The following is a 57671-nucleotide window of genomic DNA, read 5'->3' on the forward strand; positions in this document are numbered from 1 at the left end:
CTTTCCTGTTCTCAAAGCAAAAAAAACGCCCCGAAAGGACCCCTTTTTCGCCCCACCAAAACAATACCTTTACCGTTTTAGCGGGTGCAAATATAAGCAGCTTATTTTTTCTCCGCAAATGCTTTTCAACTATTTTTTTTCAAAAAAATCTAAAAAACTCACAAAGTGCTGTTTTTCAGATATCATCACAAAATAGATTTTGAAAGTTTAGGAAAAGAAATTCCAAACTAATCCAAATCGTATAACAAAATCCCTATACGGATAATTAGGAGCAGAATAAAAGATAGGTTCTGAAAAGGAAGAATTGAAATGTTCCAACTTAAAATAAATTCTTGTTTGCTTCACCCTCGCATTTATGAAGAAATCCAGGAGCGGAAAACCTCCAAACTCTTCTTCATTTTGAATATAGAACTCCCCCAATAGAGGATGATAAGCATTCATATTATATGAAGTAAAGTATTTGAAAGTAACCCCCGTCTGCAAATACATTGCTTTTTTAAACACATCAGAAGAAAAGTATAGTGAATTACGCGTGATTAACTCTGGAACATTCAGCACTTGTTGATTTTGGGTTACATCTTGAAACAAAACAGTGTTGGCCAACGCCCATTTTCTCCATTTGAACTCTTTAAAATACTTTATACGAAGATGGTTCACAGTTTCACTTTCTTGGAAGGGTCGAACAAAAGCCGTCTCGGCCAAACCTGCAGCCCTTTGTTCATCTGTGATAGTGGAAGCAAAGAAACTGTAGTTATCAATTGCACTATATTCGGCTTCAAGAAGACCCCATTTGTTAGAATCCAAATTAAAAGTTATGGCTTGATTCTGCTGTTTTTCGAAAAGAGAATCATTTTGCCAGTTGAAATTCTGATAATCACTTTGATACAACAAATAATTAAAGTTAGGTAATCGAGAAGCTAAATGTACTCCTCCCGAAACTGTGGTATTTTCATTAATCTGGTAAATCGAGGAAAAATTAAAAGCATTTCCGGTAAGTTCTCCCGAAACGGTATAATTTACATCACCCTTTAATACAAGATTACCAAACTGGTTAAAATAAGTACCCCCAACAGAAATTTCCTCTCCCTCTATTTGGTTTTGGATTGTCTGGGTATCTGTTATAAGAATACTATTAAAGAAATAGTTGTAGTTATACAAACTGGCATTTCCGGTAATTCTTCCCAAAGTACTATTCGAGAACTCGGCAGATACTCTATTGAACATTGTTTTCAATCGGGCTTTGTCTTCTATCGGAGTTAAAAAAACATCTTCCCCAAAAGCATTTTCTTGGGCGGTCTGAACAAATTCGTAAAACTTGGTTTCATAATTGAATTCATGACCTATTCTTACCTGACTCTTCCTTTTTTTTATGGAGTCTTGCTCTCCTCCAAACAGTAAGAATTGGTGATCAAAATAATATCGTTTGCCCAGGATACGGTTATTGGCATTGGTGAACAAAACATCAATTCGCACCCTATCGGTAAAATCACCTTCTGGGTCATTCTCAAACTGTTCCCGATTTGCAATCCCACCATTTTCTTCCGAATCTAAATCTTGGGCAGCAATGTGCCCCCTAATCCTATAGCGGTCATTCTCCGTTCTATAATTAAAAGTGGTTTTAAAATTACCTGACTGGGCTTGATTAAACTGGTATTTGCCCAATGATCGAAAACCTTTAAATCCAACAGAAAGATTAAGTCTTTTATTAACATTAAAAGCAAGCAATGCATCTAATAATTGACCTTGTTCCAATGTAGTTTTAAACATTAAATCCGAAACTGGTGTTGCTACATCATAGTAGTTTATTTCTTCTGTTTCTTGGTAATTAAAATTTCTCCCAAGAGCTCCCAATCTAGGATAATAATGACGATCGGAAAATTGGACACCCAAAGTGTTGTAAGGTTGACCAATATTTGCAAAGGGTATAAGTTCAAAATCATCCCTTCTGAGAAAGTTGTACTTGTATTCCTTTTGGATGGTCAAACTGGTATCCAAAAAAGTGGTGTCCCTTGAATAAGAGATAATTTTATAGTCTTTTATGGCAGTTGTCCCTTCTTTTTTTTGAGACAATGAATCCATTCCCTTTGATTTTAATGGCAGTTTGTTACGTGTAGAATCTCGGGGAACGGGAGGTGGGGAAATTGAATCTTGCTGTGCATTTGCAAAAGTAGCATTCAACAACAGAAAAAGAACCGAAATAAAATGTCTCATGTACTGGTATTGACAGGCAAAGGTATGCGTTTTGTTGTTATGGGAATGTGAAAGTTTTCAGTCATTCTAACTTAAGGAGTTCATAGGTCAATAGATAAATTAAATCCACTGGAAAAAGCTGAGTCAAAATAGGAAATTCCAATACGATTTTTCAAAATACCATAAAAGTTTAAGATTTAGGTAGATGCAAAAGAATATCCATGTTTTAACCAATTAATCACTGATTCACCTAAAATACCCATGGAAGAGGTTTTGTAACCAATCTTAAAATAATTTCCCAAAATAAAAAAGCGCTTAAAATAATTTTAAGCGCTTCTGTTTGGTATAAAATTATGCTACTCTAAACTAGTAGCCAGGATTTTGCTGTGCATTAGGATTACCATTCAGTTCATCATCTGGAATTGGTAAAATAACAAAATTAGCACCGGGGGCAGTAACCGCGCCACCTCCAGGTTTCAAATTCTGGTTGTTACGCAACAAATCCATTCTTCGTGCACCTTCAAAAGCTAATTCCTTTCTTCTTTCCAAAAGAATATCATCAAGGGTAACAGAACCTAAAGCAGGTAATCCTGCTCTTGCTCTAATAGCATTTACATCTTCCAATGGAGTGGCACCGATTGTCGTTCCACCTCTCAAATTAGCTTCTGCTCTATTTAAGTGAATCTCACCCATACGTATTACGTTGGGATCGGATTCATTAGTAGCTCCGTTAGGATACTTGTTGGTAAACAATCCGGGATTATTCCCTGCATCAACATCGCTAAATGTCAAAACCGTAAACCTCAAGTCCGTTGGTTCTGCCTCAAAGGCGTCAATCAAATCTTGGGCAATCGGCAAATCGCCCCTACCATTGTTTGATGTAGGATTATAAAATGTATCAAAGTCAGAACCAATTGCTGGATCATCCGGTTGGTTGATTACCTGGAACAAGTGTTCTGATGAGGTATTATTGTAGAAGCTGAAGTCAGAAGCCAAACTAAAACCAGTAGTATTGACAACGTCGTTCGCCATATTGGCTGCAGCGGCCCACTGCTCTCTGTACAAGTAAAGTCTAGATAACAATCCTCTCGCCGCTGTGCTACTAGCCCTGATACCATTAGAAGCGGGCAAATTGTTCATGGCGAACAGCAAATCAGCCTCAATAAACGCATGCGTCTCATTGACCGTAGATCTTGGCTGTTGGAAAGGCTCTACATCCCCTTCAAAAAACTCGGTTACTATAGGCATACCCAAGGTATTTCCATTATCTACTTGGAAGGGCTGGGCAAAATTATTTACTCCAACGAGGTACGCCAAGGCTCTACAAAAACGAGCTTCAGCGATAAACTGAATTGCCAAAGCATCGAAGTTCGCTGGTGCACCTTGTACATCGTCAGCATTAATATTTTCCAGATTTACAATAATGTTGTTTGCATCCCGGGTAACATCAAAAACATCAAACCAGATATTATCAATTGTTCCATTCGTGGCATCAGCATCAAAATCACGAATATCCTGAAGCGTAGTAAAACTACCTACGAAATCCACATTATCGGAAGTAAAATCTGCTATAAAATCTGGAGTACCAATCAAGTCTCCATCCTGTAATCCATCATACACACCGATTACCGCTGCCTCGAGGTTAACGAAATTTGAAAACACGGCATCTGTGGAAAGGTTATCCTCCGGCTCAATATCTTCAACTCGACTTTCACAGCCCCATACAAGCAATGTAAGGGCAAAGAAGAATATTATTTTCTTAAAAATTTTCATCATCACTTTTTTTAAAATTGTACGTTTAAACCAATCAGAAAGGTCCTGGCCTGTGGTGCCGTAAAGAATGACTGACCCAATGCCAATGGACTACCGGAGTCATTATTCTCAGGATCAATGCCATCCAAATCATCACCTTTCAGTGTCCATAAATTTGTAGCCGTACCATAAAATCTCACAGAAGAGAAGAAATCTAATCTATCCATGATAGAATTTGGTAAAGTATATCCCACAGTAAGGTTATTTAATCTTAAGTAGTCCCCACTAAACAATTGAGCAGTGGACAGTTGGTTAGCATTGTTCGCTGTTGCGCTAGCAGGACTAGGCAAAAATGCTTGGTCTCCTGGCTGCCTCCAGAAATTCAAATTCTGCCTTCTTACATTGATTGTTCCCCCGATAGCATCAAAACCATCGATGAATCGCAAACCGTCAACAAAAATATCGTTACCTACGCTATAGTTGAACGCAGCAGTCAAATCCAAGTTTTTGTAATTTATGGTATGTGTAAAACCACCTGCGAAATCAGGCAAAGCTTTACCAACATCAACCCTATCCGTGTTTAGGTTGGGTGTGGTGGTAACATTACCGTCAATATCCAACCACTCAAAATCACCAGTCTGTGCATTAACACCGACAGCACGTACCAAGAAGAAATTACTCAATGGAGAACCTTCACGCAATCGTGAAACACCACCACCACCAACATCGGTGAATCGACGTCCTTGGTCATCAATTTCATTGGACTCAATAGCAATTACTTCATTATCCAAGGTATTCAAGTTGAATCGCAAATTCCAGTTAAAGTCCTTAGATCGTATGATATCTGCCGCTAACTCAAATTCCCATCCACTGTTCTCTAGCTCACCTGAGTTAAGACTTTGATCAAGGTCTCCCGTTTGTTCCGGAATGGGAACGTTAAACAATAGATCCGTAGTATTTCTTTTAAAGTATGATACGTTGAAATCTACCCGGTTGTTAAAGAAACTTGATCGGAGACCCACGTCTATGGTTCGCGTTTCTTCAAAACCTAGATTTGGATTTGCAGGTTGGTTAACATTTGTAGCAGCAAGACCACCGAACTGTCCTGTTCCGAAAAGCCCTAAAGGGAGGAAGTTACCTCTGTTAATACTGAGATTATCGATTAAACGATCGTTACCCGCTGTTCCTATACTACCTCTTAATGATAAGAAATTAATCCATCCAACATTTTCCATAAACTTCTCGTTGGACAAAGTCCAACCCCCAGCTACGGACCAGAAAGTACCTGTATTGTTATCATCCCCAAGTCTAGAAGACCTATCAAATCTACCGGACAATTCCAAAAGATATTTATCATCGTAATCGTAAGAGATTCGGCTTAAGTAACCGGTAATAACACTACCTGTTCGTGTAGGCGTGCCACCCACAGTGGTGGACACGGTTTGGGTGGTTGCTGAACCTACGTTGGTCAAACCATCCGAAAGGAAACCAACCCCATCTACCTGGGTCTGTCTCCTTCTTCTGTCTTCAAATTCCTGAAGTAACAGACCGCTCACACTATGCTTACCAAATTTGTTAGTATAGTTTAAAGAGTTGGTTACCCTATAAAGGTCATCCGTAACCGCCCTAAAATTAGCATCACCACCCGCAAAGGTTATATCGGCTCTTCTAAGGCGAACACCAATGGTTTGTCTGTCTACACCAAACTCCGATTTAAACTTAAGGTTTGGCGTTAAGCTTATTTCCCCAAAAATGCTACCAATGATTCGGGTATTGTCCGTTTCATTTGTATTTAATCTAGCTACCGCTTCAATATTCGGAATAAAGTTGGGAGAACGCACAAAGTTCCCCTGGTCATCCCTTGGTATAAAAGTTGGATTTGTCAGCAAGGCTGACGTAAAAGGTGCAAAGGTATTGTTCTCCGTACCAATAGTATTCAAAACCGTATTGGTGATACCTACATTAGTACCAACGCGCAACCAGTTAGTGGCTTGGGTATCCAAATTCAACCTAAAAGCCCAACGGGTCAAATCGTTACCGATAGCAAAACTTTCCTGATCATCAAAACTACCACTAATAAAGTACGATGAATTTTCCGTACCCCCGCGTACCGAGATATCGGTATGTTGTGAAAAACCGGTTCTGCCTATTAGATCTACAAAATCTGACCCTGGATCACCTATGGCGCCCAAGCCCAAATCTTGTGGCTGTAAACTGGTGCCATCCTGAATGTTAGCGACATCTGTTCTAAACTGGCGGTACTCATCTGCCGTTAGCACCTCAGGTAGATCAATGATGTCCGTAAACTGTACAAAGTTGTTAATGGTCACCGTAGCGTCTTGGCCTCTTTTTCCCTTCTTTGTAGTAATCAATACTACACCATTCGCACCCCTTGTACCGTATAGAGCGGTAGCACCGGCATCTTTTAAGACTGTCAGTGATTCTATGTCTCCAGGGTTAATAAAACTAAATGGGTTGGCACTACGATTATTATTAGCACCCTGTAAAAAACCATTACTGTTATCGGTAAGCACTACCCCATCAATTACGAATAGCGGCTGGCTACCCCCGTTGATGGTATTTACACCCCTAATCTGGATATTGGTAGGTGTACCTAAAAGACCAGAAGTATTTACCACGTTAACACCTGCCGCTTGACCTCTTAATAATTGGTCAGGAGATGTCACCACTAGGTTTTCCAATGCTTCTTCGCCTACAATGGATACGTTCTGAACAATTTTATCCTTGCTCTGAGTACCATATGCTACAACCACCACTTCTTCAAGGGCTTCAGCATCTTCTTCCATCTGTACGTTGATGGCACTGGATGCTCCCACGGTCATATTGACCGTTCTCTGGCCCAGATAACTAAAGCGCAACACCTGTCCAACGTTAGCGGAGATTGAGTAATTACCATCAAAATCGGTTTGTGTTCCAGAAGATGTTCCCACAACAACAACTGAAACTCCTGGTAATGGCAAACCGTTTTGGTCGGTTACGTTACCGGAAATTGTCTTCTCTTGTCCAAAAGAGAAATTGATGCACAGCAATAGAAAGGAAGCCAGCATCAAAGTTAACTTTGATCTCATTTAATTGAATTTTTGAATTAGTCAGCGGCTAAAATCTTAATAAAAACTAAAAATTCCAAAAATTACTTGCCCCCAACCCCAATAAATGTTAAAAAGGCATTAATAATTATCAAATTTTGAGTTAATTCACCTTTGTCTTAAGAAATAGTAAATTCTTTAACTAAACTATTTCGTCTTTTTGCCAATTAAATGATTACTGTTTAAAAAAATGAGTTTAGTAAGGTTTGATTCTCCCGGCCATTTAGCAGGCACGGACGAAGCAGGAAGGGGCTGTTTGGCCGGCCCGGTGACGGCAGCAGCCATAATTCTAGCCCCAGATTTTGAAAATGAGGTTCTTACCGATTCCAAAAAACTATCCGAATCCAAAAGAAAAGAACTTAAACCTATATTGGAAGAAAAAGCTTTAACATATTCCGTGCAGCACGTTTTTCAAGAAGAAATTGATGTAATCAATATACTTAATGCTTCTTTTCTTGCCATGCATAAGTCACTTGATAAGCTTTCCATGCTGCCCAGTCTTATTTTGGTAGATGGCAATCGTTTCAAACCCTACCAATCCATACAACATCATTGTATTATAAAAGGTGATGGGAAATATTTAAGTATTGCAGCCGCTTCTGTGCTGGCCAAAACCTATAGGGACGCCTATATGGAGAAGATTCATCTTGAATTCCCAATGTACAATTGGAAGAAAAACAAAGGATACCCTACCAAAGAGCATAGAGAAGCCATTAGAAAATATGGCATTTGCAAGTATCACAGAAAAAGTTTTAGACAATTGCCTGAACAATTGATGCTCGATATCTAAAACCCTAAATTTGTTTCAAAATCTCAATATGAAACCTCGGGCAATCTATTTCTTCTTTTTCATATTCTTTTTTTCTTGTCAAAAAGAAGTCAAGACCTCTGACACATTTCTAGAACAATTGCCAACCAATGCTTCATTTTTGATGAGCGTAAACGACATGACAGGTTTTTTGAGTGCGCTAAAAAACAGTACGATTTCCAAAAAAGGGCAAATCGTCAACTTCTTGGATATTATTCTTGGGGAAACCGAGATATTGACATTAATAAACACGGAACAAAAGTCAGTATTGGGATTTTATAAAATTGGAAGGGAAAACTATAATTTCGTTTTGGCGACCAAATCCAATCCCAACTTTTTTGATGTATCTCAAATTCCGAACCATTCTTCCGAAACGTTTTCTTATGAAAACCATACATTGAACAAATATATTGTCAATGGACGGGAAGTTTTCACCTGTCAAAAGAATGGTTTCCAGCTATTGAGTTCTTCGCAAATGCTTCTAGAAAATTTGCTTCGTGCCGATTCTTATACCGTAGACCCAAACTTGAATAGGCTATACACCGCCGCGGAAGAAGATAAGTCCGCCACAGTTTTTATTAACCTCAAAAAGTTTTCGTTTCTGTCAGAAGAACCCAGGAAGAAAAAACCTATGGCAGAATGGACCAGTTTGGATATTTCTTTAAATCAAAACCAAACCGCTTTAAGCGGAGTAGCCACGGCCTCAGATTCGACGAAATTGTTTATAAACCTTTTTAAGGGCACGGCTCCACTAAGCAGTAGAACTGCTCTTTATGCACCTGCAAAAACCGAAGCTTTAATTGCCTACGCATTTGATGATTTTGATGTTTTTCAAAACAACCAAAGTCTTTTTCTAGATCGGGTTAAGGCCAAGGATACCCTGTTCAACACCATAGAAGAAGTTGGAATTATCAATATGAATCAAAACAAAGTGGTGTTTTTAAATTCCTTTGGCGGTGAAGGTTTATCCGATTTTCTATCTAACAGCAAAAAATCTTCATCCAATTATCAAGGAAGCGATATCAATGGACTTCAAGACAAGAATTTGGTAACTTCTACATTCGACCCTTTGGTCAATGATTTTGAATCCAATTATTACACCGTGTTGGAGAATACGTTCGTTTTTTCAGAAAAAATTGAACCTCTTCAAACAGTCATCAGTAATTACAGGAATAAATCCACATTTTCCGAGTCGACAACTTATAATTCGGCTATGGAAAACTTTGCAAACGAATCAAGCATGCTATTCATTTCAAATAACAAAGGAATGGATTTTGTATCCGAGCAAACTTTTTTAGCTGAAATTTTCAATACATCAGGTAGTAAAAAACTGGATGACCATACTTTCGGAGCTCAGTTAGTTGCAGATAGTGGTTTTATGCACACCTCTTTTGTAGTTTCCAAAACCAAGAAAGCTGTTACGGCAAATACAACCATACCTCTTTTCACCATCGAGTTAGATTCAGACTTGGCATCGGACCCTACGTTTGTTAAAAATCACAGGAACAATAGACAGGAAATAGTGGTACAAGACCGAGACAACTTCTTATATCTAATATCCACTAACGGAAAGGTACTCTGGAAGAAGCAGTTGGATGGAAGGATTCAGGGAAAAGTGCATCAAGTGGATATTTATAAAAATGGAAGGCTTCAGTTGGCCTTTTGTACGAACAATGAATTTATGGTAATTGACCGAAATGGCGAAGATGTACCCCCTTTCAAAATAAAATTTGAAGGTGGAAATCTAAATCCCTTGGCCGTTTTTGACTATGAGGGGAACCGCGATTATCGATTTGTCGTCACTCAAGGCAAGAAAGTATTCATGTACAACAACAAAGCTCAAATTGTGGATGGCTTTACTTATAAAGAAGCTACAAGCGATATAATACAGGCTCCAAAACACTTTAGAGTTTCTGGAAAAGACTATTTACTATTTAAGTTGGCGGACAATTCCTTAAAAATTCTTCACCGTACTGGACGGGATAGAATTTCCGTTAATCAGAAAATTGATTTCTCCAGGAACGATTTTTTTGTGTATAAGAATAAATTCTCAACCACGGACAAAAAAGGCGTACTGGTACAAGTAGACCTACAAGGAAAAATTACCAAAACCAATTTCAACCTAAATAAAGACCATGGTATGTATGCCACCAGCAAAACCTTGGCATTGATGGATGATAACACACTGAGCATTAAAGGAAAAAAAGTTGAGTTGGAGCTTGGGGTGTATTCAGAACCAAAGATTTTTTACATCTATGACAAGATTTATGTGAGCGTCACAGACATACAGAACCAAAAAATATACTTGTTCGACAGCCAAGCCAAATCCATTCCCAATTTTCCAGTCTTTGGCAATTCTTTAATCGATTTGACAGATATGGAAAACGACAGAAAACTTGAAATTGTAGCGAAGGACCAAGAGAATTCCTTAATTGTTTACAAGCTGAATTAACACCTTCTTTACAGCTAGTTATACATTGGTTCAAGCAAAACACACATCTTGCACCATGACTTACATTTTTTTTTGTAGTTTCCAATAATTTGAATCACAATTACTTACGAATAACCAAAACACTACACAAATGAAAACCTCCATTAAACTACTTGTTAGTTCAATAGTAATGCTTTCCTTTTGCCATAGCGGAAATGCCCAATTTTTTAAAAAATTGGCGAAAAAGGCGGAAAAGGCTGCTGAACGAACTGTAGAACGAAGAGTGGAACAAGAATCAGCAAAGAAAACTGACCAAGCACTGGACAGCGTACTTGGAACAGGTAACGAAAAGCAAAAGGTACCCAATACCCCTCCAAGCCCTAATGGCCAACAAGGTGAATCCGGAGGCACCAGCACGGGTACTTCCAGTTCCGGTGATGTTCCAACTTCTGGTCCCAAAACACTGAATGTATATAGTAAATTTGATTTTGTCCCGGGTGACAAACTTTTGTTCTTCGATGATTTTTCCAATGATTTCATTGGCGATTTTCCCTCAAAATGGAACACGAACGGTGGTGGTGAGATGGTCACCATTGATGGCTCTACCGATAAGTGGTTCGCTATTAATCCTGGTAGTTTTGTTGTTCCCATCACCGATTTTACACTGCCTGAGGAATATACCGTTGAATTGGATTTAAGATTTCTTAATCTAACCAATAAAACCTCATCGGTGATTGAAGCCCAGTTTATATGTGCTGAAAATGCAAATCTGAGCAATAAAGATGCCTTTGCCATGACCGACCTTAACCCCGTTCAATATATCGCCGTAGGTCCAGAAATTAGAAATAAGTTCGCCGGTGACCCAGACCCCATTCGCAATCAGATGAAAAGTGATTTCCGGAAGGTTTATAAAGAACGAATGCATATTTCAATAGCAGTGAATAAAAACCGCTATCGTTTCTGGATTAATGAGACCAAAATCTTTGACATCCCACAGCTAATCAAAGACCCATCTAAAATCAACAACTTCAAAATCTTTATGAGAGGCTTAAATCTGGATAAAGGCGAACGTATGCTTATTTCGAACCTTAAGATTGCAGAAGGCGGGGTCGATTTAAGAAGAAAGTTGATGGCAGAAGGAAAAATATCCACTAACGGAATTCTCTTCGATTCCGGTTCTGCCAACATCAAACCCGAATCTATGGGAATCATTAGACAGATTTATCAAGTATTGCAACAAGATGGTTCCATAAGTCTCAAAATAGTGGGACATACGGATTCTGATGGAAATGAAGCCAATAATCTGGCATTGTCAGAAAAGCGGGCGGCCGCGGTTAAAGATGCGCTGGTTTCTGTTTATGGTGTTGATTCTGGAAGACTTTCCAGTGAGGGTAAGGGAGAATCAGAACCAGTTGGCGATAATTCCACCTTAGATGGAAAGGCACAAAATAGAAGAGTGGAATTTATCAAGCAATAATCAAAATCATGATAAAAAGACTTTCTACGGGACTTATCCTGTGCCTATTTATTTTTTCAGCTAAAGCACAAGAAAATTGTAGCTCTTATTATCCCATGGTACAGGGTGCTTCGTATTCCTACAATCTGTACAGTAAAAAGAACAAGTTGGAAGGGACAACATCTTATATTGTTTCAGATGTTAAGAACGATAGGGGAAATACTTATGCCTCTATGAAAATGAAATATGAAGACGCCAAAGGGAAAAACACCTTTGAATCGGATTACAATATTACCTGCACTGGTGATGGAATAAAAATCGATTACAAAAGTCTATTCCCGAGTCAAATGCAAAAGCAATATGAAGAAATGGGATTGGAAATGGAAATAACGGGTACTGATCTGGAGATACCCAACAATTTATCCGTAGGCAAAGAACTCTCCGATGCAAATGTCGATGTAAGTATGGACATGAGCGGTATGAGCATGAAGATAGAAGTGAACACTACAGATAGAAAGGTGGTGGGAAAAGAATCCGTCACAACTCCAGCAGGAACTTTTGATTGTTACATCATATCAGCAAATACGTCATCCAAAGTGATGATGACCAAGCAGCAAATAAAAGACAAACTATGGCTCTCTGAAGGCGTAGGAATGGTGAAACAAGAAACTTATAATAACAACGGGAAGTTAATGAGCAGTATGGTGCTGACTTCCCACAGTAAGTAACACCGAAGGCCTCGATTATTGAATCGGGGCTTTTTCTTTTATGATCTTGGCCTCAAAAAGCGATTGGAAATGCCTCAAAAGCTTTTGTCTTACTTCTTCCATATCCACTTCCTGCTTACCAAGCTCTACATTCAATGAGGTGACGGCCTTATCCCTTATTCCGCATGGAATCATCATATCAAAGTACCCCAAATCTGTATTCACATTGAGTGCAAAACCATGCATGGTTACCCATCTACTTGCCCGCACACCCATGGCACAGATTTTTCTGGCGAATGGAGTACCAACATCCAACCAAACCCCGGTTTCACCCTCCGAACGTTCTGCCTTCAGACCATACTCGGCTAAGGTCAAAATGACCATTTCTTCAAGAAATCTAAGATATTTGTGAATGTCAGTAAAAAAGTTGTCCAAATCCAAAATAGGATAGCCAACTACTTGTCCTGGACCATGATAGGTGATATCTCCCCCACGGTTTATCTTATAAAAAGTAGCGTTCTTTTCTTGAAGTACTTTGTCATCTACCAGCAAATTATTGATATCGCCGCTCTTTCCGAGAGTGTAGACATGAGGATGCTCCACAAATAGAAAGTAGTTAGGAGTTTCCAATTCACTCCCATTTCTTCTATTGTCAATTTTTGTATCTACTATTCCCTTGAAAAGCTCTTCCTGGTAATCCCAAGTTTCCTTGTAGTCTTTTTGCCCCAGGTTTTCTAGAATGACCTTTTTATTCATTCTACAAAGATACGAATAGAGCGGGCGGGAAACTAGTTTTCCAATTCCACTTCAAGGTCCAATAAAGAGGGGTCCTTCATCAAATCCAAGAACTTAACCTCGTAGATGAGTGTTTTCCCATCAGCACTAAAGGTGGCACTTTCGGCAGAAGCAGATTTAACCCGTTTCGGGAAGTGATATTTGAGAGTGTATGTAGATCCGGAAAGAAACATTTCGGCTCCTTGAAGACTGTCAATGCTCTGTTGAAACAAGTCTTGGTCCAGAATTTTGGCTTTTCTTGAAAAGGTATTTCCTGCGAAACTATAGTTTACTTCTGTAGCAGATTCCTCTCCCCCTATTTTGGGCTGCTTGTCCTGTCCACTATTTGGCCCCAACGAACTTGCACTTTGAAATGCGTTGAACGCATCATTGACCTCGTTTACATTTTTAAACTCACTGAACAAATCAAACTTCATTTGTTTCTCCTCAGGATTCATAACCATTCGCATATTGAAGGGTTCCAGTTTCTTCAATTTCGCTTGTTCCTCTGGAGACAACTGGGCTATACTGTCTTTCTTTTCTTCCAACAAATCTTTAAAAGAAATTAAGGAATCCACCGCTTTTTCATTGTCTTTCATCATCTCCTCTCCTGCCATTTCCATAAGTTCGGAACCATCAAAATTGATGGACAGTTTTCCTGACCCGTCCTCGTTTATGGTGATTTCTTCAGTAAAATTGCAGGAAAAAGCAAATGCAACGGCGATAGCCATTGTCAAAAAATGAATTCGTTTCATGGTATTGATTTTAGTTCGTGTTATTTAGAATGACGAGCGCCCCAATTACACCTGGGACCCACCCGCATAATGTCAAAAGTAAGACAATAACAAACGAACCACAACCTTTTCCGATGACTGACAAAGGAGGAAACAAAATAGCCAATAAAACTCTCCAGAAACTCATATTTGATTGATGATGATGTACTTAGTAAGTAGCACAAATCCTTTTTTTGTTACACTAATCTTTTATTTTTAAGTTGTTAGATTTACCCTATGAGAAATTGGATACTTCTGCTTGCTTTTCTTTCCCTCAACATGGCAAAAGGGCAATATCATTTTTCAGGACATGTATCTCAAGAAAACGCAGGTAAATTCATTTACCTTTCCATGGTAGAGGATTATAGAAAGTCTTCAAGAATATATTTGGACCAAATTATAAGGAGAACCAAGGTCGATTCCACCGGTAGCTTTCAATTTAAAGGCAATAATCTCCCAGTGGAAAACAGAATATACCGAATTCATTTAGACAACTGTGAAGAAGGTGCAGAATCTGCCCACTTTTTAGGAAAGTGCCAAAACAGTCCAAATGTTCTATTTATTGGGAATAACTCGGATTCAATTCAATTTCCAACCTCATTTGAAAACCAGGCTCTATGCACCGTGGAGTCAACAAACATCAAATCGCAATTGCTTTTGGATGTTGAAGCGTTCAAAGAAGAAATGATATTCGATTTTACGGAGTTTCGTAGCGATACCAACCTAAAATTGAATTTAAAAAATTGGTTTTCAAAACTTCAAGAGTTCGGAGAAAGCGCTAAAGAACCTTTAGTTGAACTCTATATTTTCGATTTTCTTTCAGACAAAAAGAATGAAACCTATGGTTTTTATCTTGACGATATTGTGAAGAACTCCTATTACGAAAACCTGCTCTATCGGTTACAAGCCACATACCCCAACACCAGTTTTACAAAACAATACCAAGCAGAAATAACCACGGACGAACAATTGGCAAGCTTTGAAAATCCCTCCCTGTTCAACTGGAAATCGCTTTTGTTCTTTTTACTTATCATTTCGCTGAGTTTTAATGTGTTCCTTGTTATTAGAAATGGAAGAAATGGAAAAGCGTCCAAAATACTGGAAAAACTGACCCCCCAGGAGCAGAAAATTGTGGACCAAATCAAACAAGGAAAAAGCAACAAAGAAATAGCCGCCACCCTTTTTGTAAGCCACAGTACAGTAAAAACACACATCAACAATCTCTACAAAAAGCTCAATGTTTCCAGCAGGGAAGATATTTTGACCCTGCTAAGAAAATAGATTTCCACCCTCGGTCTAGACCCGAAATCCATCCTGTTTTTCCTCTCTCGCTTTCCCATTTTGGTGAATTTTCGAACCAAATCAAAGTTTAAAAGCATGAAAACAATTCTAGCAGCAATGTTTTGTCTGTCAACCTTTACCGGGGTTTGTCAAGACTACAATCAGGAAATCACTATGGAAAATGGAAAAAAATTCATGGTTGGAAAAATCACTGAAGAGGGGCTGAACAATGAACCCTATCAAACCTGGTTCAAAAATGGATACGAATCGTACATGGTGGATGAACAAATAACCAAAATGTTCAAGAAATCCCTAAAAAAGCACGATGTAAAATTATTTTTGGGCACTTGGTGCGGTGACAGCAAACGCGAAGTGCCTCGAGTCCTTAAGATTTTGAAGAAATGTGAATTCCCAAAAAGTCAGTTGGAAATTGTAGCGCTGGATCGAAGAAAGGAACATTACAAAAAGAGTCCTACGGGAGAAGAAAAAGGCTGGAGCATTGTCAAGGTGCCCACAATTATCTTCTTGAAGGACGGAAAAGAGGTGAATCGAATTGTGGAAAGTCCCATTGAATCGTTGGAAGAAGATATGGCCCAAATTCTTCTAGACAAACCCTACACGCCCAATTATGCCCACTTGAGTAAAACCAAGTGAAAATTAAAGCGCAAAAGTGTAATTTTGCGCTTTAATTTTTTTAAGACATGCAACTATCGGAACAAGAAATCGTTCGAAGAGAAAAATTGGCCAAACTCAGGGAAATGGGAATAGACCCCTATCCTGCGGCACTTTATCCTGTTGATGCTACTTCCAAGAGTATCAAAAACGATTTTGAAGAAGGAAAACAGGTTGTGATTTCCGGTAGACTAATGTCTCGCAGAATACAGGGCAAGGCATCCTTTGCAGAACTTCAGGACAGCGAAGGGCGCATACAAGTATACTTTAACCGGGATGAAATATGTCCAGGTGAGGACAAAACCCTTTACAATGAAGTGTACAAAAAGCTTTTGGATATAGGAGATATTATTGGTGTTGAGGGCGAATTGTTTACCACTCAGGTTGGAGAAAAAACGGTAATGGTGAAAAACTTTAGTGTACTGAGCAAAGCTTTGAGACCACTTCCCCTACCTAAAGTAGATGCTGAGGGAAATACGTATGATGAGTTCAACGACCCTGAGCTTAGATATCGCCAACGCTATGTGGATTTGGTGGTGAATCCTTCGGTAAAAGAGACGTTTATCAAACGCACCAAAGTCACCAATAGCATACGTGAATTTTATAATCAGAAAGGGTATTTGGAAGTGGAGACTCCTATTCTACAGCCCATTCCAGGAGGAGCCGCAGCTCGACCTTTTTTGACCCATCACAATGCACTAAATGTGCCTTTGTATTTGCGAATCGCCAATGAGCTATACCTAAAACGATTAATTGTTGGTGGTTTTGATGGGGTATATGAATTCTCCAAAGACTTCAGAAACGAAGGAATGGACCGGACCCATAATCCAGAATTTACGGTAATGGAACTCTATGTGGCCTACAAGGATTACAACTGGATGATGGATACCACCGAAGAGCTTCTTGAAAAAGTGGCAATTGATTCCAATGGGACCACCAAAGTTGAAGTAGGTGAGAATATAATCGATTTCAAAGCTCCTTATCCCAGAGTCCCTATGTTGGAAGCCATTAAAACGCATACAGGGTTTGACATTGCTGGAATGAATGAGGAGGAATTAAGAGAAGTTGCTCAAAAATTGGAGATAGAAGTTGATGAAACCATGGGTATAGGCAAGCTGATTGATGAGATTTTTGGGGAGAAATGTGAGCATCATTACATCCAACCCACTTTTATCACGGATTATCCCAAAGAAATGAGTCCATTGACCAAAGAGCATAGAGAAAATCCAGCATTGACAGAGCGGTTTGAGTTGATGGTAAATGGTAAAGAACTGGCCAACGCTTATTCTGAGTTGAACGACCCCATTGACCAACGCGAACGTTTTGAAGAGCAGCTCAAGTTATCCGAAAAAGGAGACGACGAAGCCATGTTCATTGACCAAGATTTTTTACGTGCTCTTGAGTATGGTATGCCGCCTACATCAGGTATAGGTATTGGGATAGATCGTTTGGTAATGTTACTTACCAACAATGCTTCCATTCAAGAAGTATTGTTTTTCCCCCAAATGCGGCCTGAAAAGAAACAGGTCCCACTTACAGAAGAGGAAAAAACCATTATGGATATCTTAAAACCTGTTGGGGAAATGCCTCTTTCAGAACTCAAAGAAAAAGCAGGTCTTAGTGGCAAAAAATGGGACAAGAGCACAAAAAACCTTTCAAAACTAGGGCTTTTTGAGGTTGAGAAAAATAACGACGGGCTTTTTGGTAGACTTAAAAACTAAAAGTTCAAAGTAGCAATGTATTTTTCACTTTTTATTTTTCCTCAAAATAGTCTAGTTTAGGCTTCCATATGGTACAAAGCAAAAAATGGGGATTGATTCTTGGCCCAGTAGCTTTTCTAATTTTAATCAATCTTCCAATTGAATTGGTTTCGGAAAAAGGAGACCATGTGATTGCCGTTGCGGTATGGATGCTGATTTGGTGGATTACAGAGGCTGTTTCCATTTCAGTTACCGCGCTTTTGCCCCTTTTGCTTTTTCCACTTCTAAAAATCCTACCTATTGCAGAGGTCGGAGCCAACTACGGAAGTCCTATCGTCTTTTTGTTTTTTGGTGGTTTTGTAATGGCTCTTGCTCTCGAAAAAGTGAACCTGCATAGACGTATAGCTCTAAACATCATAAAAATCACGGGGACTACTCCAAATCGGGTAATATTGGGGTTTATGATTGCCACTGCTTCATTAAGTATGTGGATTAGCAATACGGCAAGCACCGTGGTCATGCTTCCCATTGCTATTTCAGTGATATCACTTTTGATTGATGATGAAGATGGTTTTACAAAAAACGACCAAAATTTTGCGCTGAGCGTAATGCTTGGAATCGCGTTTTCCGCAAATGCTGGCGGAATTGCAACGGTAATTGGCACCCCTCCAAATTCTGTTTTAATCGGGCTTCTTGAAAACGAGTACAATACGGAAATCTCATTTTTAAAATGGATGACTTTAGGCCTACCCTTCTCAATCATCATGATTGGAATCAGTTATTTGGTATTGGTAAAATGGATGTTCCCAAACCGTGATTTAAAGTTCAATGCTTCCAAAGAAGTAATTCACGAAGAATTGAAAAAACTAGGTCCTACTTCTGGAAAAGAAAAAATGGTACTGGTCATTTTTGGGATTACCGTATTTCTCTGGATTTTCCGAACCTTGATTAATTCCATCTTTCCAACATTGGGCCTTTCTGATACCATGATCAGTATTTTTGCTGCCATTTCTCTTTTTGCAATCCCTTATGATGTTGGAAAAGGAGATTTTATTATTAATTGGAAAGACACCTCGAAACTTGCATGGGGCATATTGATACTTTTCGGAGGAGGTTTGGCATTGGCCAAGGGAATGTCGGTAAGCGGAATAGTGGATTTGGTGGCGTCCACCATAGCACAAAGTGATATCAGCATTCTTTTTACTGCTTTCTTGCTAATCATTTTGATGCTGTTCATGACCGAATTGATGAGCAATGTAGCTTTGGTAGCTGTTTTAGCTCCAGTTGTTGCTGGGATAGCCATAGGACTCGACATTCCAATACTGTATCTTTTGATTCCTGTGACCATGGCCAGTAGTTGCGCTTTTATGTTACCCATGGCCACCCCACCCAATGCCATAGTATTTGCAAGTGGATACGTAAAAGTGCCTCAAATGGCGCGTGTAGGCGTAATCCTCAACCTTATTGCCGTAGGACTTCTAGTATTGGTATTCCAGTTTATAATACCTTTATTGTTCTAAAAGAAAATGGCCCCTTTTCTAAGGGGCCATTCACTAACTAACTAACTCAAAAAAAAGTAAGAAACTAACTCTAACTCTTATTGTATATACGGGTCAAATCCCAATGGTAGATATCCTCCAGTTTCAAAACCTAGTTCAACTTCTTCACAAGCATCGATAAAGTTGATGGCCTTTACTGAAATGATACCACTGTAGGGATCAAAATTTTCGGGTAAAAACTGGGCCGTATCAAACCCAAGTTCCCATTCTTGTTCTTCTTCAATGAATTCTACCGTGTTGATATCAAAATCTTCAGCGGAATTGAATCCATAACTGGTAAATACCGACAGACCAAAGGTCAACATCAATATTGTTTTTAGGGTATTTCTGGTAATCATAGTTGTCGCTTTTTAATTATAGTACAAAGATAAAACCCCAAAATCCTAACTTTATTACAATTAGCCTTTCCTTAACGATTGTAGAAATAGCAAGGGAAAATCACTTCTTTAACACTTTGATTCTGACATTGAAAAAGTCGTATTCCAAGAAGCTTAAAACTGATACTTTGTTAAAGAAATGAAGCTCTTATTGCAGTTTGCACTTCGTCGATTTTTATGTTATTCTTTTGTTAAGGAAAGCCACTTGAACGAACTCCAATCAAAAAGCCCTCTTCCGAGGGCTTTTCTTGACTAACAACTCAAAAATTTGTAAAATGAATCAAACATCCTACTTATTTGACCCTAGAGTAGGGATCAAATCCTTCAGGTAGATATGGCTTGGTTTCAAAACCCAAATCCTCATCTTCCAATTCTATATAGTTTACGGAAGCTATTCCGATTGTATCCGTGTATGGATTGAATCCTACTGGCAACTCATACTCGCTATCCAAACCCAATCCCAACTCTACCTCAGTGTCTTCTTCAATGAAAGGAACATTGTCCAAATTGAGGTAAGCCTTGTAAGGTGAAAAACCGTTTGGCAGATAATCCTGAGTGTCAAAATCTAGGTCCAAATCTTCGTCCTCCATATAGTTGATGGAATGAACATCCAATACTTCGTTGTAGGGGTCAAAATTTCCAGGCAAATAGTCCTCGACATCAAAGCCTAAATCAAATTCGACTTCACTTTCAACATATATAATGGAATTCAAATCAAAATAGGTTTCATACGGGTCAAACCCTTCCGGAAGATAGTCGGCGGTGTCGAAACCAAGCTCCAGCTCATTTTCATCCTCTAGATACTCTATTTCATTAAGATTCAGTTCAAAGGAATTTTCATTGGTCCAATAGTATGTGGAATCCAAACCTTCTACCTCAGCATCGATGTTCAATGCTGTAAAATTGTTCTCAAACGTACTTGTGGTAATTTCTTGCTGGTCGGCAGTTGTACTTACCGTACTTTGTTGTTCATCAGCTACGGCCGAACTTCCTAAAAGTGCACAACCGTAAATTAATAATAACTTGCTCATTTTTGATTGAATTTTTTGATTGATGATGTATGCTTATAAGACTACACTAATTTTGAAATGTTACAGTCTTTTTCATTTTTTTATAGAAAACCCATAGTCTTTAAACGCCACTATAGTGGGCGTTTCAACGGAAACCACTAGTAAAATAAATCACTCCCGAAGATTGAAACATTTTTAAAAAAAAATAGAGTTAATAATTATTTAACAGTCTGTTTTCATGATTTTTAAGTTCTTAGGGCCGCTTAAAAACATCAAACTATCCTAAAATGATTCAAAGATTACTTCCAAAACTCTTTTTAGTGCTTTTTATGTTGGCAATAGTTCCATCTACAAACGCCCAGCTTTTTAAAAAGAAGAAGAAAAAAACGGAACAAAAGAGTGCTCCAAAACCTAAAAAAGGAGAAATTAAGCCCTACGAGAAGGTAATTACCAAAGAGGCAAAAACAGATGAAGGTCTCTTCCAGGTGCACCAGGTTGATGACAAACACTTCTACGAAATTCCCGATTCTTTGTTCAATAGAGAAATGCTTATGGTGAGTCGTATCTCCAAAACTGCCACGGGAATTGGTTTTGGAGGCGGGAAAATCAACACCCAAGTATTGCGCTGGGAGAAAAAACCCAAAAAAGTTTTACTTCGGGTGGTTTCCTACGGTAATGTGGCTGCAGATTCCCTTCCCGTTCACGAAGCGGTTGTAAATTCAAATTTCGAACCGGTTCTTTTTGCTTTCGATATTAAAGCATTCAATAAAAAAGATTCACTGAATCCGGCAACAGTAATTGAAGTTGATCCAATGTTCACTAAAGATGTGAACGCCATCGGTATGCCAGAGTTTTATAGAAAACGTTACAAAGTGAGTCGATTGGATTCTGACAGGAGCTTTATTGAATCGGTAAAGAGCTACCCCCTAAATATTGAGGCAAGGCATGTAAAAACTTATTTTGCGAAAGAACCTCCAAGCAACCAAAGCTTGGGTTCGATTTCAGTTGAAATCAACAACTCCATGATTCTTTTACCCAAAGAACCCATGAAACGCAGGTATTTTGACGAGAGAGTGGGTTGGTTTGCCCGAGGTCAAGTGGATTATGGCCTAGATGCACAAGAAAGCAAAACCGTCAGATATTTGGACAGATGGCGTCTGGAAGTAAAAGATGAGGATATTGAAAAATATAAAGCAGGCGAACTGGTCGAACCCAAAAAGCCTATCGTATATTATGTAGACCGTGCTACTCCAAAGAGATGGATACCCTATATAAAGCAGGGAATAGAAGATTGGCAAGTTGCGTTTGAAGAAGCTGGGTTCAAAAATGCCATTATTGCCAAAGATCCTCCTTCTAAAGAAGAAGACCCAGAATGGTCACCTGAAGATGTTAGGTACTCCGTGGTACGTTATTTGGCTTCTCCTATTCCAAATGCAAATGGCCCGCATGTGAGTGACCCTAGAAGTGGTGAGATTTTGGAGTCCGATATTAACTGGTACCATAATGTAATGACCCTATTGCGCAATTGGTTCTTTGTTCAAACCGCAGCCATTAATCCAGATGCACGTGGAGTTGAGTTCAAAGATGAAATCATGGGAAGGTTGATTCGCTTTGTTTCTGCCCACGAGGTAGGTCATACTTTGGGGCTCCCACACAACATGGGTAGTAGCGTAGCCTATCCCGTAGATTCTTTGCGCTCTGCAAGTTTTACCCAAAAATATGGTACTGCTCCTTCTATTATGGACTATGCTCGATTCAACTACGTAGCACAACCTGGCGACGAAGGTGTTGCCATGATGCCGGATATTGGTGTCTATGACAAACATTCGATCCGATGGGGATACAAACCGATTTTGGATAAAAGTGCTGAAGATGAAAAACCCATTCTGAACAGTTGGATAAGAGCCCACGAAAATGATCCTATGTATCGATTTGGCCATCAGCAGGTAGGCGATGTTCATGATCCAAGCTCACAGACCGAAGACATAGGTGACGATGCAGTGAAGGCAAGTTTATATGGTATCGAAAACCTTAAGCGCATCGTACCTCGTCTAATGGAATGGACCACTGAGGACGGAGAAACCTATGATAACCTAGGAACCTTATATGGACAGGTAATTGCACAATATAGAAGGTATATGGGTCATGTTTCCAATAATATTGGCGGTGTTTACGAATACTATAAAACGGCAGATCAGGATGGTGCGGTTTACACCTATGTTGACCGAGAGCATCAGAAAAAGTGTATGGATTTCATGCAAAAACAACTTTTTGAAACTCCGGAATGGTTAATAGACCAGAATATTATCAATAAAACCCAGTATTCTGGTTCGGTTGAACGAATTCGTTCTACACAGGTAAGGTATTTGAACAATATCCTACACTTAGGAAAAATGGCGCGAATCATCGAAAATGAAACCATAAATGGTTCGGATGCCTATGGCCTATTAGAAATGATGTCCGACCTAAGAAAAGGTATTTGGTCCGAAACCCGAAGTGGGAAGGCGATTGACACTTACAGAAGAAATCTTCAGAAAGCACATGTTGACCGATTGGAGTATTTGATGACCGCTGAGAACCAAAGAAAACTTCCAAGTTTTAATGGCTATAGAAAGTCAACCGTGGTAAACACCAGTCAATCTGATATTCGTTCTGCAGCTCGTGCCGAACTGAACAGTCTAAAACGCGACATTCGAAATGGTTTGGGTCGTACTTCAGACCGAATGAGTCGATATCATTTACAGGATGTGATGGAACGCATCGATAGGATTCTTGACCCTAGTTAATACAGGGAAAAAGCAAAAAAAGGCCCTATATAGGGTCTTTTTTATGCAAACCATGCATTTCATCGATTTAATGATGCTTTTTGTCGGTTTCACATCTAAAATGCTTAAGTTGGCAACAAATGATGGTATAAGGCCATCGGTTTGACTACTTTAGTAACCCCAAATCCTAAAATCATGACCTACAAAACTAAAAGCCTTCTCTACTTTTTCTCTTTCGTAGTTGCTGCAACCGCCTACTATTTAGTGGAACAACACCAAGAATTTACCAATCAGATGCAATCTACTGAGATGGCTGAAACCCATTTTGAGGATTCAAGCGAATTAATAGAGAATCCCCAGAGCTCACCTGAAGAAGCTCGGTAGTACTCCGTACTTACGTTCACTTGTTAAAAACTTCACAAACCGAACACTTCGGTTAAACCTTGGTTCTGTGTGTCTGTCTAAGAACTGAATCATTAAAGTTTAAACATATGAAACAGTTAGTAGTACTGCTGATGATACTTACCAGCATCAGCGCATTTTCACAAAGACCAGATGGCCAAAAAAGAAACAAAGGAGCCTTGCAAGAGCTTTCCGTAGAGCAATTGGCCACTTTACACACCAAGAAATTGACGTTGGCTTTGGATTTGACCGAATCCCAACAAGCCAAAATCATGGAAATCAGTTTGGAAGAAGCGGCATTCAAAAAAACTAGGCATGAAGAATTTAGGGCTAAAAAAGAAAGCGGGGAATGGAAAAAACCCACTGCAGATGAGCGATTTGAAATAGCAAGTGCTCGTTTGGACCGCAAAATTGCGCATCAGCAAAAGATGAAAGAAATATTGAATAAGGAACAGTACCACACATGGAAGGAACTTAACCTTAAAAGAGCTATGAACGGCAAAAAAGTAATGCAGAGAGAAGGTAGAAGGGGATAGTGTTTTTTGTTGATTTTGAAAGCCACGCCGGCCATGGGCGTGGCTTTTTTCGTTTAAGACTATACCGCAAATGTGGTTGTATTACCCTCAACTTCAGTATACGAAGCCGTGGCAATAGTATCAATAAAACGGTAGGAAGCCGTAGCAGAAGCAGGCGTAAATTCAGTCAGCACATAACCTCTCTGAGCAGCATCAAAATATTGCAACCCATCAATTAAGAGAGTAAAAGCTTGTTCTATACCCTGGATTGTCGCGGGGTCACTTCCAAAGATACCTTCAAAACCGGGTGAAGTAACAGACGCACAGGCAAACTCCTCTCCTATTTTATCTCCATTGGCATCATTTAGAATGTTGTGCCATGCATTATGTGTATCACCAGCAAAAACAACTGTATTTTTTCCTTTCAAGATGGAATACAGCCGCTCTCTTTCCACAGCGTAACCATCCCATGCATCCAAGTTATAGGGGACTTGAGCCGCCAATCTTGCCAATTCGGCTTCAGTAAGTGTCGGGTCTCCCGCTAGGGCCCTGCCTTTTAAGGTAGAAAGTTCCAATATGCTTTGTTGCAAAGCCCCTAAGGTTTCTGGAGATGTATCCCCGGCAGCAACCTGCCCAATCAAAATCAGCAATTCTGCTGGAACCGTCATGGTACCCATTAAAACTTGTTGCCCCAGAACTTGCCATTTTGCATTACTACCTCCCACGGCTCCAGCTGTCCAAGCCAACTGTGCCTCGCCCATCAATTCTCGAGAAGGATCGAACAAAGCCGCCCCAAAACCGTCAAAATCAAAACTTCCATCTGGGTTGAAGAAGTCCGTAAAGCCCAACTGGCGGTCCCTACCCACAATTCGGGTATCCAACATGACCAAGTTCACCAAATTTCCAAACTCAAAATTTCTGTAAATGACTCCTTGCGTATCGGTTCGTACAGGTAAATACTCACTGTGTACTTGAATGGCACGTTGCAAACGAGCTTGATAATCCCCTTCGGAATCATCATGATTTTCAGCACCATCTTCGTAGGCATCATTCGTTATTTCGTGGTCGTCCCATACCACAATGAAGGGTTTCTTTTGATGAGCTAACTGTAGGCCTTCGTCCGTTCTGTATTGACGATAACGCAAGCGATAGTCCTCTAATGACAAAATCTCGGTGGTAGGATCATGTTCACGTCCCAGAGCTGTGGTATTTTCATTGGTACCATACCCTCCAACTTCATATTCGTAAATATAATCTCCTAAATGTAGCACAACGTCCGCATCGCTATTGGCGATGGCATCATACACATTAAAAAGACCTGTTGGAAAGTTGCTACAAGAGCAAAAAGCCAATTTCAAACTATCTAAAGGAGCACCAGCCGTAGGCAATGTAATAGTTTCGCCCACAATGGATGTCTGATTTAGTTCAGGCTGTGCAAAACGATAATAATATTTCCCATCGGGTTCAAGACCTGTTACATCTTGAACAATGGTAAAGTCATTGGTAGCGGACGCATATTGAAGACCTTCTTTGACCACATGTGTAAAGTCCTTATCGGTGGCAACTTGCCAATTGATTTGAATGAAGCTACCAACCTCATCCACGGTAGGGGTAAAACGAGTCCAAATAATAACCGCAGTAGCAATGGGGTCAAAACTACCTACCCCATGTAAAAAGCGTGGTACGCCATCATTGGGTTCATCGTCTCCAAAAAAGTCATCCAACTTTTCACAGGCCGTCAGTTGCGATGCTAAAATAACGCCTCCAGAAGCCATTATGGACTTGGCTAAAAAGGCTCTTCTTGTTTCAGTTTTTCTTTGCATTGTCTTGTGTTCTCAGGTTTCCCTAAAACTATGCATGGCAAGTGCCCTTTGGGTTAGCGAAACATTACTAGAAAATTAAACTTGCGATTTCAATTTTGGGTTTACGTTAAATCCTGAAGAGTTTTCCAAATGAGTATTGGAAAACTATTTTGATATTTTCCACGTACATATTTTAACCGCCCTAAAGACTTTCGTCTAATCTTTAAAATCCATAACGATGAAAGCAAATTTTTATATTATCGCGCTTATAGTTCTTTTCGCCTGTTACTTTTCCTTTGGGCAAGACAACCTAAATAGCACCAAAATAAATCATGATTTCGAAGTCGGGGAACACGTTTTTGTGTTTGGAAACAATGTAAAACTTCGTAGTTCTCCTAAAATTGAATCTGAGGTTCTAAAACTCCTTAAAATTGGGGAATGGATTAAAATTGTTGAAAAAACCAAGTTTTCTTGGCCTTATAGAGGGTATGACTCACCATTTTACAAAGTAAAATATGATACCACTGAAGGATATATCCTTGGCGGATTGTTGGCTGTGAAAAAAAAGACCATAGCCGGGAACGATTACTACTTTGCATTTTCAAAAGAAGAGGAACGTTCTTATTTAAACATCCGACATATTGTTAAGGGAAAATATTCCGAGCAAAAAATTCCTTTGGCACATACAAATTTGAGCATTCAAACTATAGGCAACCGGGGGATTTATGACTTGGACGATATTTTATACGTTGATTATCATTCAGAGGCATGTGGTACCGAAGGAGGCGGTATTTACTTCTTTGCCCAGGGTAATGAGTTATATAAAGTAGGACAGTTTTCCCAAATCTCTGATGCTGATGCGTTCCATCAATTTGAAAAGTTGATTTTTCCCAAGGATGAAAATGGTATTCCAGGAATCATTCTTTTCAATAAAGAGAAACGCGAAGTTTTGGATGAAGAATCGGAATGGGTACAGACCACTACGGAAACTCGAAAACTAGTTTGGATAGAGGGTGAATTAGTACCTGAATTCGGTCCAAAACTATCAAATTGAAGAAAAATGTGCGTTTAGTGACTAATTTATCTGCTATTTTACAGATATTCTTGGTTATCTGCTATTTTACAGATATTTTTGATTATCTGTTATTTTACAGATATTCTGAGTTATCCGTTGGATAGCAGATATTTTTCAAATAAAGACAACTGAACATGACCGCTATTCTAACCGGGGACATTAAAAATTCCACTGAACATGAAGTTAAAAAATGGTTGCCCACATTAAAGAAAGCCCTTGACCACTATGGTAATGAACCCAAAGACTGGGAAATTTATAGAGGTGATAGCTTTCAACTGGAAACAACCCCAAAAAAAGCGCTGGAAGCATCCATATACATCAAGGCGTGTATCAAACAATTTAGAAATATTGATGTGCGCATCGCCATTGGATTGGGAGACAAAACCTATGAAGCAGAAAAAATAACGGAATCCAATGGGAGCGCTTTTGTAAATTCGGGAAAATGCTTTGAAGGGCTAAAAAAGCAGAACTTGGCCATAAAGTCAGAACACCATGCTTTTGATGACCATATCAATTTGCTACTGGAACTGGCTTTGCTCAACATGGATGAATGGACACCTGCTATTTCGCAAACCATTAAGAACGCAATTGAGAACCCAAATAAAAACCAAAGAGAACTCGCCTCAATCCTTAATAAGTCACAGGGAAACATTAGCGAAGAGCTGAACCGTGGCGGTTTTGATGTTCTACGCAAAATGATGCAGTTCTATATAACCCAACTCGATAATCTATGACACTACTTACCATAAAATTGATTCTGGCCCACTTTATAGGAGATTTTGTTCTACAACCTGGTCATTGGGTAGAGGATAAATTGAAGAAAAAGTGGAAATCCAAATACCTTTATTGGCACATGGCTATACATCTGGCAGCACTACTGCTCATTTTGCAGTTTAGCCATTTGGGAATAATAGCAATTATTATTGTGACCCATTTTTTAATTGATCTTGGGAAACTGGTTTTGACCAACCCTAAAAACAATCGCTGGCTCTTTATGGTCGACCAAATTCTACACTTAGGAGTCATTCTGCTCATGGTATATTGGCAAGAACCTTTCCAAGTGGATTGGAGCAGTATTCTAGGCACAGAAGCTTTGTTGTTTATTACCTTCTTGGTATTCGTCACCTTTGTGTCCGGAATCTTGATGCGAATGCTATTGGCCCCTTATATCGTAGAGGTAATGAAAGACGATGCCGAAGAAGGAGGCTCTCTCAAGAATGCCGGAAGGTACATAGGAATGCTGGAACGACTTTTTGTCTTTGGTTTCATACTTATTGGACAATGGGCATCCATTGGGCTTTTGATTACTGCAAAATCCGTATTCCGTTTTGGAGACCTCAATAAGGGTAAGAACAGAAAACTTACGGAGTATGTGCTTATTGGAACTTTGCTCAGTTTTGGACTTGCCATAGTAGCTGGAATCCTTTACAATTATCTTACGGAAATAGTTTGATAAAATCATAAACAAATACATAGCGTAGCATACTACCTGACCATCTACAAGGGTCAAAAACGAAAGATGTAAGTATGACATCAAATCCATTGCTGTCAGATTTCAAAACCAATTTTGGGTAGAAACTGAAAATCATAAGGTAAGAGTGGATTGTACATGGAAGACTTTAGTTCTATAGTTTCGCTTACAAATTCTAAAATTTGAGTATTTTGTACTATATCCATAGATGTGCTTAAAAAGCAAAGCTTAAATAACATTCTTTCTCTTCTATTGTTGACTTATTCTCTTTCAATATGGTCACAAGATGAAGAGATTTATTCCAAGCCATCTGAAAAATCTTTTTTTGGAGTACAAGTTGGGCTCATAGGTCTTTGGGTACATCACGAGGCACGATTAGTGGAAAGTATAGTCTTACGCTCTGAATTAGGTCTTGACATGGTTGGTTTTTTTAGAAATGATGTCTTTGCAGCTAACCCTGAAAACTCGGTTGGCGGGCCTTTCTTTGCACCAACCATAGCTTTGGAACCACGCTGGTATTATAGTCTCCAACGTCGTTCTAAGGAAAATAAACCCACTACTAAAAACAGTGCCAGTTTTATCTCCTTTGAAACGAAGTACTATCCTGACCTTTTTTTACTAACCGGGGCACCGGAAGGCACCCAATTTGCCAAACAGTTGGCTATTTGTCCTAGATGGGGCTTCAAGCGTACTGTAGCAAATAATTTCACCTACGAGCTGGGTATTGGCTACAAAATATATCATTTGCTAAATGATGTAGATAGGAATCGTGTGAACGATGGGGAAGGGTTTATCAATATGCATTTAAAGTTAGGGTATACGTTTTAGACAGAATAGGAAAGATACTTTTTTCCAAAAATTTGATTTCAATCGTGTAGTTAAAGTATCGCATCATGCCTGTGATTACAATTGTTTGGACAAGGGTTTAAAATTAACAGAGGACGAAGCCAGAACAGAAATTGTGAGAAAATGTCTGTTTGGCCGTTGATTAGTAATTCAAAATATGAAAAAACCATCCCGAAGGATGGTTTAAGAATAATTGGTTCAATGTTTTAAACTTCCACTTTTTGGTTCCAAATTCCTGTGGTGGCCGTTTCTTGCACAAAATCCAAGAATAGTTTGGGCTTTCTTCCCAAAACCTTTTCCAGATCATTGGTCATTACTTGATTGGCCTCATTGTCCAATACTTCTGTGAACAAGTATCCAATCAGCCAAACGTACCCTGCAGGAACGCCTTGTTCTTTTAGCATCTGAGTATAGGCCTCTACGCTAACTTCAGTAAAAGCTATTTCTCTTCCTGTAGCTTTCGTTATTTCATTCATCACCTCACGGAAAGTGAAGAATTGAGAGCCGGTCAACTCATAAATGTTTCCATTGTGTTTTTCTTTTAACAAAGCTTCGACAGCTACATCCGCAATATCATCCGCATCCACATAAGGCACATTGGTATCTGCCAATGGAAGTGCGACAAATCCACTTTGTATAGGCTCCAAAAAGAAGCTTTCACTAAAATTCTGACTGAACCAACTTGCCCTAACAATAGTGAAATCCAATCCGCTTTGCATAACTATCTCCTCACAAAGTTCAGCTTCCTTTTCACCTTTTCCTGAAAGCAAAACCAATTTTTTAACTCCTTGTTGTTTGGCCGCTTTGGTTAATCCTTCTATAGCTTCTCTGGCTCCCGGGACCGCCAAGTCTGGTTGATAAGTGATATAAACACTGTCTATTCCTTCCAGTGCAGAAGACCAAGTGGATTCATCCTCCCAATCAAACTTAGGTGTTGCACCTCTAGAGCCAATACGGACATTGTGCCCTTTTTCCTGCAGTCTTGCTGCAATTCGTCTTCCTGTTTTTCCAGTTCCTCCTAATACTAAAACGTTTCTCATAATACTTGATTTAAATGTGTTTTTATTAAAATTTTATTTGTTTAAAGCTGCCAAGACTAGCATGGCAAATGATATTGTCGATGCAAAAATCCTCAGGGTATGAAATCGATTCCAAGGCTGTTCAAATCTTTGCCGAAGTGCGCGTAGCTCTTCCACACTGCTAGCCAATAAATCGGTTTTATCCAATACTTGGTTTAAGGGAACATTACCAAGAATGGTCACCAATACCACCCCAAAAAAGTAGATGGCCACGGCAATTAAAATCAGCCAAAAGTTCAAAGGAGATATGCCTTTGTTCATAAAGATGGCTGCAAGGCCTATGGGAAAAGAACCTATGAAGACCACAAAGAACAATGGGTTTTCAATACTTCGGTTCATTTTTTGAAAAGCTTGCAGATACCCTAGATCGTCCAATTGACCAATACCAGGAGTTACTGCGTTTCCCCATGTGAAACATAGTCCGGCTACCAATCCAACAAGTAGGATAGTTACCAATAGTGTGAGACTGTTTACTGTGATTTCCATAATTCATAGTTTTTGATGGTTTATATGTTTTTAGTTTTCAGATTTACCTTGAAATACCAGTATAAAAGGGCAACAAGAATGAACTCCAAGCCTATCATCCAAAAGTTCAAGTCGATAAAAAAGCTTTGATAACTCCCTCCATTTGGCACAATAAGCATGGGTACTGTAATCAATGCATCCAAAGCGGCGCTTATACCAAAAAAGACCAGACCCAGAAGTAAACCATGGGCTTCCCTATTGTCTCGATAATACAATCGACACCCCATCCATACTAGAGGCATCACCATGACAAAGAGGATCAAATTGGCCTGCAGTTCCGCATTCTTCATAATTGGGACATAAAAGGATAGAGTATATAGGCTAACTCCAAGTATCCAAATCAAGGTTCCAATTGATATTGTTCTAAGTGTTTTCATGACTGTTCGTTTATTATTATGGGACAAATCTAGAATCACCATAATCCAATCATTTGTTCAAAAAGGAGGAAGATTTGTTCGAAAAGGATAACTTTGATTCTATGGGTCTTTCGGATAACAAGAGACGTAGATGGCGAATCATCCAGTTTTACTGCATAGGCTGGACACTAGCATTTGTTTTTTTAAGTATAGTTCGAGGAATAGGAACTGAAGAACTTGGAAAGCTAAAGTTTGATTTTGTTTCCAGCCTATATATTGCCTTTACCATTGGCCCTTTAATGGGTTTGGTTTCGGGAGCTGCCCAAATACTTACAGAAGAACGTATCTACAAACGAATCTCCATTAGAAAACTATTATTAATTCGTTTCCTGTTTACCATCCTATTCACCTTGGCTTTAGTTGTATTTGCGTACGGTGCCTATCAATTATATTTTGGTACATCTCTCGACATCTTTTCTTTTGCTATGGACAAGGGCAGTGGAGCCATTTATTTTTATGTTTTTTCTGTGGATTTAATGCTATCCGTTTTGCGGCAAGTGAATCTGATGTTGGGCGAGGGAAATCTTTACAAATTGTTCTTGGGCAAGTTCTACACGCCAAATGAAGAAAAACGGGTATTCATGTTTTTGGATTTACAGTCCTCTACCGAATTGGCGGAACGATTGGGTCACATAAAATACAGTATGCTGGTTCAGGACTGCTTTAATGATCTAGGCACGGCAATTCCGGATAAAGCCCAAATCTATCAATATGTTGGAGACGAAGCAGTTCTAACTTGGGAATTCAATGAAGGCATCAAAGACCAAAACTGCCTAAAAGCTTTTTATAGTTTCAAAAAACTAATAGCGGAAAAGGAACAATTCTACTTGAATAATTACGGTTGTGTACCTTTTTTTAAGGCAGGGGTGCATAACGGCATCGTAACCGTTACCGAGGTTGGGAAGTATAAAAAGGAAATTGCTTACCATGGAGATACCATAAACACAGCTGCACGGATTCAGGGAAAATGCAATGAGTTGGGCAGTGAGCTGCTACTTTCCGAGTCCTTAAAAGAAGAACTTAATTCCACGGAATACCATTTTCAGACCATGGGAGATATTCCCCTAAAGGGGAAAAAAGGCAAAGTTGCCATCTATGCGGTCAAGACCATGGAAAAACAGCCTCATGCTATTGCCTAATCTCACTGGGACGAAAGCCAAATTTTTTAGTAAATGCGTTGGAAAACGAACTTAAGCTATCATAACCCACATGCCATGCCGCTTCTTGCACCGTAGCCTCATTGGAACGTATAAGATGATGGGCCTTGTCCATGCGTTCATTTTGTAGGTACTTAAATACGGGAACACCAAATAGCTCCTTAAAATCCTTCTTTAGCTTGAAGGTGTTCAATCCAATAATTCTAGAAAGTTCGTTCAGGGATGGAGGAGTGTCCAAATTATTGGAAAGTATTTCTTTGGCTTCGTACAACTTTTCACGTTCACCTTTCTTTATACCATCATCCTTCAAAATGGAAAGTTGCCAAAAGAAATGGGAAAGCAGAGCTGTAATCTGGCTTCGAAAGAACATCATTTTGGCCTTCCCCTCGTAACGATTGTTGAAAATGCCATTCACAATGTTTTGCATTTCCGGAGTCATAAAAAAACGAGGGCCCTCAACGTAATGGTCAGAAGGTTTCACGAGTTGTTCCAATAAATCCGTGAACAATTCCCCCTCATTATTGGGCAGTTTCTTCAGATTTCTCGGAGAAGTTGCAATAACGATACATTGCAGGGGCTTATTGGCAGACACGGTATGAACGCATTCTACATGCTCATCGGCATAAAAGGAAAGAGCCAATCCTTTTGTGTTTTCGTAATCGTCTTGCTTACCATTGTACTGCATGGAAAGGTGAACGTTTCCCGAACCGTAGAGCGCGACCGCAATAACAGGCTCATCAAAACTACATGAATCAATGGTCACCTCACTCGAGTTGGCCTCCTCCACCAAAATGGTAAAATCGTTGATTTCTATAAAATCACGGGTCATAGACTTAATTTCTACCTTTCAAAATAACCTATTTTAACAAAAAACAGTAAAAGGTACTAAATAAAAAAGCCACCTAGCTAGGTGGCCTTTTCAAAATCCATTAGCTCTAGAGCTACTTTGCGATAAATGTATCAATAGTTTTTGCGATACTTTCTTCAGTTTTCACAAAGTCTTTATCGAACAAATGAGCGTATAAAGGTTTGTCATTCACCTTGGCGTTTAGTCTCAAATCTTGGTTTTGAGCAAACACCTTGTCCCACTTGGCTCTCACCAAAGCCCAATCCTTTTCATTTTCTTTCCACCAGTCCTGTGCAGCCTTGCAACGACTATCTGGGACTTTGGTGTAAGTGTTGAACCCTTTTTCCTCTGCAAGCACAACATCCTTTAATCCATTTTTCCTAATGATTTTTTTGTTATCCTGGTCGTGAATCCAACCTTCTGAAGTTATGGCATGCTTGTTATTTCGCAAGGTTACATTATAATCACTTCGCTTGGTGTATTCCCTTCTGGGTAATGGAGCATCGGTTGTGTTCTCCCAATAACTTTGTCCGTCCACATGCACCCAACTTGCGGTTCCTTCATAACGAGGGCTGTCATCAACCTGAAAAACTTTTTGGGTCCATTGTCCCCTTACATCTTCCTTGGGCAACATATTATACTTCCAAGTGTTATCCGCATGATACGTGTAAAGTTCCGTATTCTCAAATAGCCAATCTTGTCTCCAATGCTTGATTACTTTTTGAGCGTCTGGTCTGCCAACAATAAGTAGGTGTTGCATAACAATTTTGTCGGAATCATCCTCAACCAACTGCACCCATTCCAATCCCTTGTCATGCTTTACTTTAGAAGGAACATAGGCAGAATCGTTGGAGTATTGGAAGGTTTCTGCAAAGTTGAAACCGACTTCATAACAACCACACATCTTCTTGATGGTCTCTTGATCTTGCTTTTTTTTGTCTTGGCCATTTACTGCAAAAGCGAATGCCAAACTAAGGATGGAAAAAAGGAATACACGTTTCATTTCTCTCAGGTTTATCAGTTAAAAAAATTATTTATTCTTATTTAGATTGATTAAAAATAAAATATATATTTGTCGCAAATCTAAAGAAGAATGAGTCTAAATAAAAATAATTATCTGATTATTTTTTTCTTTATGTGCAGCTTGGGGTTATGGGCACAAGTGGAATCCAAGAATGACTCAATTCTAACAGAAAATCTGGACGAAGTGGTGGTTACCGCAACACGTACAGTAAGACAATTATCCTCATTGCCCCTCCCCGTGACACTAATTCCTAAAAAGCAAATAGCACGTTCTGGTGTCACCCGTTTGGATGAGATATTGGAAGAACAGACCGGTATTGTTTTAACCCCCGATGCTACTATAGGAGGTGGTGAAGGTGTACAAATACAGGGTATAGCCTCAGATTATATTTTGGTTTTAATCGACGGTGTTCCTGTTGTGGGAAGAAGTTCTGGAAATCTGGACCTAAGTCGATTTGCCATAGGCAATATCAAACAAATTGAAGTAGTAAAAGGTCCATCCTCCGCCCTATTTGGATCGGAAGCTTTGGGTGGGGTTATCAATATTATCACCGAAAAGCCAAACACATCCAAAATGAGTGGACAAGTAACGCATCGGGCAGCTACTTTCAACAACCAAAACACCACGGTAAGCATTAACCAGCGCAACAAAGAATTAGGATATTCCATTTTCGTGGATCGGTTGAGTACAGACGGATTTGACCTTGTCAATGGCGATGAAGGACAAACTATCAATCCTTTTTTTAACTATACCTTCAACGGTAGGCTGTTTTACGATTTTTCAGACAATCTTCGCGTATTCGCTTCCGGACGCTATTTTCTCCAAGATTTTGAAGTTCCTTCTGGAACCAGTGAAGAACGTGACGGAAATGTGCAGCTAAGATTGGACCACAAACTTTCGAAAAAGTCCCAATTTGAATACGAGCTATACTACACCAACTATGTTACCAATGAGCAAACGGTAGACCCTATCGAGAACGAAATTCTTCTCGACAATGATTTTGACCAAAAATTGTTTCGTCCAGAAGTTCGTTTCAATAATTCATTTGATGTGGACAACACTCTAACATTAGGAGGTGGATACAATTTTGAAACATTGGACCGCTCCCTTTTTGGCGAACAAGTTTCTTTTGACTCCCAATATGTATTTGCCCAATATGATTTTAAACCCTTTGAAAAATTGAACGTAATCGTTGGTGCAAGATTTGACAATCACAGCGAATACAACTCACAACTAAGCCCCAAAATATCAGCTCGCTATGCCATTGCACCAAATTTTGCGATAAAGGGCTCTGTAGGTAGTGGGTTTAAAGCACCAGATTTTAGACAGTTGTATCTGGACTTTACCAATGCCCAGGGAGGAAACTACTCGGTGTTCGGAAAAGAAGTAGAATTACAGGGGCTGGAAAGACTCATAGCAAATAATGAGATAATTACAGATACCAACGGAAATCTAATATTACCGGTACCCTTGGAAGACTTAGGTGAACCATTGAACGCAGAAAGTTCCATTGGTTACAACTTGGGATTTGGGTACAACAAAGGAAAATTTAAGGGAGACGTAAACTTCTATCGTAACGATTTCACGGATTTAATAGATACAAGGATATTGGCCACTAAACGAAATGGAGCCAACGTATTTGGATACATAAATCGAGAAAGTGTCTACACTCAAGGTCTAGAGGTTGACCTAAAGTATGAAGTATTGGAAAACCTCAGTTTTTCGGCTGGGTATCAACTGCTTTATGCCTTTGATAAAAATGTGGAAGACGAGTTGGAGGAAAACGGAGGTTTTGTTAGAGATCCTGAAACTTTACAGACTGTAGAAATTAGTCGAGATGAATATTTTGGCCTTGAGAACCGTTCACGGCATACCCTAAATTTCAAAACCTTCTTGGAAATTCCTGAATGGAATGCGAATGCCAACCTTCGTGTGGTCTATCGAAGTAAGTTTGGACTTGCCGATCGCAATGGCAATGGATATCTCGATGATTTCGATGATTCTTTTGTAGATGGTTTTGCCCTGGTCAACCTTTCCTTTGGAAAAACCTTCTTTAAACACTACCAGGTTCAATTAGGGGCAAATAACATACTCGATTTCAGAGGAGAAAACCCTTTCTCTACTGCCCTTAACCAGATTCAGGTGAATCCTGGCATACAATTTTTTGGAAGATTAAATATTCAATTTTAAAACAGAGATTACTATGAAGACTACCTTAAAACTATTTGGTTTATTATTTATGCTTATGGCCTTTGTGGCCTGCAGTGATGATGATGAGGAACCACAGTTTATTGCCGTGCAAAGCAATACGGCCAGTAATATTCCAGCACCCCAAGTTGGAGGTTTTGGACAAGGGGAAATTAGTGGGCCATTTACCAAGTTTAGCTTCGCTACTGGTGCTGTTACTGACAGTGACACCGAATGGGACATTGCCTTTAGAGGTTTGAGCATTGCTGTAAATGGGGGTACCGAAACCGGAACCAACGATGAACCTGTACGAAATGGGAATGCAGGTGCAGCCATTGTGGATGGTACTTTTGCTAGCGTTACTTCGGCAGAAGGACTGACATTTGAACAAGATGCCACTGGTGCCTTTGCAATTCCAGGGGGTAGTGACAATGGGTGGTACAACTACAATCAACCATTGAACATTGTTTCTCCATTACCTGGAAAAATCCTTGTCTTTAGAACCCATGATGGGAAATTCGCCAAGGTAGAAATACTAAGCTATTATAGGGATGCTCCAAGCGAAATTACCCCGGATATAGCAGGTAACGATTTCCGGTTTTATACATTTAATTATGTATACAATCCCAACGAAGGTGAAACTGATTTGACATCCCAATAAAATGAAAATCCTATTTATCATTCTTCGTCTGCTTTTGGGAGGCTTCATGATTTATGGAGGTATCCAGAAATTTCAAAAACCTATTCCTTCCCCTATTGAAGTAGTGGAGACAGCAGAAAAGTTCAAAAGTCCGGAAAAAGAAAGTACCCTTCAAAAAATATTGTACATCAGCGGATCTAAACAAACAGGCTATTTCTGGCAAGTACTTGGCATTTGCGAACTGCTCTTTGGACTTTTACTTGTCTTGCAGGGAACCGGATTTGTAGGCGCACTTTTCTTGTTGCCTATTACTCTCCATATTTTTCTGTTCCACCTATTTCTAGAATCAGATGAAATGGGCGAACTATTACAAACCGGAGGTCTTTTCGCAATAAACATTTTATTGGTGCTAAAAGAACGTAGTAAATGGAAGCACCTTTTATGGATGAAACCCACCTAAAGGGAGTAGTTTAGTTTATTCTTGATGAAAGCGGAATCTTAAGATTTCGCTTTTTTTATGCAATTCACAAACGTCTTTCCTCTTCCGTAATCGGAACATCATTGATACTGGCAAAACGTTTTTTCATCAAGCCCTTGCCGTCAAACTCCCAATTCTCGTTACCGTAGGCCCGGAACCAATCACCCTGTCTATTTTGATATTCGTATTCAAAGCGGACTGCGATACGATTATCACCATGGGCCCAATACTCCTTTTTCAACTTGTAATTGAGTTCATGCTTCCACTTATCCGCTAAAAATTCCTGTATTGCTTGTCTTCCATTGATAAATTGGGAGCGATTTCGCCACTCGCTGTCCACCGTGTAAGCTTTGGACACTTTAACTGGGTCTTTGCTGTTCCAGGCATCTTCGGCCATTTGGATTTTTTGTTTGGCTGTTTCCAAAGTAAAAGGTGGCACGGGTTGTTTTATTTCTTTGTTTTCCATTATTGATTTTGATATGTCTCAGTTCGGTCGTTAGCATAGCCAAATACTGACCTTTTCATCACGATTGATAAATCAACTCAGATTTTTTTTCTCGAAAAAAATAACGGATAAATCGTAACTTATCCGAGCTTGCGTCATTGTAGCTCTAACGACCCCAATTCAACCTCATGAAAACAAGCTCTATTCGAATAACCGTAGTTGCCGTTTGTTGTATTACTGCTACGAGCTGTTTTAATCTTCAGCATGTCACCGATTATTCACTATCTGCTTTGGAAGGTGTTCAAACCTTTGAGAACATTCATTACGGCTTTGCACAAAGTTGTAAAGACCGATGCGTCTTTAAAAAAACCAATGATTTTGTAATTGAGGAGGATGGATGTGACTGCTCTTCAGAAAAAAAAGCCGATAGCATCAACCTGAAGATTTTTCATGCAGTCTATGGCTACTTTGAAGGTCTAAGTCTCCTTTCCGAAAACGATTTGGTGACCTATAAAACGGAAGCACTTGATAATGCCCTTACGGAAGGTAGTTTTGGTTCCATTAAAATTGAAAAGGAACAGGTTGTCTCATATTCGCAAGTGGCACAAATCCTCATCCGAGCATTTGGGGATACCAAACGTAAAAACAAAATCAAGGCCTATGTCACCGAGGCGAATGAACCCATAAAGGAGTTACTGGCCTATCTTGATTTTAACCTTTCCTCTAATTTATACGGCAAACTTGAGGTAGAAAAAGAACGAAACCGAGCCTTTTTCTTTGATATCACCAAAAACGAGGCTCTGTCGTTCTTCGAAAAGCGACAAGCAACGCAGGAATATTACGAAAGACTTAATAATATTGAAAAGAAGCAAAACCAACTTCTCATCTATTCCCAAACGCTGCAAAAGGTTTCGGAAGGCCACCAAAAACTGTTCGAGAACTTGGAGACTCTAAAAGCTGAAGAAATCAAGCATTTGCTTTTCAGCTACGCCAATGAAATTGATATTGTCATCATCCAATTCAAAAAAACCGAATAATGCCTAGACTTACCTCAAAACAAATCAATGAACTAGCCAATCGATTCTTGGCACTGGCCCAGTCCATAGGGGATTATCGTATGAAACATTTTGACACCCTGACCAGAGCCCAAAATCGAAAAATAAGAGAGTCTCACAGAAGAATTCTGATTTATTCCGATGACCTCTTCACCATGTCGGCCACTTTAGTAATGGCCGATGTGGAGGATTCCCTGGCTCGAATAGCCAACATTACGGAGAAGATTACCAGCACTTACAAAAACCTGCAAAACGTGCAAAAGGCCATTAACATAGCCGCTGGTGTAGTTACGGTGGGCGCCTCCATTTTTAGCAGAAGTCCTTTGGCCATTTTGGATGCCTTAGGGAAGTTGGAGAAGACTTGGGATGCTTAAAAAGAGGTTTTGACCTCTTCAATTTAGTACTTTGTCCATTTCATTTTCCTTTCCAGAATCTTTTATCTATCTTGTTATCAGCATATTCCCTCTCGCTTTTAGAAAAAGCTCCCCGTAACACATACTTACAATAATGAATAAATACAAAACTCTCCATCTGTGGATGTTTATCCCCATGGTGTTGATGCAATTCGGGATTTTCAGGGATTACTGGGGCGATTTTACAGACAATGCATGGTCCGTACATGTGCATTATTGGACGGGAACCTTCTGGTACCTCTACTTAATCCTACAGCCGTATTACGCCACACACGGAAAATTGGAAAGACACCGCACCAATGGAATCATTGGAATGTTCTTGGCAGGTGGAGTGTGCATCACTGCTTTTAGCATGCTGTACAGGGATATTGTGAATGCCGACCGTTCTGCAGAACTCCGGGATGCTTTTGGCCCTTTTGAACCATGGTTCTTTATGGGAGTAGCAGCTGTTGAAATTGTAATGATCATCGCTTTTGGTTATGCCATAGTCATGAGTATTATCAAACGGAAAAGTCTGGAAGACCATGCTTGGTGGCTCATCACTACGGTATTTATCATTATGATGCCTGCCTTGGGCCGAGGGATACAAAACGTATTTGTTTTTTCGCAGGTTGAAAATTGGCCCAACATTCCCATAATGCCGCCCGTGTATTTTACCCAAGGATTGATTATTTTACTAATCCTTTTAGCCGCCTGGAAATATCAAAAACTGAAACATCCGGCTACTTATCTGGCGGTTTTCGTAAATGTCTACACTTGTTTTTTGGAACCCTTGGGTCGTTCTGAAGCTGTAGACACATTTTTACGCTATGTGATTAAGGGATAATTGTTCTAATTATTCTTCTATTTTCGTAAAGCTGGAGCTTTCTGGGCGACAGTTATAAGAAATTAACTTAGTGAAGCCACCCAAGCATATTCTACCCACGATTGTAATCGCACAGTTTTTTTGCACTTCACTTTGGTTTGCTGGAAATGGTGTGCTGACCAGTCTTATTGCAGAGCTTCAGGTAAATGAAAGCTTGGGGAATATCACCGCATCAGTTCAATTTGGGTTTATTATAGGGACTCTCCTGTTTGCCCTGCTGACGCTAACCGACCGTTTTTCACCTTCAAAGGTTTTCTTATGGAGCGCCCTTATGGGTGCGCTTTGTAATATGGCCCTAGTTTGGCAAACCTCTGGATGGGCTATTCTCTTATCCCGCTTTTCCACTGGCTTTTTCTTAGCAGGAATCTATCCTGTAGGGATGAAAATCGCTTCGGACTATTATGATAAAGGTTTGGGTAAATCCTTGGGATATTTGGTAGGAGCCTTGGTTGTAGGTACGGCCCTGCCCCACTTTTTAAAATGGCTCACCGCACTTTTCCCTTGGCAATATGTAATTTATTCAACATCGGCACTGGCAGCCCTTGGAGGATTGCTTATGGTCGTTTTGGTGCCTGATGGGCCTTTTCGCAAGCCCAGTCAACATTTGGATTTAACCGCGTGTTTTTCCATTTTTAAAAAGAAGGATTTTAGGGCTGCAGCTTTCGGATACTTCGGCCATATGTGGGAACTGTATACCTTTTGGGCCTTTGTACCTGTTTTGTTGGGCCTTTATACCGAGTGGCACGGCATCACCCTATTCCGAATCTCTTTTTGGTCGTTTTGGATTATCGCGATTGGTGGATTGGCATGTGTATTGGGCGGGTATATTTCTCAACACAAAGGAGCCAAGCGTACTGCTGCTACTGCGCTATCGCTTTCGGGAATATGCTGTTTGGTATCGCCACTAGTAATAATACATGCTCCTTTGCCTGCTTTTATAACGTTCTTATTGTTTTGGGGTATGGTGGTCATAACTGATTCTCCTCTATTTTCCACTTTAGTGGCCCAGAGTGCTCCGCCAAGTGTGAAAGGTACCGCACTGACCATTGTTAACTGTGTGGGCTTTTCCATCACTATTGTAAGTCTTCAATTAATTGGTGTTCTTCAAGAATATATGCCACCCCATTATCTTTTCATGATTCTAGGAATTGGTCCTGCATTGGGGCTTTGGGGACTCTTTAAAAAATAGATACGCTTTAAAAACCAACCCCTGCGGTCTTGAATACTCGTAAATAAAGTTCATACTACACGAAAACCCATAGTTTTTTTAAGGATTTATTACAATGTAAAAAGTGCTAGATTCTGTAAATTGTAACTTCTCACCAACTAGCCCAAACCCTTACGATTTTGCAGATGATGCAAATAACAATTGCATCCTTACTGCGACAAAGCTGAAGTTTAACCATGTTTTATATCAATATAAGTAGGTTAACCTTATGAAATTTAGTTCTAAAACAGATTAAGTATTATCAACCCCAAAAATGAAACTACTATGGCCAAAGTAAAAGCTCTATTAGAGCTAGCTCAGCAAACCTCCAATTCATTTGAAACATTTGAACTTAATTGTCAGTCCGAAGCGGAAAGCGTAAAAGAGTCTGAAAAAATGTTGACCGATATGTCCGGACTGGGGATAGAGGTTACAGGCGAGTTTGCACCTATTCCCATGTATGAGGGAAAGGCATATACAAAGGCTCTATCCGAGTTTTCGGTCGCTACCACAAATAGTGATATGGAATCTTCTTCAATGGTAATCCCCTGTCAATTTGATTATAAACACTATGAAGAAATTCAAAATCGGAAAGATGTAAAAATCTGGCCAAACTCTCCATTGACGCTATTTGATAATAGACAATCATCAGAACACATTTTAGACCTTGCCAATTCAGCTCTTGGATTGGATTGTCGTCCTTTTAGGGAAGGTGTTCCAATTGATGACATTCGCACCCTTCTTTCCGTTGAATCCATTTGGAGTGAAGGATTTAGAGGTCAAAATATCGTCATAGGAATTGTTGATGAAGGGGTCAATGGCGAAGTCTATCCGGTGGTTGGAGGGTTTTCTAGGGCCGGAGCCAGCAGACAACCAGGAGATGCCCCGATAACCAGCCATGGTTCCATGTGCGCTGCGGATGTCCTTGTGGCGGCCCCCGCTTGTAAAATTTATGACTACCCCTTTTTAGGAGTTCAAAATTCGGGAGGGGTAATGGCCATGTTCCAAGCCATTCTAAATCAAAGGAGAATTGATGGAACCCCCCATATCACCAATAACAGTTACGGATTTGTTGGAAAACCTGATAGACAACTTTCGCCAAGACATGAAGTTTGGGATATAAATCATCCTGTACATAGAAAAGTTCGGGAATTGATTAGCGCTGGGATACATATGTTTTTTGCAGCGGGCAATTGTGGACAGGATTGTCCTTCAGGAAGTTGCCTTCCTTCTGGTATTGGTCCAGGCAATTCAATACATGCTTCCAACAGTTTAGAAGAAGTAATCACCGTTGCCGCGGTAAATAGTAGACACGAAAGAATTGGGTATTCATCTCAAGGACCTGGAGGCTTTTTCAATGAAAAACCGGATATAGCCGCTTATTCTCATTTCTTTGGTAATTTTGGCCCCGAGAGACCCGGTGGAACTTTTCAACCCTATGACAATGGAACCTCGGCATCCACCCCAGTAGCTGCAGGTGTAGCCGCATTGTTATTGAGTTCTTTTCCTAATTTAAGTCCAAAGGATTTAAAGGATGTTTTAATACAAGGAGCTATAAATTTGGGTAGTCCAGGTTGGGATTCGGATACGGGACATGGGGTTATTAATGCAGGCAGTGCCTACAGGAGTCTATGTAGAAGAAACATAGAAGAAATTGAGTTATGAATTGGCTTATTGTTATACCGAAGAAAACAGACCTAAAGAAGTTAAAGGAAACTTTAGCAAAAATGGAGGTTGAATTCGATGATGAATTATCCCATACTGAATTGGATGATACTGACTATGTCATTGAAGTAAAGGCAGATTCGGATTTTCCGAAAAAACTTGAGGTTATGGATGCGTCTCTAAAAGTTTATCCCAATTCTGAGATTGATTTGTACTAAAAACCAATATGTCCATAGAATTTAGGATGAGATTTCTCACTTTCGTTCGAAATGACAATCACCTTTTTCATTTCGAATAAGCAGAGCGACTGAGAAACCTAAAACTCACAATGCTGAACGGCCTCGATGGTCTTATCCAAATCGGAATAGCTAAGGGCATCATTTAGAAAATAGCTTTCAAAGGCCGATGGGGGTAAATACACACCCTGTTTCAGCATTCCATGAAAGTATTTTTTGAAGCTATCATTATTTCCTTTGGCAGATGATGCGAAATCGACGACCGGTTCTTCACAAAAATGTACCGAAACCATACTACCAAAACGGTTGATTTGATGTGCAATTCCTCTTTCTGAAAGTGCATTCCCGATTCCTTTGTGCAAATATTCTGTTTTCTCTGTCAGACTGGTGAAAACTTCAGGTTTTTTATTGAGTTCGGTAAGCATGGCCAATCCAGCACTCATGGCTAAAGGATTTCCGCTTAGGGTTCCAGCTTGATACACCGGTCCTTCCGGAGCCAAATGGGACATAATTTCCGCTTTCGCTGCGAAAGCACCAACGGGGAGTCCACCTCCTATCACTTTTCCGAACATCACGATGTCGGCATCTATACCTAGCGCCTCTTGGGCCCCGCCTTTTGCTAACCGAAATCCGGTCATTACCTCATCAAAAAGCAGTAAAATACCTTCTTTGGTGCACAGTTCACGTAATCCCTTTATGAACTCATTCGAGGGAATAATGCAACCCATATTTCCCGCTACAGGTTCTAAAATGATAGCTGCAATCTCACCTTGATTCGCTTTGACCAAAGCATCAACACTTTCCAAATTGTTGTAATCCGCCAAAAGCGTGTCCTTTGCCGTACCTTGGGTAACGCCTGGACTATTTGGACTTCCAAAAGTAACCGCTCCGCTCCCTGCCTGAATCAAAAAGGCATCGGAGTGTCCATGATAGCATCCGGCAAATTTGATGATCTTGTCTTTTCCAGTATACCCTCTTGCCAAACGAACGGCACTCATACAAGCTTCGGTACCACTATTCACAAAACGAATTTTATCAATATTGGGAACCATGGAAACTGCCAATTGAGCGAGTTCTGTTTCAATTTCGGTGGGCATTCCAAAAGAAGTCCCTTTTTTGGCTTTTTCAATCACTGCATTGATGACTGGTTCGTAAGCATGACCCAGAATCAATGGCCCCCAGGACGAGATATAGTCTATCAATTGATTACCATCCTCATCATATAGATAAGCTCCTTTGGCCTCTTTTACAAAAATTGGGTCGCCTCCAACCGCTTTAAATGCCCTAACTGGAGAGTTTACCCCTCCTGGGATATATTTTTTGGCTTCAGCGAACAAGGCGCTGCTTCTTTGATAAATCATTTGGATTTCTCTTTCCTAATATTGAGTACTTGTCCTATGGATATTGTATTGCTATTGAGGTTGTTTAGACGCTTCAAATCATCTACCGAAATGGAATACCTTCTTGAAATGGCATACAACGTATCTCCCTTTTGGACTTTATGGGTAAATACCTCGTATTCTTTGGGCTGCCTGACCGCATCCAGTCCTCCACGAACTACTTCATCATCATAACTGTCCAAATCGTACCGTTCTATAAGTGCAATCAGCTTTTGTGGATATTTTCTATCCGTAGCATATCCCGCCTGTCGTAATCCATAGGCCCATTTCTTATAATCATCCCTCCTATAATTGAACAAAAACTTGTAACGCGAACGCGTTGACAAAAAGATACTGTGGTCCCTAAACGAGTACATAGGATGGTTATATTTGCGAAAGCACTCTCCCTTGGCATCGTCATCGTGAAAATCAAACTCCCCGTCCCAACCTGTATGGCATTTAATTCCAAAATGATTGTTAGTTTTTCGAGTAAGTTCACCTCGACCAGAACCACTTTCCAAGATACCCTGTGCAAGAGTTATGCTGGCAGGAATACCAAAGGCACGCATTTCGTACTGTGCAATTTCCTTGAATGTTTCAATGTATTCCTGGGTGTTGGCGATGGGAAATTTTACAAACCGCCCGGGATTTTCCGGCAATGGGAACAATTCTGATTCTTTGGGACCATCTTTCGGTAAACCCGAATTGGGATTTCGGGGGTTTCTGTTTTGGACCACAGGTTTTTCTTCTTTGGCCACCACTCTTTTCTTTGAACCACAACTGGCAACTAAAAGACCAAAAATCAATACAACTCCGATTCTTCTTATCATATATCCAACTCAGGTAGGTTTTTTTGTTTCAATACAAGATTCATGCCCAGTATGCCTTGGAGGCCACCACTATGGATGGCCAAGATTTGGGAACCCGATTTAAAAAAATCTTTTTTTACAAGGTCCAGGATTCCAAACATCATCTTTCCCGTATAAATCGGGTCAAGGGGAATTCCAGTTTTCAACTTGAATTGATTGATGAAATCAACCAAATCCTTGTTGATTTTGGCATATCCTCCAAAATGATAATCGGTTATCAACTTCCAATTATCTTTCTGTACAAATGTATAAATATCTTCTTTTAGAAAATCCCCTTTAAGTGCTGGAAAACCTAAAACAGTTTGATAGGAATGGGACGCATTGATAAGTCCTGCAAGGGTACCTCCTGTACCGACACAGCAACAGATGAAATCAAAATGTTTGTCAGATTCGGCTAAAATCTCTTCGCAACCCTTTACCGCGAGTGTATTGGTACCGCCTTCAGGAATTAGATAAAAGGAGCCAAATGTTTCTTTCAGCCCGGACACAAAATCAGGAGATCCTTTTTCGCGATATGACTCCCGAGACACAAAATGCAATCTCATCCCGTGTTCATCGGCTAACTTTAAAGTAGGGTTTTCCTTCCAGCTGTTTTTCAACTCTTCTCCCCTAATCACCCCTATGGTTTTTAGCCCTGCTTCCTTTCCTGCAAAAGCTGTGGCAGCAATATGATTGGAAAAGGCTCCACCGAAAGTCAGCAGTGTGTCAAATTCCTTTTTTATCGCTTCTTGGAGATTGTATTTTAACTTTCGGTATTTGTTTCCTGATACAAAAGGGTGGATCGCATCTTCTCTTTTTATAAAAAGACGGATTTGTTTTTCCATAAGTTCTGGAAGCACTACTTCTTGATTGGGAATGGAAGATGGATTCATTTATCGAACCAAATAATCCAAAAAACTAAAGGCGTTTCTATGGGAAAGGTATTCTGGGTTTTTCTCGTTCGCATAAGCTTCTCGCTCAAAACTGATGTTTTGATAGGCCCTATAACTGTCCAGATATAATATGGTCCGTAAAATCCATTCAGCAACATATAAAAGATAAAACGGTACAATAAGAAGTTCCCTTTGTTGGCGCAAATGGATACGTTCGTGATTAATGAGCACCTCATCTTTTTTCAGGGCCCCTTCCTTAAGAATAATAAAGGGCCAAAGGGACAGACCAACGTAATTGCGGTAAAAGAAGTGTTTAAAAACAATAATCACGACATTAACCTTATTCAGATTATGTCAAAGATAACTGTTAAAACAGTGAGAAAGTATGCACATTCGATGAATAGCATTAACAATTTCGGTGAATAACAACATTCAGTTCTGAATTTCAGTTTTTTAGGTGGTTTCATGGTATTGGCTTATTTTTAAGGTACTAATGGCAATTTTTTATGAAAAAGTGGATTCCCTTGGAAGAAGGGGATTATTATCTTTCAGAAGAGGGATATAAGGTGTTCACCGAAAAGTATCATTTGAAGCGGGGCTATTGCTGTGAGAGTGGTTGTAGACATTGCCCATACGGATATGACAAAAAAACCAACAAACGCTCCATTTAGCTCACTTTTCGGCATAATATTTGTGAAGTTTTAGACAAGGATTCAATGAACTCAAAAAAATGTACTATGAAAAGATTAAAAGAATTTACACTCCCCATTTTAGCTCTGGTTTTTTTAGCTTCCTGCTCGTCTGTAAAAGTAGTTACGGACTACGATAAGGAAGCGGATTTTAATACGTATAAGACCTATGCATTCTACAAAACAGGTATAGACAAGGCTGAGATTTCAGATTTGGACAAAAAAAGAATTTTAAAGGCAATTGATGCTGAGATGGCTGCTAGAGGCTTTGCAAAATCCAAACAACCGGATGTTTTGGTAAGCATATTTACCAAAGAGCGCGAGCGTGTTGATGTATACAACAACAACTTTGGATTTGGCTGGGGCGGCTTCGGATGGGGTGGTTTCGGATGGGGAGGAGGATTCTACAATCCTTGGCTTTTCGGTCCCGGTTTTGGCTGGGGCGGTGGTTTTGGACCAAACGTTTCCACGCGTACCGAAGGTTCCCTGTATATTGATGTTATTGACAGCCGAAAAAGGGAATTGGTTTGGCAAGGTCGCGGTGTAGGCACGCTTAACAACATCAAAAACATTGAGAAAAAGGAAAAAAGAATTAAGCAGTTTGTTGCTGAAATCCTAGAAAAATATCCCACGGCCTCGCAGTTGGCCTCAAACTAAAGAATTTTAACCGCCCTTTTTAGGGCGGTTTTTTATTACAACTTTCCCTAAAGCGCAAAGGATTTCGTATTTTTAAGGCTACCAAATTTTCAATGATGGCATACGAGTCAAATCCCATATTGGACAAACTTCCCACGCATCTCAAGCAATTCATAAAACCTCAGGACTACGAGCAATATTCTGCTATAGACCAAGCGGTTTGGCGATATGTAATGCGGAAGAATGTGGACTATCTCAGTAAAGTGGCCCACAGTTCTTATGTAAATGGTTTGGACTTGACTGGCATCTCGATAGATGATATACCAAATATGTATGGCATGAATCGTATCCTTAAGGAAATTGGGTGGGCCGCCGTTGCGGTTGATGGCTTTATACCTCCCTCAGCCTTTATGGAGTTTCAGGCCTATAATGTCCTTGTCATTGCTTCCGATATTCGACAACTGGAAAACATTGAGTATACTCCAGCACCAGATATTATCCACGAAGGGGCAGGACACGCTCCAATCATCGCAAATCCTGAGTATGCGGAATATTTGAGACGTTTTGGTGAAATTGGATGCAAAGCTATTTCCAGTGCAAAGGACTACGAATTATATGAAGCGGTAAGGCATCTTTCCATTATTAAAGAAGCACCTGGAACACCCGAGGAAGAGATTAACGCTGCGGAGAAGCAAATTGAATACCTCCAAGAAAATATGGGCAAGCCAAGTGAAATGGCTTTGATTCGAAACTTACATTGGTGGACGGTTGAATACGGACTCATTGGAACTTTGGAAAATCCGCAAATCTATGGGGCAGGACTGCTTTCTTCCATTGGGGAAAGTGAATGGTGTTTAAAAGATGACGTGAGCAAATTGCCGTACACCATAGAGGCCACCAAAATACCTTTTGATATTACCAAACCACAACCTCAGCTTTTTGTTACACCAAACTTTGCGCACTTAAGTCAAGTATTGGAAGATTTTGCCAATACTATGGCCTTAAGAACAGGAGGGCTTTCAGGAGCACAAAAGCTCATTGAATCCAAAGCATTGGGCAGCGTAGAATTGAGTACTGGGATTCAAATTTCTGGGCAATTCCATAGCGTCATTGAGCACAAAGGGGAACCCATTTACATCCGAACAGTGGGACCAACAGCTCTGGCGTACAGGGAAAAAGAATTAGTAGGACATAGCACTTTGCAACATCCAGAAGGATTTGGGTCGCCAATAGGTAAGTTAAAAGGTATCAATCTTGCGATTGAAGATATGGGGCCAAGGGACTTACGGGCCTACAACATTTTTGAAGGGGAAAAAATATCCTTGGAATTTGAAGGAGGAGTCAAGGTTGAGGGTACCATTGTTACCGGTACACGAAATCTTCAGGGAAAAATTATTCTTATCACTTTTAGGGATTGCACGGTTACCCACGACGGCACCTTACTTTTTCTACCCAATTGGGGACTTTACCATATGGCCGTAGGTCAAAAAATAGTTTCAGCTTACAATGGTCCTGCAGATTTAAAAAGCTTCGATTTGATTACCCACGAACTTACAGAAACCACTATCAAGGTTAAAAAAGATGCTAAAAGACTTCAGCTTGAAGATTACTACCAGCGAATTCGTGATTTGAGGACAGGAAAAAACACCACAGTTTCGATGAGCAAAGTTTTTGATGAGGTGCAAGAAGAACATCCCTTGGATTGGCTTTTGCCCGTAGAAATCTATGAACTGGCCAAGAAAAAAGAAAATGGGAAGCTTCAAAAGGAAATACTGAAGCATCTGGAAAATGTGAAACTAGAAAACCCTTCCGTAGGTCGTCTTATTGATGATGGTATTCAATTAGTCGATAACAGTTTTTCCAAGGTTAAGTAAAACATCGGCATCTTCAACTTCTTCTCCCTCATAAACCAAGGTCCACCCCCTGGATTGGGTAATTGCAAAAATTCTAGATAGTTCACTCAACAATCTATTCTCTGAGTTGGACACTAGAGATGAAGCCTTAACCTTTCTTAAAAGGGAGGCTTTAACAGTATCCTTTATTTCGTTGTAATCTTCCGCGCCGAACTGGTTGAAATAGTCTGACTGTACGTCGTAGTATTCAAAATCAGGATTGATTTTGATTTCAGACTGAGGCAAAGTCTTTAGCTTCAGTATTTTGTTTTCATCATCCAGTTCGTACTCCAATAGCCTTAAATCATACCCTATGGTCACCTCCGCGTTGACTACGACCAAAGCTTTCTTTTCTGCAGTAAGCCAAGTTCCAAACAACTCCCTTGAGTCTTTGTAATTGTATACCTCTGAAAAATGGCCCTCCGATACGATTAACTTGGATACATTCTTTAGCTCTTTTTCGATGAGCATGGAATTCTCCTTCAAAATCCTTGTTTGTTCATTGTCCTCGGAGCAAGACTTATATATAAATACTGATGCCAGTGCAATCAAAGCGCCAGCAAGTACTTTTTTCATGTATCAAAATTTATAGTGGGGTAATTTTTCTGAAGATACTCAATTTTTACCTGAAGGTTTTTTTCAAATGATTTATGTGCTTCAGAATTAGAGTTGAATGGTTTGTGTGAAAGTCCCTTTTGAATAGCCTCCACCTCATCCATTACATCATAAGCTTTTTCAGAAATCCAAACGGTTTTAAATCGTTCCCAGATATAATCTATGGCCAACTTATTAGGGTGTACCATATCCGAATCATAAAAACGATAATCCCGAAGTTCATCCATTACCATTTCATAGGAAGGAAAGTAGGTCACCTTATCATTCTGTAACTGGTGTATTGCAGCAATCAAATGAGCCTTGCTCAATTGATTTTCCACAAATCCATCTTTCAAATGGCGTACTGGAGAAATGGTCAATATACATTCTGCATTTTTGGCTTTGGAATGAATCAACTGTATAGTACGATGTAAGGAAGCGACAATTTCATCAATACCCAATAGCTTCTTTTCAAATTCTTTTTGCGGTACTTTGTGACAATTGGCGACTACTACATCTCTTCCTACATGGTGATATACCCAAGCCGTTCCTAGAGTAATGACCACGTGTGAAGCTTTTTCAAGTAGCGTCTTTGTTTTTAGGAGAGCATTGTTCAACGTATTTATCAAGTCTTCCCTAGAATGACGTGCCATACTGGAATGCGCATCAAAAGTTAGCCAGCGCTCCTGAAACTCAAAAATGTCCGAAGCATCATACTTTTCACTATTTAAGGCACGTGTAATCAGATTTTCAATGGCCAGTGGATGAAATAGGATTCCAAAAGGATTTTGGGCAACTTGAAATTTGTAATAGGAAAACTTATTCCCAATGTTTTCGGAGAAGCAGGAGCCAATCAACAAGACCGTACTAGCATAATCTATGGGGTTTTGAGCTTTACTAAGTGGAACCGATGTCTGTAACTTCATTCTACGGAAACTATTTACAGTTATCGATATTCTCTATCATCGCTCTGTATTGCTCCTCTAGCTGTTCCTCTAATTGGTTCATGAAGGATAAAATGCGCACCAAATCGTCAATCGATTTATTGCTAAGAGCTTCTGTGGCTTTACGAAGTTCGGTTTGAACAAGTTCCTGGGTGTTGTACATTCCCTGCATTCTATAAAGACAATCAAAACCAAATTCATGAAATATTCCAGTGGATTTAGATATGTCCCATGCTATGCTGCTCAAGTCGGTAATGTCAAGATTGATAAAGGTATCCCCCTCATACTTGTACTTTCCATCTTCTGAGGGTACTGAGTCTATCGCAGTAAAGAAGTTTTCATACTTTCCAACAAAACTTTTCATGGCTTCCGGACCAAGAACCAACTCCTCATCTTCGTTCTTTAAGCTATCCAATTCCATGTAAAAGAGTGGGATTTTCTGGTTTTGTTCCCTACTTTCCAAAAGTTGTTGAAGGTTATTTTCAACCTCCTCCTTTATTTTGGTCAGAGCAATTTCTTTGTCCTTTTGAATTGTTTTGGAAGAATTCCAATCATTGAACCAAATGGCAAGATTAATTCCCACGAAAATTAAAAGAATTTCGCCTACAATATACTTCCAATTCATGGTTCTCAATTTAAAGAATCGCATGGGTGCCCTTTATTCTACCACCAGACGCTTCGCATGTTCAAAAGCTTCTTCAATACCGGAAGGGTTTTTCCCTCCAGCCGTCGCAAAAAAGGGTTGTCCACCACCACCTCCTTGAATGAATTTTCCAAGTTCCCGAACAATCTGGCCTGCATTCAGTCCCTTATTGGACACCAAATCCTTGGAAATGTAACAGGATAATAGCGCTTTTCCATCCTTATCCGCTCCAAGTAAAAGGAACAGATTGGATATTTGCCCGCCCATCTCAAAGCTGATATCCTTAATGGCAGCAGCATCCAAGTTCACTTTTTTAGCCAAAAACTGAATCCCATTGATGTCCTTTAGTTCAGCGACAAGTTCGTTTTTCAGTCCTTTTGCTTTGTCTTTAGAGAGTTGCTCCACCTGTTTGCGCAAAGCGGTATTCTCTTCTTGAATATTCTGCACCGCCTTTACAGGGTCCTGGGCATTGTTCAGAAGGTCCTTTATCTCATAGAGCATTCGGTTATTCTCGAAATAAAACTTTTTGACTGCATCTGAGGTAATCGCTTCGATTCTTCGGATACCAGCAGCAACGGCACCTTCAGAAACAATTTTAAAATGCCATATATCTGCTGTGTTTTCCACATGAGTGCCGCCACATAACTCAATGGATTGTCCAAAGCGTATGGTTCGGACCGTATCTCCGTACTTCTCACCAAACAATGCCATAGCACCGTCGGCCAAGGCTTGCTTAATCGGAATATTTCTGTTTTCTTCCAAGGGTAAATGACCTTCAATACGAGCATTCACAAAATTTTCCACATCACGAAGTTCCTTGACGGATAATTTCGAAAAATGAGAGAAATCAAAACGTAAATATTTGGAATGTACCGCAGAACCCTTTTGTTCCACATGTGTACCCAAAACTTCCCGAAGCGCCTGGTGCAACAAATGGGTTGCCGTATGGTTGCTGGCTGTACGCCAACGCTGTCTTTTATCTACTGAGGCCTTGAAAGTTTCTGAAATGCTTTTTGGCAAAGTTTCCGAGAAATGAACAATCTCATTGTTCTCTCTCTTGGTATCAATAATGTAAGTCACATCACCATTGGGAGCTTCCAAATACCCTTTATCCCCAACTTGGCCACCTCCTTCGGCATAGAAAGGAGTCAAATTAAAAACCAATTGATATTGGTCCCCATCTTTTTTGGTACTCACTTTTCGATATTTAACAATCTTGACCTCGGTTTCAAGACTGTCATATCCAATAAATTCCTGATCCGAATCCGAAGTAAGAATCGTCCAGTCTTCCTTAGAAATCTCTGAAGCTGCCCTTGAGCGATCTTTTTGCTCTTGAAGGGCTTTGTCAAAACCTTCTTTATCCAGCTTAAGTCCTTTTTCCTCGAGAATCAATGAGGTTAAATCGATAGGGAAACCAAAGGTGTCATAAAGTTCAAAGGCCTTCCCTCCAGAAATCGTCTTGTCCTTTGAAGAAGCTATTATGGAATCCAAAAGCACAAGCCCTTGTTCCAAAGTTGAAAGAAAGGAGTTTTCCTCCTCCTTTATTACGTTTTCTATCAATTGGTACTGTTCCTTCAACTCTGGAAAAGACTTGCCCATAGTTTCACCCAAAACCTTTACTAATTGGTACATAAAAGGTTTGGAAGTATCCAGAAAGGTGAATCCATATCGAATGGCACGACGTAGAATTCGACGGATAACATACCCTGCACCGTTATTGCTAGGCAATTGCCCATCCGCAATGGCAAAACTTACCGCCCTGGCATGATCGGCTACAACTCGAATGGCAATATCCACATCCTCGTTTTTGCCATATTTATGTCCTGTTATGGTTTCTATCTCTCGGATAAGTGGAGTGAATACATCAGTGTCATAATTGGATTTCACACCTTGCAGTACCATGCACAAGCGTTCAAAGCCCATACCCGTATCCACATGCTTTTCAGGTAGACTTTCCAAGGAGCCGTCTGCCTTACGATTGTATTGCATAAAGACCAAATTCCAAATCTCTACTACTTCCGGATGGTCTTGGTTGACCAAGGTAGCCCCAGGTATTTTTTCCTTTTCCTCTTTTGAGCGAATATCTACATGTATTTCGGAACAGGGACCACATGGGCCTTGGTCGCCCATTTCCCAAAAATTGTCCTTTTTGTTCCCCATGATAATGCGTTCCTCGGGCACAATACCTTTCCACAACTCAAAAGCCTCCTTATCCATTTCCAGCTTATCGGCATCATCACTTCCTTCAAAAACAGATACATAAAGACTGTCTTTGTCAATTTTATAGGTTTCGGTAAGCAACTCCCACGCCCATTCAATCGCTTCTTTCTTAAAGTAATCCCCAAAGCTCCAATTGCCCAACATCTCGAACATGGTATGATGATAAGTGTCCTTGCCCACCTCTTCCAAATCATTATGTTTACCACTTACACGAAGGCACTTCTGTGTATCCGCCACTCTTTTGGACTTTGCCTCTGAATTTCCCAAGAAAAATTCTTTGAACTGATTCATCCCGGCATTGGTGAACATCAGCGTAGGGTCATCTTTGATTACCATAGGAGCTGAAGGGACGATCTTGTGTTCCTTCCCTTTGAAAAAGTTCAAAAACTGGGCTCTAACTTCTTGGGATGTCATTGATTTTGCTAGGGTTTTATTAAATTTAACACTTTGTACAAAACAATCTTTATATTTGTTTGTTTTGATAAAAAAGAATGGGCAAAAATAGGATAATTTCCCATCATGCATAAAGTTAAGTACTATTACGACCCCGATACGTTATCGTATCGAAAGATAGAACCCAAGAAGTCGAGAAAATATCGAAATCTCACATTCTTTATTCTAGGGTCTGCACTTTTTGGTTTTTTAGCTCTTATCATTTTGTTAAATACCAGTTGGTTAAATACACCTAAGGAACTTTCATTGGAGCGGGAAGTAAAGAACTACGAACTCCAATTCGAGATTCTTAATCGTAAAATGGAGCAAATAGAGCAGGTATTGGCCAATATTGAAGATCGCGACAACAATATATATCGCCTTTATTTTGAAGCAAATCCCATTCCTGAGGAACAGAGAAGGGCCGGATTCGGGGGAATCAATCGCTACAAGTCTTTGGAAGGCTTCAATAATTCTGAAATTATCACCAACGCTACACAGCGTCTGGATATTATCCAAAAACAAATGGTCATCCAATCCAAATCTTTGGATGAGATTGCAAAATTGGCTGAAGAAAAGGAAAAACTATTGGCGTCCATTCCTGCGATTCAGCCAGTACGAAACGAAGACCTAACTCGAATGGCATCTGGTTTTGGTTGGCGTTCCGACCCTTTTACAAAGGCCCGAAAGATGCATAGAGGAATGGATTTCACAGCTCCGAGAGGCGTGCCCATTTATGCTCCTGGCGATGGAAAAGTGACGCGAGCTGACAATAGATCATCGGGGTATGGAAAGCATATCCGGATAGACCATGGGTATGGTTATATGACTTTATATGCACACCTAAGTAAGTACAACGTTAGTGTCGGTCAAAAAGTGAAACGAGGAGACTTGATTGGTTTTGTGGGCAACACTGGGCGTTCCGAAGCTCCACACTTGCATTATGAAGTTTGGAAAGATGGTGAACGCATCAACCCTATTAACTTCTATTATGGAAGTTTGACAGCGGAAGAGTTTGAAAACATGCTCAAGTTTGCCAACCAAGAGAACCAATCACTTGATTAATGCATATAGACCTTCCTGAAAAACGGTACTACGGTATTGGTGAAGTGGCCAAAGCATTTGGTGTCAACACTTCTCTTATCCGTTTTTGGGAAAAGGAGTTCGATGTACTTCAACCTAAAAAAAATGCCAAGGGAAACCGAAAGTTCACCCCAGAGGATATCAAAAATCTTCAGCTCATTTACTATCTGGTCAAAGAACGTGGATTTACCCTCGAAGGTGCCAAAATCCATCTAAAAGAAGAAAAGCAAAAGACACTTTCTAAGTTCGAAGTGATTCAAAAACTACAAAAAGTCAAAGCAGAACTTTTAAAGATTAAAGAACAACTATAGTTGTAACAAAACTCCCTTTCTTTACACTTATCCAACAACTATAACAAACACTTAAAAAGAGAAACATGAAAAAATGGTTGATTCCCTTAATTGTAATTGGAGTTATCATTTTCGGCTTGGTAAGCTGGTATGTAAACACCAACAATAATCTGGTTAATATGAAAGGCCAAGCGACCAAACAATGGGCCAATGTGGAAAGTTCGTATCAACGTAGAAGTGATTTAATCGGAAATCTGGTCAAAACTGTACAAGGTGCAGCTGATTTTGAGAGAGGAACTCTTACCGACGTGATCGAAGCACGGGCCAAAGCTACCAGTACAACTATAGACATTAATAACCTTACCCCTGAAAAGTTAGCTGAATTCCAGCAAGCACAAACCGGACTCTCTTCCGCACTTTCAAGACTATTGGTCACCGTGGAACGCTATCCTGATTTGAAAGCCAACCAAAACTTCCTGGAACTACAATCCCAGTTGGAAGGTACAGAGAACAGAATCAATGTAGAACGAAATCGTTTTAATGATTTGGCTGGGGAATACAACATTAAAATCCAACAAATCCCAACAAATTTTATTGCCAGTATTGCAAATTTTGAGGCTCTTGCTCTCTTCAGTTCCAAACCAGGGGCGGAAGATGCGCCAGATGTTGATTTTCAATTTGATTAAATATGTCCCAAGTCGAAAAATTTCTTTCAGCAGAAGAAGAACAAGAAATAGTCAATGCCATTCTAGAAGCTGAAAAAAATACTTCTGGAGAAATCCGGGTTCATATTGAATCCACTGCGAAAATAGACCATTTTAGTAGAGCCCAGCAGGTCTTCCATTTTTTGAAAATGGATAATACCAAAGACGAAAATGGCGTGCTGATATATGTGGCGGTCGAAGACAAAAAATTTGTCATTTATGGAGATAGCGGTATAGATAGGGCGGTCCCTAAAGGATTTTGGGAAAGTACCAAGGAAGTTATCTCTTCGCACTTTAAGCACGGAGATTTTAAGCAAGGTATTATCGAAGGAGTACTTAGGGCCGGAAAGGAATTAGAGGCACATTTTCCATGGGAACACGGAGACATCAACGAATTGAGCGATGAGATTTCCAAAGGTTAGCCTTTTTGTCTTCTTTTTATTTGCTACCTCCCTAGTTTGGGGGCAATTCACAATACCTGAAAAACCCAAAAAACAAACCAGTGTTTATGACTATGTGAATCTCCTTCAGACTTCGGAGAAATCTGCGTTAGAACGAAAGCTTATTCAATATTCTGATAGCACATCCACACAAATTGTAGTGGCCATTATTGGTTCCACGGAAGGAGAAAACATCAACTTTTTAGGAGCGCAATGGGGACAAAAGTGGGGTATTGGCCAAGCAGGGAAAGACAACGGAATTCTTATCCTAC

The 57671-nt window shown here is 39.9% G+C and carries 56 protein-coding genes (1 of these 56 running past the window's edge); 33 read left to right on the forward strand and 23 right to left on the reverse strand.

Features of this window, described 5'->3' with window-relative positions:
* Positions 1–207: 207 nt before the first annotated feature.
* From CLV81_RS00010 to CLV81_RS00020, 3 genes are all read right to left on the reverse strand, one after another.
* Positions 208–2211, reverse strand: coding sequence for a putative porin (locus CLV81_RS00010; protein WP_106143036.1), 2004 nt, complete (start codon positions 2209–2211; stop codon positions 208–210).
* A gap of 345 nt (positions 2212–2556) precedes the next feature.
* The gene (locus tag CLV81_RS00015) at positions 2557–3966 is read right to left on the reverse strand and encodes a RagB/SusD family nutrient uptake outer membrane protein (protein ID WP_106143037.1); all 1410 of its coding nucleotides are present in this window, start codon (positions 3964–3966) and stop codon (positions 2557–2559) included.
* An 8-nt stretch (positions 3967–3974) separates the two neighbouring features.
* Complete coding sequence (locus tag CLV81_RS00020; RefSeq protein WP_106143038.1) at positions 3975–7031, reverse strand: SusC/RagA family TonB-linked outer membrane protein; 3057 nt, start codon at positions 7029–7031, stop codon at positions 3975–3977.
* Between the two features lie 208 nt (positions 7032–7239).
* On the opposite strand from CLV81_RS00020, the gene CLV81_RS00025 reads away from it, so the two are divergent.
* From CLV81_RS00025 to CLV81_RS00040, 4 genes are all read left to right on the forward strand, one after another.
* Positions 7240–7839 (forward strand): ribonuclease HII, encoded by a 600-nt coding sequence (locus CLV81_RS00025; protein ID WP_106143039.1) that lies wholly within the window; start codon positions 7240–7242, stop codon positions 7837–7839.
* A gap of 28 nt (positions 7840–7867) precedes the next feature.
* Positions 7868–10309, forward strand: coding sequence for a ribonuclease HII (locus tag CLV81_RS00030; RefSeq protein ID WP_106143040.1), 2442 nt, complete (start codon positions 7868–7870; stop codon positions 10307–10309).
* A gap of 130 nt (positions 10310–10439) precedes the next feature.
* Complete coding sequence (locus tag CLV81_RS00035; protein WP_106143041.1) at positions 10440–11765, forward strand: OmpA family protein; 1326 nt, start codon at positions 10440–10442, stop codon at positions 11763–11765.
* Between the two features lie 8 nt (positions 11766–11773).
* Positions 11774–12472: a TapB family protein gene (locus CLV81_RS00040; protein ID WP_106143042.1), complete on the forward strand. Its 699-nt coding sequence runs from the start codon at positions 11774–11776 to the stop codon at positions 12470–12472.
* A 15-nt stretch (positions 12473–12487) separates the two neighbouring features.
* On the opposite strand, the gene lipB is transcribed toward CLV81_RS00040, so the two are convergent.
* The 3 genes from lipB to CLV81_RS00055 are packed head-to-tail and all read right to left on the reverse strand — an operon-like array spanning position 12488 to position 14146.
* Positions 12488–13207, reverse strand: coding sequence for a lipoyl(octanoyl) transferase LipB (gene lipB, locus CLV81_RS00045; RefSeq protein ID WP_106143043.1), 720 nt, complete (start codon positions 13205–13207; stop codon positions 12488–12490).
* A 32-nt stretch (positions 13208–13239) separates the two neighbouring features.
* Positions 13240–13980, reverse strand: coding sequence for a hypothetical protein (locus CLV81_RS00050; protein ID WP_106143044.1), 741 nt, complete (start codon positions 13978–13980; stop codon positions 13240–13242).
* 10 nt (positions 13981–13990) lie between these two features.
* On the reverse strand, positions 13991–14146 hold the full coding sequence (locus CLV81_RS00055; RefSeq protein WP_106143045.1) for a YqaE/Pmp3 family membrane protein: 156 nt from the start codon (positions 14144–14146) through the stop codon (positions 13991–13993).
* 89 nt (positions 14147–14235) lie between these two features.
* Here CLV81_RS00055 and CLV81_RS00060 point away from each other — a divergent pair, with 89 nt between their 5' ends.
* The 4 genes from CLV81_RS00060 (at position 14236) to CLV81_RS00075 (ending at position 19171) form a co-directional block, all read left to right on the forward strand.
* Positions 14236–15279, forward strand: a complete 1044-nt coding sequence (locus tag CLV81_RS00060; RefSeq protein WP_106143046.1) for a response regulator transcription factor — start codon at positions 14236–14238, stop codon at positions 15277–15279.
* Positions 15280–15375: 96 nt separating this feature from the next.
* On the forward strand, positions 15376–15933 hold the full coding sequence (locus tag CLV81_RS00065) for a thioredoxin family protein (protein ID WP_106143047.1): 558 nt from the start codon (positions 15376–15378) through the stop codon (positions 15931–15933).
* Between the two features lie 47 nt (positions 15934–15980).
* Positions 15981–17672: a lysine--tRNA ligase gene (lysS, locus tag CLV81_RS00070; protein WP_106143048.1), complete on the forward strand. Its 1692-nt coding sequence runs from the start codon at positions 15981–15983 to the stop codon at positions 17670–17672.
* A gap of 68 nt (positions 17673–17740) precedes the next feature.
* Positions 17741–19171, forward strand: a complete 1431-nt coding sequence (locus tag CLV81_RS00075; RefSeq protein ID WP_106143049.1) for an SLC13 family permease — start codon at positions 17741–17743, stop codon at positions 19169–19171.
* A 77-nt stretch (positions 19172–19248) separates the two neighbouring features.
* Here the strand turns inward: CLV81_RS00075 and CLV81_RS00080 are convergent, their stop codons facing one another.
* Together CLV81_RS00080 and CLV81_RS00085 are read right to left on the reverse strand one after the other, a co-directional pair.
* Complete coding sequence (locus CLV81_RS00080) at positions 19249–19548, reverse strand: hypothetical protein (RefSeq protein ID WP_106143050.1); 300 nt, start codon at positions 19546–19548, stop codon at positions 19249–19251.
* A gap of 332 nt (positions 19549–19880) precedes the next feature.
* Positions 19881–20618 (reverse strand): hypothetical protein, encoded by a 738-nt coding sequence (locus CLV81_RS00085; RefSeq protein WP_106143051.1) that lies wholly within the window; start codon positions 20616–20618, stop codon positions 19881–19883.
* A 266-nt stretch (positions 20619–20884) separates the two neighbouring features.
* Here CLV81_RS00085 and CLV81_RS00090 point away from each other — a divergent pair, with 266 nt between their 5' ends.
* The 3 genes from CLV81_RS00090 (at position 20885) to CLV81_RS00100 (ending at position 24300) form a co-directional block, all read left to right on the forward strand.
* Entirely contained in the window at positions 20885–23383 is a 2499-nt protein-coding gene (locus tag CLV81_RS00090) for a zinc-dependent metalloprotease (protein ID WP_106143052.1), read from the forward strand.
* A gap of 174 nt (positions 23384–23557) precedes the next feature.
* Complete coding sequence (locus CLV81_RS00095; RefSeq protein ID WP_106143053.1) at positions 23558–23746, forward strand: hypothetical protein; 189 nt, start codon at positions 23558–23560, stop codon at positions 23744–23746.
* 107 nt (positions 23747–23853) lie between these two features.
* The gene (locus CLV81_RS00100; RefSeq protein ID WP_146129792.1) at positions 23854–24300 is read left to right on the forward strand and encodes a hypothetical protein; all 447 of its coding nucleotides are present in this window, start codon (positions 23854–23856) and stop codon (positions 24298–24300) included.
* 59 nt (positions 24301–24359) lie between these two features.
* Here CLV81_RS00100 and CLV81_RS00105 read toward each other — a convergent pair whose 3' ends face one another.
* Positions 24360–26102: an alkaline phosphatase D family protein gene (locus CLV81_RS00105; protein WP_106143055.1), complete on the reverse strand. Its 1743-nt coding sequence runs from the start codon at positions 26100–26102 to the stop codon at positions 24360–24362.
* A 217-nt stretch (positions 26103–26319) separates the two neighbouring features.
* Here CLV81_RS00105 and CLV81_RS00110 point away from each other — a divergent pair, with 217 nt between their 5' ends.
* The 4 genes from CLV81_RS00110 (at position 26320) to CLV81_RS00125 (ending at position 29455) form a co-directional block, all read left to right on the forward strand.
* Positions 26320–27135 carry an SH3 domain-containing protein gene (locus CLV81_RS00110; RefSeq protein WP_106143056.1) on the forward strand — a complete coding sequence of 272 codons (816 nt, stop codon included), beginning with the start codon at positions 26320–26322 and terminating at the stop codon, positions 27133–27135.
* 155 nt (positions 27136–27290) lie between these two features.
* Positions 27291–27890: a transcriptional regulator gene (locus CLV81_RS00115; protein WP_106143057.1), complete on the forward strand. Its 600-nt coding sequence runs from the start codon at positions 27291–27293 to the stop codon at positions 27888–27890.
* Entirely contained in the window at positions 27887–28609 is a 723-nt protein-coding gene (locus CLV81_RS00120) for a DUF3307 domain-containing protein (protein ID WP_106143058.1), read from the forward strand. The genes CLV81_RS00115 and CLV81_RS00120 overlap by 4 nt, the downstream gene beginning before the upstream one ends.
* A 228-nt stretch (positions 28610–28837) precedes the next feature.
* Positions 28838–29455 carry a hypothetical protein gene (locus tag CLV81_RS00125; RefSeq protein ID WP_106143059.1) on the forward strand — a complete coding sequence of 206 codons (618 nt, stop codon included), beginning with the start codon at positions 28838–28840 and terminating at the stop codon, positions 29453–29455.
* A gap of 224 nt (positions 29456–29679) precedes the next feature.
* On the opposite strand, the gene CLV81_RS00130 is transcribed toward CLV81_RS00125, so the two are convergent.
* The 3 genes from CLV81_RS00130 to CLV81_RS00140 are packed head-to-tail and all read right to left on the reverse strand — an operon-like array spanning position 29680 to position 31454.
* Positions 29680–30513, reverse strand: a complete 834-nt coding sequence (locus CLV81_RS00130; protein ID WP_211297974.1) for an NmrA family NAD(P)-binding protein — start codon at positions 30511–30513, stop codon at positions 29680–29682.
* Positions 30514–30546: 33 nt separating this feature from the next.
* A complete protein-coding gene (locus tag CLV81_RS00135; RefSeq protein ID WP_106143061.1) occupies positions 30547–31038 on the reverse strand; it encodes an anthrone oxygenase family protein in 492 nt (163 codons plus the stop codon).
* A 20-nt stretch (positions 31039–31058) separates the two neighbouring features.
* Positions 31059–31454: a DUF5367 family protein gene (locus CLV81_RS00140; RefSeq protein WP_106144830.1), complete on the reverse strand. Its 396-nt coding sequence runs from the start codon at positions 31452–31454 to the stop codon at positions 31059–31061.
* A 53-nt stretch (positions 31455–31507) separates the two neighbouring features.
* On the opposite strand from CLV81_RS00140, the gene CLV81_RS00145 reads away from it, so the two are divergent.
* Entirely contained in the window at positions 31508–32632 is a 1125-nt protein-coding gene (locus tag CLV81_RS00145; protein WP_106143062.1) for an adenylate/guanylate cyclase domain-containing protein, read from the forward strand.
* On the opposite strand, the gene CLV81_RS00150 is transcribed toward CLV81_RS00145, so the two are convergent.
* Positions 32622–33479, reverse strand: a complete 858-nt coding sequence (locus CLV81_RS00150; protein ID WP_106143063.1) for a helix-turn-helix domain-containing protein — start codon at positions 33477–33479, stop codon at positions 32622–32624. The genes CLV81_RS00145 and CLV81_RS00150 overlap by 11 nt on opposite strands.
* A gap of 112 nt (positions 33480–33591) precedes the next feature.
* The gene (locus CLV81_RS00155; protein WP_106143064.1) at positions 33592–34500 is read right to left on the reverse strand and encodes a DUF6607 family protein; all 909 of its coding nucleotides are present in this window, start codon (positions 34498–34500) and stop codon (positions 33592–33594) included.
* Between the two features lie 90 nt (positions 34501–34590).
* Between CLV81_RS00155 and CLV81_RS00160 the strand changes: the two genes are divergently transcribed.
* From CLV81_RS00160 to CLV81_RS00170, 3 genes are read left to right on the forward strand one after another with little or no spacing between them, the layout of a single operon-like run.
* Complete coding sequence (locus tag CLV81_RS00160) at positions 34591–36711, forward strand: TonB-dependent receptor plug domain-containing protein (RefSeq protein WP_106143065.1); 2121 nt, start codon at positions 34591–34593, stop codon at positions 36709–36711.
* Positions 36712–36724: 13 nt separating this feature from the next.
* A complete protein-coding gene (locus tag CLV81_RS00165) occupies positions 36725–37369 on the forward strand; it encodes an HmuY family protein (RefSeq protein WP_106143066.1) in 645 nt (214 codons plus the stop codon).
* 1 nt (position 37370) lies between these two features.
* Positions 37371–37808 (forward strand): DoxX family membrane protein, encoded by a 438-nt coding sequence (locus CLV81_RS00170; RefSeq protein WP_106143067.1) that lies wholly within the window; start codon positions 37371–37373, stop codon positions 37806–37808.
* A gap of 64 nt (positions 37809–37872) precedes the next feature.
* Here the strand turns inward: CLV81_RS00170 and CLV81_RS00175 are convergent, their stop codons facing one another.
* Positions 37873–38292, reverse strand: a complete 420-nt coding sequence (locus tag CLV81_RS00175) for a nuclear transport factor 2 family protein (RefSeq protein WP_106143068.1) — start codon at positions 38290–38292, stop codon at positions 37873–37875.
* A gap of 167 nt (positions 38293–38459) precedes the next feature.
* On the opposite strand from CLV81_RS00175, the gene CLV81_RS00180 reads away from it, so the two are divergent.
* From CLV81_RS00180 to CLV81_RS00205, 6 genes are all read left to right on the forward strand, one after another.
* Complete coding sequence (locus CLV81_RS00180) at positions 38460–39308, forward strand: hypothetical protein (RefSeq protein WP_106143069.1); 849 nt, start codon at positions 38460–38462, stop codon at positions 39306–39308.
* Entirely contained in the window at positions 39308–39700 is a 393-nt protein-coding gene (locus tag CLV81_RS00185; protein ID WP_106143070.1) for a hypothetical protein, read from the forward strand. The genes CLV81_RS00180 and CLV81_RS00185 overlap by 1 nt, the downstream gene beginning before the upstream one ends.
* A 133-nt stretch (positions 39701–39833) precedes the next feature.
* Complete coding sequence (locus tag CLV81_RS00190) at positions 39834–40565, forward strand: hypothetical protein (RefSeq protein WP_106143071.1); 732 nt, start codon at positions 39834–39836, stop codon at positions 40563–40565.
* Between the two features lie 70 nt (positions 40566–40635).
* Positions 40636–41793, forward strand: a complete 1158-nt coding sequence (locus CLV81_RS00195; protein ID WP_106143072.1) for an MFS transporter — start codon at positions 40636–40638, stop codon at positions 41791–41793.
* A gap of 303 nt (positions 41794–42096) precedes the next feature.
* Positions 42097–43476 carry a S8 family peptidase gene (locus CLV81_RS00200; RefSeq protein WP_106143073.1) on the forward strand — a complete coding sequence of 460 codons (1380 nt, stop codon included), beginning with the start codon at positions 42097–42099 and terminating at the stop codon, positions 43474–43476.
* Positions 43473–43694, forward strand: a complete 222-nt coding sequence (locus CLV81_RS00205) for a hypothetical protein (protein ID WP_106143074.1) — start codon at positions 43473–43475, stop codon at positions 43692–43694. The genes CLV81_RS00200 and CLV81_RS00205 overlap by 4 nt, the downstream gene beginning before the upstream one ends.
* Positions 43695–43792: 98 nt before the next feature.
* Here the strand turns inward: CLV81_RS00205 and hemL are convergent, their stop codons facing one another.
* Genes hemL through CLV81_RS00225 form a run of 4 tightly spaced genes read right to left on the reverse strand, consistent with a single transcriptional unit; the run spans position 43793 to position 47162 of the window.
* Complete coding sequence (hemL, locus tag CLV81_RS00210) at positions 43793–45073, reverse strand: glutamate-1-semialdehyde 2,1-aminomutase (protein ID WP_106143075.1); 1281 nt, start codon at positions 45071–45073, stop codon at positions 43793–43795.
* Positions 45070–45921, reverse strand: coding sequence for a glucosaminidase domain-containing protein (locus CLV81_RS00215; RefSeq protein ID WP_106143076.1), 852 nt, complete (start codon positions 45919–45921; stop codon positions 45070–45072). Before CLV81_RS00215 ends, hemL begins: the two co-directional genes overlap by 4 nt.
* Positions 45918–46832, reverse strand: coding sequence for a 1-aminocyclopropane-1-carboxylate deaminase/D-cysteine desulfhydrase (locus CLV81_RS00220; RefSeq protein ID WP_106143077.1), 915 nt, complete (start codon positions 46830–46832; stop codon positions 45918–45920). The genes CLV81_RS00215 and CLV81_RS00220 overlap by 4 nt, the downstream gene beginning before the upstream one ends.
* Positions 46833–47162 carry a hypothetical protein gene (locus CLV81_RS00225; protein ID WP_106143078.1) on the reverse strand — a complete coding sequence of 110 codons (330 nt, stop codon included), beginning with the start codon at positions 47160–47162 and terminating at the stop codon, positions 46833–46835.
* 176 nt (positions 47163–47338) lie between these two features.
* Here CLV81_RS00225 and CLV81_RS20485 point away from each other — a divergent pair, with 176 nt between their 5' ends.
* The 3 genes from CLV81_RS20485 to CLV81_RS00235 all read left to right on the forward strand — a co-directional run bounded on the left by CLV81_RS20485 (position 47339) and on the right by CLV81_RS00235 (position 50031).
* Complete coding sequence (locus CLV81_RS20485) at positions 47339–47503, forward strand: DUF5522 domain-containing protein (protein ID WP_158259045.1); 165 nt, start codon at positions 47339–47341, stop codon at positions 47501–47503.
* A gap of 66 nt (positions 47504–47569) precedes the next feature.
* Positions 47570–48178, forward strand: a complete 609-nt coding sequence (locus tag CLV81_RS00230) for a DUF4136 domain-containing protein (RefSeq protein ID WP_106144831.1) — start codon at positions 47570–47572, stop codon at positions 48176–48178.
* Positions 48179–48273: 95 nt separating this feature from the next.
* The gene (locus CLV81_RS00235) at positions 48274–50031 is read left to right on the forward strand and encodes an aromatic amino acid hydroxylase (RefSeq protein WP_106144832.1); all 1758 of its coding nucleotides are present in this window, start codon (positions 48274–48276) and stop codon (positions 50029–50031) included.
* Here the strand turns inward: CLV81_RS00235 and CLV81_RS00240 are convergent.
* Genes CLV81_RS00240 through alaS form a run of 4 tightly spaced genes read right to left on the reverse strand, consistent with a single transcriptional unit; the run spans position 49999 to position 54864 of the window.
* Entirely contained in the window at positions 49999–50625 is a 627-nt protein-coding gene (locus tag CLV81_RS00240) for a DUF4230 domain-containing protein (protein WP_106143079.1), read from the reverse strand. The two genes, CLV81_RS00235 and CLV81_RS00240, sit on opposite strands and share 33 nt — an antisense overlap.
* A complete protein-coding gene (locus CLV81_RS00245; RefSeq protein ID WP_106143080.1) occupies positions 50622–51569 on the reverse strand; it encodes a GSCFA domain-containing protein in 948 nt (315 codons plus the stop codon). The genes CLV81_RS00240 and CLV81_RS00245 overlap by 4 nt, the downstream gene beginning before the upstream one ends.
* A 10-nt stretch (positions 51570–51579) precedes the next feature.
* Entirely contained in the window at positions 51580–52212 is a 633-nt protein-coding gene (locus CLV81_RS00250) for a hypothetical protein (protein ID WP_106143081.1), read from the reverse strand.
* 33 nt (positions 52213–52245) lie between these two features.
* Positions 52246–54864: an alanine--tRNA ligase gene (alaS, locus tag CLV81_RS00255; protein ID WP_106144833.1), complete on the reverse strand. Its 2619-nt coding sequence runs from the start codon at positions 54862–54864 to the stop codon at positions 52246–52248.
* 105 nt (positions 54865–54969) lie between these two features.
* Between alaS and CLV81_RS00260 the strand changes: the two genes are divergently transcribed.
* From CLV81_RS00260 to CLV81_RS00280, 5 genes are all read left to right on the forward strand, one after another.
* A complete protein-coding gene (locus tag CLV81_RS00260; protein ID WP_106143082.1) occupies positions 54970–55947 on the forward strand; it encodes a M23 family metallopeptidase in 978 nt (325 codons plus the stop codon).
* Positions 55947–56276, forward strand: a complete 330-nt coding sequence (locus tag CLV81_RS00265) for a MerR family transcriptional regulator (RefSeq protein WP_106143083.1) — start codon at positions 55947–55949, stop codon at positions 56274–56276. Before CLV81_RS00260 ends, CLV81_RS00265 begins: the two co-directional genes overlap by 1 nt.
* Positions 56277–56341: 65 nt before the next feature.
* Positions 56342–56941 carry a LemA family protein gene (locus CLV81_RS00270; protein WP_106143084.1) on the forward strand — a complete coding sequence of 200 codons (600 nt, stop codon included), beginning with the start codon at positions 56342–56344 and terminating at the stop codon, positions 56939–56941.
* A 2-nt stretch (positions 56942–56943) separates the two neighbouring features.
* On the forward strand, positions 56944–57381 hold the full coding sequence (locus CLV81_RS00275; RefSeq protein ID WP_106143085.1) for a TPM domain-containing protein: 438 nt from the start codon (positions 56944–56946) through the stop codon (positions 57379–57381).
* Positions 57362–57671 carry the 5' end (the start) of a TPM domain-containing protein gene (locus CLV81_RS00280; protein ID WP_106143086.1) on the forward strand. It continues 485 nt past the right edge of the window, so only the first 310 of its 795 coding nucleotides appear in the window; the start codon lies at positions 57362–57364; its stop codon lies off the right edge, out of view. Before CLV81_RS00275 ends, CLV81_RS00280 begins: the two co-directional genes overlap by 20 nt.

The organism is Flagellimonas meridianipacifica (genome assembly GCF_003001695.1).
Lineage (GTDB): Bacteria > Bacteroidota > Bacteroidia > Flavobacteriales > Flavobacteriaceae > Flagellimonas > Flagellimonas meridianipacifica.

What these genes read in the sequence shown, in the direction of transcription:
- CLV81_RS00190 (WP_106143071.1), top strand. Translation starts at nt 39,834, where the DNA reads ATGAATAAATACAAAACTCTCCATCTGTGGATGTTTATCCCCATGGTG.
- CLV81_RS00160 (WP_106143065.1), top strand. Translation starts at nt 34,591, where the DNA reads ATGAGTCTAAATAAAAATAATTATCTGATTATTTTTTTCTTTATGTGC.
- CLV81_RS00270 (WP_106143084.1), top strand. Translation starts at nt 56,342, where the DNA reads ATGAAAAAATGGTTGATTCCCTTAATTGTAATTGGAGTTATCATTTTC.
- CLV81_RS00260 (WP_106143082.1), top strand. Translation starts at nt 54,970, where the DNA reads ATGCATAAAGTTAAGTACTATTACGACCCCGATACGTTATCGTATCGA.
- CLV81_RS00245 (WP_106143080.1), bottom strand. Translation starts at nt 51,569, where the DNA reads ATGAAGTTACAGACATCGGTTCCACTTAGTAAAGCTCAAAACCCCATA.
- CLV81_RS00130 (WP_211297974.1), bottom strand. Translation starts at nt 30,513, where the DNA reads ATGAGAAACGTTTTAGTATTAGGAGGAACTGGAAAAACAGGAAGACGA.
- CLV81_RS00220 (WP_106143077.1), bottom strand. Translation starts at nt 46,832, where the DNA reads ATGAATCCATCTTCCATTCCCAATCAAGAAGTAGTGCTTCCAGAACTT.
- CLV81_RS00115 (WP_106143057.1), top strand. Translation starts at nt 27,291, where the DNA reads ATGACCGCTATTCTAACCGGGGACATTAAAAATTCCACTGAACATGAA.
- CLV81_RS00200 (WP_106143073.1), top strand. Translation starts at nt 42,097, where the DNA reads ATGGCCAAAGTAAAAGCTCTATTAGAGCTAGCTCAGCAAACCTCCAAT.
- CLV81_RS00150 (WP_106143063.1), bottom strand. Translation starts at nt 33,479, where the DNA reads ATGACCCGTGATTTTATAGAAATCAACGATTTTACCATTTTGGTGGAG.
- lipB (WP_106143043.1), bottom strand. Translation starts at nt 13,207, where the DNA reads ATGAATAAAAAGGTCATTCTAGAAAACCTGGGGCAAAAAGACTACAAG.
- CLV81_RS00180 (WP_106143069.1), top strand. Translation starts at nt 38,460, where the DNA reads ATGAAAACAAGCTCTATTCGAATAACCGTAGTTGCCGTTTGTTGTATT.
- CLV81_RS00250 (WP_106143081.1), bottom strand. Translation starts at nt 52,212, where the DNA reads ATGAATTGGAAGTATATTGTAGGCGAAATTCTTTTAATTTTCGTGGGA.
- CLV81_RS00165 (WP_106143066.1), top strand. Translation starts at nt 36,725, where the DNA reads ATGAAGACTACCTTAAAACTATTTGGTTTATTATTTATGCTTATGGCC.
- CLV81_RS00095 (WP_106143053.1), top strand. Translation starts at nt 23,558, where the DNA reads ATGACCTACAAAACTAAAAGCCTTCTCTACTTTTTCTCTTTCGTAGTT.
- CLV81_RS00080 (WP_106143050.1), bottom strand. Translation starts at nt 19,548, where the DNA reads ATGATTACCAGAAATACCCTAAAAACAATATTGATGTTGACCTTTGGT.
- CLV81_RS00185 (WP_106143070.1), top strand. Translation starts at nt 39,308, where the DNA reads ATGCCTAGACTTACCTCAAAACAAATCAATGAACTAGCCAATCGATTC.
- CLV81_RS20485 (WP_158259045.1), top strand. Translation starts at nt 47,339, where the DNA reads ATGAAAAAGTGGATTCCCTTGGAAGAAGGGGATTATTATCTTTCAGAA.
- CLV81_RS00175 (WP_106143068.1), bottom strand. Translation starts at nt 38,292, where the DNA reads ATGGAAAACAAAGAAATAAAACAACCCGTGCCACCTTTTACTTTGGAA.
- lysS (WP_106143048.1), top strand. Translation starts at nt 15,981, where the DNA reads ATGCAACTATCGGAACAAGAAATCGTTCGAAGAGAAAAATTGGCCAAA.
- CLV81_RS00090 (WP_106143052.1), top strand. Translation starts at nt 20,885, where the DNA reads ATGATTCAAAGATTACTTCCAAAACTCTTTTTAGTGCTTTTTATGTTG.
- CLV81_RS00035 (WP_106143041.1), top strand. Translation starts at nt 10,440, where the DNA reads ATGAAAACCTCCATTAAACTACTTGTTAGTTCAATAGTAATGCTTTCC.
- CLV81_RS00065 (WP_106143047.1), top strand. Translation starts at nt 15,376, where the DNA reads ATGAAAACAATTCTAGCAGCAATGTTTTGTCTGTCAACCTTTACCGGG.
- CLV81_RS00100 (WP_146129792.1), top strand. Translation starts at nt 23,854, where the DNA reads ATGAAACAGTTAGTAGTACTGCTGATGATACTTACCAGCATCAGCGCA.
- CLV81_RS00110 (WP_106143056.1), top strand. Translation starts at nt 26,320, where the DNA reads ATGAAAGCAAATTTTTATATTATCGCGCTTATAGTTCTTTTCGCCTGT.
- CLV81_RS00240 (WP_106143079.1), bottom strand. Translation starts at nt 50,625, where the DNA reads ATGAAAAAAGTACTTGCTGGCGCTTTGATTGCACTGGCATCAGTATTT.
- CLV81_RS00010 (WP_106143036.1), bottom strand. Translation starts at nt 2,211, where the DNA reads ATGAGACATTTTATTTCGGTTCTTTTTCTGTTGTTGAATGCTACTTTT.
- CLV81_RS00050 (WP_106143044.1), bottom strand. Translation starts at nt 13,980, where the DNA reads ATGAAACGAATTCATTTTTTGACAATGGCTATCGCCGTTGCATTTGCT.
- CLV81_RS00275 (WP_106143085.1), top strand. Translation starts at nt 56,944, where the DNA reads ATGTCCCAAGTCGAAAAATTTCTTTCAGCAGAAGAAGAACAAGAAATA.
- alaS (WP_106144833.1), bottom strand. Translation starts at nt 54,864, where the DNA reads ATGACATCCCAAGAAGTTAGAGCCCAGTTTTTGAACTTTTTCAAAGGG.
- CLV81_RS00230 (WP_106144831.1), top strand. Translation starts at nt 47,570, where the DNA reads ATGAAAAGATTAAAAGAATTTACACTCCCCATTTTAGCTCTGGTTTTT.
- CLV81_RS00120 (WP_106143058.1), top strand. Translation starts at nt 27,887, where the DNA reads ATGACACTACTTACCATAAAATTGATTCTGGCCCACTTTATAGGAGAT.
- CLV81_RS00215 (WP_106143076.1), bottom strand. Translation starts at nt 45,921, where the DNA reads ATGATAAGAAGAATCGGAGTTGTATTGATTTTTGGTCTTTTAGTTGCC.
- CLV81_RS00155 (WP_106143064.1), bottom strand. Translation starts at nt 34,500, where the DNA reads ATGAAACGTGTATTCCTTTTTTCCATCCTTAGTTTGGCATTCGCTTTT.
- CLV81_RS00085 (WP_106143051.1), bottom strand. Translation starts at nt 20,618, where the DNA reads ATGAGCAAGTTATTATTAATTTACGGTTGTGCACTTTTAGGAAGTTCG.
- CLV81_RS00055 (WP_106143045.1), bottom strand. Translation starts at nt 14,146, where the DNA reads ATGAGTTTCTGGAGAGTTTTATTGGCTATTTTGTTTCCTCCTTTGTCA.
- CLV81_RS00020 (WP_106143038.1), bottom strand. Translation starts at nt 7,031, where the DNA reads ATGAGATCAAAGTTAACTTTGATGCTGGCTTCCTTTCTATTGCTGTGC.
- CLV81_RS00265 (WP_106143083.1), top strand. Translation starts at nt 55,947, where the DNA reads ATGCATATAGACCTTCCTGAAAAACGGTACTACGGTATTGGTGAAGTG.
- CLV81_RS00040 (WP_106143042.1), top strand. Translation starts at nt 11,774, where the DNA reads ATGATAAAAAGACTTTCTACGGGACTTATCCTGTGCCTATTTATTTTT.
- CLV81_RS00205 (WP_106143074.1), top strand. Translation starts at nt 43,473, where the DNA reads ATGAATTGGCTTATTGTTATACCGAAGAAAACAGACCTAAAGAAGTTA.
- CLV81_RS00170 (WP_106143067.1), top strand. Translation starts at nt 37,371, where the DNA reads ATGAAAATCCTATTTATCATTCTTCGTCTGCTTTTGGGAGGCTTCATG.
- CLV81_RS00030 (WP_106143040.1), top strand. Translation starts at nt 7,868, where the DNA reads ATGAAACCTCGGGCAATCTATTTCTTCTTTTTCATATTCTTTTTTTCT.
- CLV81_RS00075 (WP_106143049.1), top strand. Translation starts at nt 17,741, where the DNA reads ATGGTACAAAGCAAAAAATGGGGATTGATTCTTGGCCCAGTAGCTTTT.
- hemL (WP_106143075.1), bottom strand. Translation starts at nt 45,073, where the DNA reads ATGATTTATCAAAGAAGCAGCGCCTTGTTCGCTGAAGCCAAAAAATAT.
- CLV81_RS00140 (WP_106144830.1), bottom strand. Translation starts at nt 31,454, where the DNA reads ATGAAAACACTTAGAACAATATCAATTGGAACCTTGATTTGGATACTT.
- CLV81_RS00105 (WP_106143055.1), bottom strand. Translation starts at nt 26,102, where the DNA reads ATGCAAAGAAAAACTGAAACAAGAAGAGCCTTTTTAGCCAAGTCCATA.
- CLV81_RS00135 (WP_106143061.1), bottom strand. Translation starts at nt 31,038, where the DNA reads ATGGAAATCACAGTAAACAGTCTCACACTATTGGTAACTATCCTACTT.
- CLV81_RS00235 (WP_106144832.1), top strand. Translation starts at nt 48,274, where the DNA reads ATGGCATACGAGTCAAATCCCATATTGGACAAACTTCCCACGCATCTC.
- CLV81_RS00015 (WP_106143037.1), bottom strand. Translation starts at nt 3,966, where the DNA reads ATGATGAAAATTTTTAAGAAAATAATATTCTTCTTTGCCCTTACATTG.
- CLV81_RS00025 (WP_106143039.1), top strand. Translation starts at nt 7,240, where the DNA reads ATGAGTTTAGTAAGGTTTGATTCTCCCGGCCATTTAGCAGGCACGGAC.
- CLV81_RS00060 (WP_106143046.1), top strand. Translation starts at nt 14,236, where the DNA reads ATGAGAAATTGGATACTTCTGCTTGCTTTTCTTTCCCTCAACATGGCA.